This is a genomic window from Streptomyces sp. WG5 (assembly GCF_049974565.1).
Classification (GTDB): domain Bacteria; phylum Actinomycetota; class Actinomycetes; order Streptomycetales; family Streptomycetaceae; genus Streptomyces.
The window spans coordinates 230687-287782 of the sequence record NZ_JBNGGC010000004.1 but is presented as its reverse complement, the minus strand read 5'-3'; the positions used below and the strand labels follow the sequence as shown (position 1 = coordinate 287782).

50 protein-coding genes and 3 pseudogenes (2 of these 53 only partly in view) are annotated in these 57096 nt (G+C 72.3%); 34 read left to right on the top strand and 19 right to left on the bottom strand.

The annotated features are described in order from the left end of the window. The 10 genes and pseudogenes from ACP4IX_RS06480 to ACP4IX_RS06435 all read left to right on the top strand — a co-directional run. A protein-coding gene (locus tag ACP4IX_RS06480) for a response regulator (RefSeq protein WP_345588853.1) crosses the window boundary here: on the top strand, positions 1-19 show its end. 656 nt of this gene lie to the left of the window's left edge; 19 of the gene's 675 nt are visible here — the last part of the coding sequence; the start codon falls outside the window, past its left edge; its stop codon occupies positions 17-19. A 161-nt stretch (positions 20-180) separates the two neighbouring features. Beyond that, entirely contained in the window at positions 181-2934 is a 2754-nt protein-coding gene (locus ACP4IX_RS06475) for a DNA translocase FtsK (protein ID WP_426521758.1), read from the top strand. 261 nt (positions 2935-3195) lie between these two features. Beyond that, positions 3196-4056, top strand: coding sequence for a helix-turn-helix domain-containing protein (locus ACP4IX_RS06470; protein WP_426521759.1), 861 nt, complete (start codon positions 3196-3198; stop codon positions 4054-4056). A 92-nt stretch (positions 4057-4148) separates the two neighbouring features. Further along, positions 4149-5630 (top strand): 30S ribosomal protein S12 methylthiotransferase RimO, encoded by a 1482-nt coding sequence (rimO, locus tag ACP4IX_RS06465; protein ID WP_426521760.1) that lies wholly within the window; start codon positions 4149-4151, stop codon positions 5628-5630. Beyond that, positions 5627-6415, top strand: a complete 789-nt coding sequence (pgsA, locus tag ACP4IX_RS06460; protein WP_426521761.1) for a CDP-diacylglycerol--glycerol-3-phosphate 3-phosphatidyltransferase — start codon at positions 5627-5629, stop codon at positions 6413-6415. Before rimO ends, pgsA begins: the two co-directional genes overlap by 4 nt. Then, on the top strand, positions 6412-6957 hold the full coding sequence (locus tag ACP4IX_RS06455) for a CinA family protein (protein ID WP_426521762.1): 546 nt from the start codon (positions 6412-6414) through the stop codon (positions 6955-6957). Before pgsA ends, ACP4IX_RS06455 begins: the two co-directional genes overlap by 4 nt. 109 nt (positions 6958-7066) lie before the next feature. Next, positions 7067-7447, top strand: coding sequence for a helix-turn-helix domain-containing protein (locus ACP4IX_RS06450; RefSeq protein WP_007387871.1), 381 nt, complete (start codon positions 7067-7069; stop codon positions 7445-7447). Between the two features lie 173 nt (positions 7448-7620). Then, complete coding sequence (locus ACP4IX_RS06445; RefSeq protein WP_426521763.1) at positions 7621-8091, top strand: Dps family protein; 471 nt, start codon at positions 7621-7623, stop codon at positions 8089-8091. Between the two features lie 7 nt (positions 8092-8098). Further along, positions 8099-8365 carry a hypothetical protein gene (locus ACP4IX_RS06440; RefSeq protein ID WP_426554961.1) on the top strand — a complete coding sequence of 89 codons (267 nt, stop codon included), beginning with the start codon at positions 8099-8101 and terminating at the stop codon, positions 8363-8365. 64 nt (positions 8366-8429) lie between these two features. After that, positions 8430-8907: pseudogene (locus ACP4IX_RS06435) on the top strand (SRPBCC family protein); the annotation flags it as partial. 7 nt (positions 8908-8914) lie between these two features. On the opposite strand, the gene ACP4IX_RS06430 reads toward ACP4IX_RS06435, so the two are convergent. Together ACP4IX_RS06430 and ACP4IX_RS06425 are read right to left on the bottom strand one after the other, a co-directional pair. After that, positions 8915-9754 (bottom strand): Fpg/Nei family DNA glycosylase, encoded by an 840-nt coding sequence (locus tag ACP4IX_RS06430; protein WP_426554960.1) that lies wholly within the window; start codon positions 9752-9754, stop codon positions 8915-8917. A gap of 18 nt (positions 9755-9772) precedes the next feature. After that, positions 9773-14779 (bottom strand): ATP-dependent helicase, encoded by a 5007-nt coding sequence (locus ACP4IX_RS06425; protein ID WP_426554959.1) that lies wholly within the window; start codon positions 14777-14779, stop codon positions 9773-9775. A gap of 293 nt (positions 14780-15072) precedes the next feature. Here ACP4IX_RS06425 and ACP4IX_RS06420 point away from each other — a divergent pair, with 293 nt between their 5' ends. Genes ACP4IX_RS06420 through ACP4IX_RS06410 form a run of 3 tightly spaced genes read left to right on the top strand, consistent with a single transcriptional unit; the run spans position 15073 to position 16996 of the window. Continuing rightward, the gene (locus ACP4IX_RS06420) at positions 15073-15939 is read left to right on the top strand and encodes an AraC family transcriptional regulator (protein ID WP_426554958.1); all 867 of its coding nucleotides are present in this window, start codon (positions 15073-15075) and stop codon (positions 15937-15939) included. Further along, complete coding sequence (locus ACP4IX_RS06415; RefSeq protein WP_426521768.1) at positions 15936-16691, top strand: AzlC family ABC transporter permease; 756 nt, start codon at positions 15936-15938, stop codon at positions 16689-16691. The genes ACP4IX_RS06420 and ACP4IX_RS06415 overlap by 4 nt, the downstream gene beginning before the upstream one ends. Further along, entirely contained in the window at positions 16688-16996 is a 309-nt protein-coding gene (locus ACP4IX_RS06410) for an AzlD domain-containing protein (protein WP_426521769.1), read from the top strand. Before ACP4IX_RS06415 ends, ACP4IX_RS06410 begins: the two co-directional genes overlap by 4 nt. A gap of 6 nt (positions 16997-17002) precedes the next feature. Here the strand turns inward: ACP4IX_RS06410 and ACP4IX_RS06405 are convergent, their stop codons facing one another. Beyond that, positions 17003-17956, bottom strand: a complete 954-nt coding sequence (locus ACP4IX_RS06405; protein WP_426521770.1) for a hypothetical protein — start codon at positions 17954-17956, stop codon at positions 17003-17005. A gap of 81 nt (positions 17957-18037) precedes the next feature. Here ACP4IX_RS06405 and ACP4IX_RS06400 point away from each other — a divergent pair, with 81 nt between their 5' ends. Continuing rightward, positions 18038-18232 (top strand): DUF3046 domain-containing protein, encoded by a 195-nt coding sequence (locus ACP4IX_RS06400; protein ID WP_426521771.1) that lies wholly within the window; start codon positions 18038-18040, stop codon positions 18230-18232. 157 nt (positions 18233-18389) lie between these two features. Continuing rightward, complete coding sequence (locus tag ACP4IX_RS06395; RefSeq protein WP_426521772.1) at positions 18390-19664, top strand: AI-2E family transporter; 1275 nt, start codon at positions 18390-18392, stop codon at positions 19662-19664. Positions 19665-19689: 25 nt separating this feature from the next. On the opposite strand, the gene ACP4IX_RS06390 is transcribed toward ACP4IX_RS06395, so the two are convergent. Next, complete coding sequence (locus tag ACP4IX_RS06390; RefSeq protein WP_426521773.1) at positions 19690-19890, bottom strand: DUF2191 domain-containing protein; 201 nt, start codon at positions 19888-19890, stop codon at positions 19690-19692. Positions 19891-20169: 279 nt separating this feature from the next. Between ACP4IX_RS06390 and recA the strand changes: the two genes are divergently transcribed. After that, entirely contained in the window at positions 20170-21297 is a 1128-nt protein-coding gene (gene recA / locus ACP4IX_RS06385; RefSeq protein WP_426521774.1) for a recombinase RecA, read from the top strand. 3 nt (positions 21298-21300) lie between these two features. After that, positions 21301-22188 carry a recombination regulator RecX gene (gene recX, locus ACP4IX_RS06380; protein WP_426554957.1) on the top strand — a complete coding sequence of 296 codons (888 nt, stop codon included), beginning with the start codon at positions 21301-21303 and terminating at the stop codon, positions 22186-22188. 143 nt (positions 22189-22331) lie between these two features. Here recX and ACP4IX_RS06375 read toward each other — a convergent pair whose 3' ends face one another. From ACP4IX_RS06375 to ACP4IX_RS06340, 8 genes are all read right to left on the bottom strand, one after another. Then, complete coding sequence (locus ACP4IX_RS06375) at positions 22332-22724, bottom strand: rhodanese-like domain-containing protein (protein ID WP_426554956.1); 393 nt, start codon at positions 22722-22724, stop codon at positions 22332-22334. Further along, on the bottom strand, positions 22721-23260 hold the full coding sequence (locus tag ACP4IX_RS06370) for a cysteine dioxygenase (protein ID WP_426554955.1): 540 nt from the start codon (positions 23258-23260) through the stop codon (positions 22721-22723). Before ACP4IX_RS06370 ends, ACP4IX_RS06375 begins: the two co-directional genes overlap by 4 nt. A gap of 76 nt (positions 23261-23336) precedes the next feature. Beyond that, positions 23337-23408 (bottom strand): putative leader peptide, encoded by a 72-nt coding sequence (locus tag ACP4IX_RS06365; RefSeq protein WP_309544753.1) that lies wholly within the window; start codon positions 23406-23408, stop codon positions 23337-23339. A gap of 137 nt (positions 23409-23545) precedes the next feature. Next, positions 23546-25186 carry an FAD-dependent monooxygenase gene (locus ACP4IX_RS06360; RefSeq protein ID WP_426554954.1) on the bottom strand — a complete coding sequence of 547 codons (1641 nt, stop codon included), beginning with the start codon at positions 25184-25186 and terminating at the stop codon, positions 23546-23548. Positions 25187-25362: 176 nt separating this feature from the next. Next, positions 25363-26259 (bottom strand): amino acid ABC transporter permease, encoded by an 897-nt coding sequence (locus ACP4IX_RS06355; protein WP_426521779.1) that lies wholly within the window; start codon positions 26257-26259, stop codon positions 25363-25365. Beyond that, positions 26256-26921, bottom strand: coding sequence for an amino acid ABC transporter permease (locus ACP4IX_RS06350; protein WP_426521780.1), 666 nt, complete (start codon positions 26919-26921; stop codon positions 26256-26258). Before ACP4IX_RS06350 ends, ACP4IX_RS06355 begins: the two co-directional genes overlap by 4 nt. Before the next feature lie 84 nt (positions 26922-27005). Next, complete coding sequence (locus tag ACP4IX_RS06345; protein WP_426521781.1) at positions 27006-27845, bottom strand: glutamate ABC transporter substrate-binding protein; 840 nt, start codon at positions 27843-27845, stop codon at positions 27006-27008. A gap of 138 nt (positions 27846-27983) precedes the next feature. Continuing rightward, positions 27984-28760 (bottom strand): amino acid ABC transporter ATP-binding protein, encoded by a 777-nt coding sequence (locus tag ACP4IX_RS06340; RefSeq protein ID WP_426521782.1) that lies wholly within the window; start codon positions 28758-28760, stop codon positions 27984-27986. Between the two features lie 288 nt (positions 28761-29048). Here ACP4IX_RS06340 and ACP4IX_RS06335 point away from each other — a divergent pair, with 288 nt between their 5' ends. Both ACP4IX_RS06335 and ACP4IX_RS06330 read left to right on the top strand, forming a co-directional pair. Next, positions 29049-29735: a response regulator transcription factor gene (locus tag ACP4IX_RS06335; RefSeq protein ID WP_426554953.1), complete on the top strand. Its 687-nt coding sequence runs from the start codon at positions 29049-29051 to the stop codon at positions 29733-29735. A gap of 9 nt (positions 29736-29744) precedes the next feature. After that, a complete protein-coding gene (locus ACP4IX_RS06330) occupies positions 29745-31229 on the top strand; it encodes a HAMP domain-containing sensor histidine kinase (protein WP_426554952.1) in 1485 nt (494 codons plus the stop codon). Here the strand turns inward: ACP4IX_RS06330 and ACP4IX_RS06325 are convergent. Then, positions 31208-32203 (bottom strand): TAXI family TRAP transporter solute-binding subunit, encoded by a 996-nt coding sequence (locus ACP4IX_RS06325; protein ID WP_426521785.1) that lies wholly within the window; start codon positions 32201-32203, stop codon positions 31208-31210. The two genes, ACP4IX_RS06330 and ACP4IX_RS06325, sit on opposite strands and share 22 nt — an antisense overlap. A 108-nt stretch (positions 32204-32311) precedes the next feature. Between ACP4IX_RS06325 and ACP4IX_RS06320 the strand changes: the two genes are divergently transcribed. Next, positions 32312-32725, top strand: a complete 414-nt coding sequence (locus ACP4IX_RS06320; RefSeq protein WP_426521786.1) for a MazG nucleotide pyrophosphohydrolase domain-containing protein — start codon at positions 32312-32314, stop codon at positions 32723-32725. 233 nt (positions 32726-32958) lie between these two features. On the opposite strand, the gene ACP4IX_RS06315 is transcribed toward ACP4IX_RS06320, so the two are convergent. Together ACP4IX_RS06315 and ACP4IX_RS06310 are read right to left on the bottom strand one after the other, a co-directional pair. Continuing rightward, a complete protein-coding gene (locus ACP4IX_RS06315) occupies positions 32959-34218 on the bottom strand; it encodes a cation:proton antiporter (protein WP_426521787.1) in 1260 nt (419 codons plus the stop codon). Between the two features lie 4 nt (positions 34219-34222). Then, positions 34223-34708, bottom strand: a complete 486-nt coding sequence (locus ACP4IX_RS06310; protein WP_426521788.1) for a cation:proton antiporter regulatory subunit — start codon at positions 34706-34708, stop codon at positions 34223-34225. A 102-nt stretch (positions 34709-34810) separates the two neighbouring features. Here ACP4IX_RS06310 and ACP4IX_RS06305 point away from each other — a divergent pair. The 4 genes and pseudogenes from ACP4IX_RS06305 to ACP4IX_RS06290 form a co-directional block, all read left to right on the top strand. Continuing rightward, positions 34811-35854 (top strand): annotated as a pseudogene (locus ACP4IX_RS06305) (sensor histidine kinase); the annotation flags it as partial. Positions 35855-36096: 242 nt separating this feature from the next. Further along, a complete protein-coding gene (locus ACP4IX_RS06300; RefSeq protein ID WP_426521789.1) occupies positions 36097-36756 on the top strand; it encodes a response regulator in 660 nt (219 codons plus the stop codon). A gap of 103 nt (positions 36757-36859) precedes the next feature. Then, positions 36860-38377, top strand: a complete 1518-nt coding sequence (gene miaB / locus ACP4IX_RS06295) for a tRNA (N6-isopentenyl adenosine(37)-C2)-methylthiotransferase MiaB (protein ID WP_426521790.1) — start codon at positions 36860-36862, stop codon at positions 38375-38377. 49 nt (positions 38378-38426) lie between these two features. Next, on the top strand, positions 38427-39152 hold the full coding sequence (locus ACP4IX_RS06290) for a class III extradiol dioxygenase subunit B-like domain-containing protein (RefSeq protein ID WP_426554951.1): 726 nt from the start codon (positions 38427-38429) through the stop codon (positions 39150-39152). 178 nt (positions 39153-39330) lie between these two features. Here ACP4IX_RS06290 and ACP4IX_RS06285 read toward each other — a convergent pair whose 3' ends face one another. Both ACP4IX_RS06285 and ACP4IX_RS06280 read right to left on the bottom strand, forming a co-directional pair. Continuing rightward, the gene (locus ACP4IX_RS06285; RefSeq protein WP_426521792.1) at positions 39331-39612 is read right to left on the bottom strand and encodes an antitoxin; all 282 of its coding nucleotides are present in this window, start codon (positions 39610-39612) and stop codon (positions 39331-39333) included. Positions 39613-39636: 24 nt separating this feature from the next. After that, positions 39637-39933, bottom strand: a complete 297-nt coding sequence (locus ACP4IX_RS06280) for a hypothetical protein (RefSeq protein ID WP_426554950.1) — start codon at positions 39931-39933, stop codon at positions 39637-39639. A 186-nt stretch (positions 39934-40119) separates the two neighbouring features. Here ACP4IX_RS06280 and miaA point away from each other — a divergent pair, with 186 nt between their 5' ends. The 6 genes and pseudogenes from miaA to hflX all read left to right on the top strand — a co-directional run bounded on the left by miaA (position 40120) and on the right by hflX (position 48589). Further along, a complete protein-coding gene (gene miaA, locus ACP4IX_RS06275) occupies positions 40120-41058 on the top strand; it encodes a tRNA (adenosine(37)-N6)-dimethylallyltransferase MiaA (protein ID WP_426554949.1) in 939 nt (312 codons plus the stop codon). 107 nt (positions 41059-41165) lie between these two features. Further along, the gene (locus ACP4IX_RS06270; RefSeq protein WP_426521882.1) at positions 41166-41666 is read left to right on the top strand and encodes a hypothetical protein; all 501 of its coding nucleotides are present in this window, start codon (positions 41166-41168) and stop codon (positions 41664-41666) included. A gap of 229 nt (positions 41667-41895) precedes the next feature. Further along, entirely contained in the window at positions 41896-42789 is an 894-nt protein-coding gene (dapF, locus tag ACP4IX_RS06265; protein WP_426521795.1) for a diaminopimelate epimerase, read from the top strand. A 244-nt stretch (positions 42790-43033) separates the two neighbouring features. Then, positions 43034-45202, top strand: coding sequence for a RelA/SpoT family protein (locus ACP4IX_RS06260; RefSeq protein WP_426521796.1), 2169 nt, complete (start codon positions 43034-43036; stop codon positions 45200-45202). 207 nt (positions 45203-45409) lie between these two features. Beyond that, positions 45410-46934 (top strand): annotated as a pseudogene (locus ACP4IX_RS06255) (M1 family metallopeptidase). Between the two features lie 149 nt (positions 46935-47083). Beyond that, positions 47084-48589 carry a GTPase HflX gene (hflX, locus tag ACP4IX_RS06250; RefSeq protein ID WP_426521798.1) on the top strand — a complete coding sequence of 502 codons (1506 nt, stop codon included), beginning with the start codon at positions 47084-47086 and terminating at the stop codon, positions 48587-48589. 135 nt (positions 48590-48724) lie between these two features. Here the strand turns inward: hflX and ACP4IX_RS06245 are convergent, their stop codons facing one another. Together ACP4IX_RS06245 and ACP4IX_RS06240 are read right to left on the bottom strand one after the other, a co-directional pair. Then, positions 48725-49942, bottom strand: a complete 1218-nt coding sequence (locus ACP4IX_RS06245) for a trypsin-like serine peptidase (RefSeq protein WP_426554948.1) — start codon at positions 49940-49942, stop codon at positions 48725-48727. A gap of 143 nt (positions 49943-50085) precedes the next feature. Continuing rightward, positions 50086-51315, bottom strand: a complete 1230-nt coding sequence (locus tag ACP4IX_RS06240) for a trypsin-like serine peptidase (protein ID WP_426554947.1) — start codon at positions 51313-51315, stop codon at positions 50086-50088. Positions 51316-51673: 358 nt separating this feature from the next. Between ACP4IX_RS06240 and ACP4IX_RS06235 the strand changes: the two genes are divergently transcribed. The 4 genes from ACP4IX_RS06235 to ACP4IX_RS06220 form a co-directional block, all read left to right on the top strand. Next, positions 51674-53125, top strand: coding sequence for an aminotransferase class III-fold pyridoxal phosphate-dependent enzyme (locus ACP4IX_RS06235; protein WP_426554946.1), 1452 nt, complete (start codon positions 51674-51676; stop codon positions 53123-53125). Between the two features lie 39 nt (positions 53126-53164). Next, positions 53165-55120: an IucA/IucC family protein gene (locus ACP4IX_RS06230; RefSeq protein WP_426554945.1), complete on the top strand. Its 1956-nt coding sequence runs from the start codon at positions 53165-53167 to the stop codon at positions 55118-55120. A 61-nt stretch (positions 55121-55181) separates the two neighbouring features. After that, positions 55182-55874, top strand: coding sequence for a GNAT family N-acetyltransferase (locus ACP4IX_RS06225; protein WP_426554944.1), 693 nt, complete (start codon positions 55182-55184; stop codon positions 55872-55874). A gap of 401 nt (positions 55875-56275) precedes the next feature. After that, positions 56276-57096, top strand: partial view of an ATP-dependent DNA helicase gene (locus ACP4IX_RS06220; protein WP_426554943.1) — the beginning only. The gene runs 1180 nt beyond the window's last position; 821 of the gene's 2001 nt are visible here — the first part of the coding sequence; the start codon lies at positions 56276-56278; its stop codon lies off the right edge, out of view.

Sequence of the window (57096 nt, the reverse complement as noted above, 5' to 3'; positions counted from 1 at the left end):
CCAGGCCGCGGTCAACTGAGGTCCGCGGGGTGGGCCGGGAGGACCGGCGGGCCCGACTGGTGAGGGCATGTCAGCGGCTGTACCGGAGGGGTCAGTTCCGGACATTCCCGCGGGCGACACGAACGGGTGAAGCGGTGGGCACACGTGTCGACCGCCGTCTCCCCCGGTAACCTCACACCTATGGCCTCACGTCCCTCCGCAGCCAAGAAGCAGCCCGCGAAGAAGGCGGCCGCTCCCGCGAAGGCTCCGGCGAAGAAGGCCGCTGCGAAGAAGGCACCCGCGAAGAAGGCGCCGGCCAAGAAGGCCGCGGCGAAGAAGCCCGCGCCGGGGCCGGCACCCAACCCGACCGGTGGCGTCTACCGGCTCGTACGCGCCCTCTGGCTGGGCGTCGCGCACGCCGTCGGCGCCATCTTCCGCGGCATAGGCGCCGGGGCGAAGAACCTCGACCCGGCGCACCGCAAGGACGGTGTCGCGCTGCTGCTGCTCGGCGTCGCGCTGATCGTCGCGGCCGGTACCTGGGCCGACCTCAAGGGCCCCGTCGGCGACCTCGTCGAGATCCTGGTGACCGGTGCCTTCGGCCGGCTGGACCTGCTGGTGCCGATACTGCTCGGTGCCGTCGCCGTGCGCCTGATCCGGCACCCCGAGAAACCCGAGGCCAACGGCCGGATCGTGATCGGCCTGTCCGCGCTCGTCATCGGTGTCCTCGGCCAGGTGCACATCGCCTGCGGCTCACCGGCCCGCAGTGACGGCATGCACGCCATAAGGGACGCCGGCGGCCTCATCGGCTGGGGCGCGGCGACCCCCCTGTCGCACACGATGACCGACGTCCTGGCGGTGCCGCTGCTGGTGCTGCTCACCGTCTTCGGACTGCTGGTCGTCACCGCCACGCCGGTCAACGCCATCCCGCAGCGACTGCGGCTGCTCGGTGTGCGGCTCGGTCTGGTCCGTGACCCGGAGGCGGAGGCCGACGCGTTCGGCGAGGACGACGAGCGCTACGAGGAACAGTGGCGCGAGGCGCTGCCCGCCAAGCGCCGCGGACGCGGGGGACCGGCGTCACAGCCGTACGACCCCGACGCGGCCGAGCAGGAGGCGCTCACCAGGCGTCGCGGCAGGCCCCGGCGGTCCACCACGCCGCAGCCCGAGGCGAACCGGCCGATGGACGCCGTGGACGTCGCCGCCGCGGCCGCCGCCGCGCTCGACGGCGCCGTGCTGCACGGGATGCCGCCCTCGCCGCTGGTCGCCGACCTCACCCAGGGCGTGACCACGGGGGACCGCGAGTCGACGACGCCCACTCCCACGCCCGTGCCTGCCGCGCGCCCGCAACCGGGCAAGCTCAGGCAGGACAAGGCGAAGGGACACCCCGGCGAGGGCACGGCGGTCGTCGCCGACCTCACCAAGACCCCGCTCCCCAAGGAACGGGACCTGCCGCCGCGCGCCGAGCAGCTCCAGCTCTCCGGCGACATCACCTACTCCCTGCCGGCCCTCGATATGCTCACCCGCGGCGGCCCCGGCAAGGCGCGCAGTGCGGCCAACGACGCCATAGTCGCCTCGCTCACCACCGTCTTCACCGAGTTCAAGGTCGACGCCGCCGTCACCGGCTTCACCCGCGGGCCGACGGTCACCCGGTACGAGGTCGAGCTCGGGCCCGCCGTGAAGGTCGAGCGGATCACCGCACTGGCCAAGAACATCGCGTACGCCGTCGCCAGTCCCGACGTACGGATCATCAGCCCGATCCCCGGCAAGTCCGCGGTCGGTATCGAGATCCCCAACACCGACCGGGAGATGGTCAACCTCGGTGACGTGCTGCGCCTCGCGGAGTCCGCCGAGGACGACGACCCGATGCTGGTCGCCTTCGGCAAGGACGTCGAGGGCGGCTACGTCATGCACTCGCTGGCGAAGATGCCGCACATGCTGGTCGCCGGCGCCACCGGCTCCGGCAAGTCGTCCTGCATCAACTGCCTGATCACCTCGATCATGATGCGGGCGACCCCGGAGGACGTCCGGATGATCCTGGTCGACCCCAAGCGCGTCGAGCTGACCGCGTACGAGGGCATCCCCCACCTGATCACGCCGATCATCACCAACCCGAAGCGGGCCGCGGAGGCCCTCCAGTGGGTCGTACGGGAGATGGACCTCCGCTACGACGACCTCGCCGCCTACGGCTACCGGCACATCGACGACTTCAACCGCGCGGTGCGCGAGGGCAAGGTCAAGCCGCCCGAGGGCAGTGAACGCGAGCTCCAGCCGTACCCGTACCTGCTGGTGATCGTGGACGAGCTGGCCGACCTGATGATGGTGGCGCCGCGGGACGTCGAGGACGCCATCGTGCGGATCACGCAGCTCGCGCGCGCGGCCGGCATCCACCTGGTGCTCGCCACCCAGCGGCCGTCCGTGGACGTCGTCACCGGCCTGATCAAGGCCAACGTGCCCTCCCGGCTGGCCTTCGCGACGTCCTCCCTGGCGGACTCGCGGGTCATCCTCGACCAGCCCGGCGCCGAGAAGCTGATCGGCAAGGGGGACGGCCTCTTCCTGCCGATGGGTGCGAACAAGCCGACCCGTATGCAGGGCGCGTTCGTGACCGAGGAAGAGGTCGCGGTCGTCGTCCAGCACTGCAAGGACCAGATGGCGCCCGTCTTCCGGGACGACGTCACCGTCGGCACCAAGCAGAAGAAGGAGATCGACGAGGACATCGGCGACGACCTCGACCTGCTGTGCCAGGCGGCCGAACTGGTCGTCTCCACGCAGTTCGGGTCGACCTCCATGCTGCAGCGCAAGCTGCGCGTCGGCTTCGCCAAGGCCGGGCGGCTGATGGACCTGATGGAGTCGCGGAGCATCGTCGGGCCGAGCGAAGGCTCGAAGGCTCGTGACGTTCTTGTGAAGCCCGACGAGCTGGACGGCGTGCTCGCGGTGATCCGGGGGGAGTCTGAGGGGTAGGGAACGGTACGCGCAGGGATCCCCGACGGAGGGTCACGGCGGCCGGCGGCCGTTCGTGACTCACCCGTTAGGGATCATTGAGCAACCGTTCAGCCATGGCGTACGTCAAGTTGAGGGAAACGACAAACAGGTAATCCACCATCGGGACGCCGGGTCGATCCGATGGCGTACAAAGTACGACCGTCCGGTTGCCCCACCCGTTTGTACCCCCCCTAGACTGAACGTCCAGCGCAGGCGGCCATACGCTCGAAAGGCGCCCCCGTGTCCAACGGCAACTTCCCTGAAGACGAGCGTCCGATCGAAGACGTGTCCCGAGACGTTCCTGAAGACCTTTCCGCGGAGGCCCGCCCCTCCGTCGGCAGTGCGCTGCAGCAGGCGCGGATCGCCGCCGGGCTGACCGTCGACGACATCACCACCGCCACCCGCGTCCGCATCGCCATCGTGCACGCCATCGAGGCGGACGACTTCACGCCCTGCGGCGGTGACGTCTACGCGCGCGGTCACATCAGGACCCTGGCCAAGGCCGTCGGACTCGACCCGGCCGAGCTGGTCGCGCAGTTCGACGCCGAGCACGGCGGGCGCCCGGCGCCGACCGCCGCCGCACCCCTGTTCGAGGCCGAACGCATTCGTCCCGAGCGGCGCGGACCCAACTGGACGGCCGCCATGGTCGCCGCGATCGTCGCGGTGATCGGCTTCGTCGGCTTCACGTTCGTCAAGGGCGACGACGGCGGCTCCGAGGCGAGCGTCGCCGAGGGTTCCCAGCCGACGGCCGGCGAGTCCGCCTCGCCGAGCGCCGAGCCGAAGAAGCCGGTCGCCCCGGAACCGGATCCGACCGACAGCGCCATCGCCGCCGCCCCGCAGGACAAGGTGACGGTCAAGGTCAGCGCCGACGACGGCCGCAGCTGGATCTCCGCGAAGGACCACAACGGTCGGCTGCTCTTCGACGGCCTGCTCAAGGAGGGCGACTCCGAGACCTTCCAGGACAACGAGAAGATCGACCTCGTCCTCGGTGACGCCGGCGCCATCCAGCTGTACGTCAACGGCAAGAAGATCGAGGACGACTTCCAGCCGGGCTCCGTGGAACGCCTGACGTACACCAAGGGCGACCCGCAGGTCGGATAGGGGCGCGAAACACACTGGTGCGGACGGGGTTGTCCAAGACCGGGCAACCCCGTCGACGTGGGCTGCCGACGGGACGAAGTAGTCTTGAGCCCATGCCTGAAAGCCGTACCGTCGCACTCGTCACCCTTGGCTGCGCCCGTAACGAGGTGGACTCGGAGGAGCTCGCAGGCCGTCTGGAGGCGGACGGCTGGAAGCTCGTCGAGAACGCCGAGGAAGCGGACGTCGCCGTCGTGAACACGTGCGGCTTCGTCGAGGCCGCCAAGAAGGACTCCGTCGACGCCCTCTTGGAGGCCAACGACCTCAAGGGGCACGGCAGAACACAGGCCGTGGTGGCGGTGGGCTGCATGGCCGAGCGGTACGGCAAGGAGCTCGCCGAGGCCCTTCCCGAGGCCGACGGTGTACTCGGCTTCGACGACTACACCGATATCTCCGACCGCCTGCAGACCATCCTGAACGGCGGCATCCACGCCGCCCACACCCCGCGCGACCGGCGCAAGCTGCTGCCGATCAGCCCCGCCGAGCGCCAGGAGGCCGGTGCCTCCGTCGCCCTGCCGGGACACGGCCCGACCGACCTCCCCGAGGGGGTCGCCCCGGCCTCCGGTCCCCGCGCGCCCCTGCGCCGCCGCCTGGACGGCTCCCCGGTCGCCTCCGTGAAGCTGGCCTCCGGCTGCGACCGGCGCTGCTCCTTCTGCGCCATCCCGTCCTTCCGCGGCTCCTTCATCTCGCGCCGCCCGAGCGACGTGCTGAACGAGACGCGGTGGCTGGCCGAGCAGGGCGTCAAGGAGATCATGCTGGTCTCCGAGAACAACACGTCGTACGGCAAGGACCTCGGCGACATCCGCCTGCTGGAGTCGCTGCTCCCGAACCTCGCCGACGTCGACGGCATCGAGCGGGTGCGCGTCAGCTACCTCCAGCCGGCCGAGATGCGCCCCGGCCTCATCGACGTACTGACCTCCACCCCCAAGGTCGTGCCCTACTTCGACCTGTCCTTCCAGCACTCCGCTCCGAACGTGCTGCGCGCGATGCGCCGCTTCGGCGACACGGACCGCTTCCTGGAGCTGCTGGACACCATCCGGAGCAAGGCCCCCGAGGCAGGCGTGCGCTCCAACTTCATCGTGGGCTTCCCCGGCGAGAGCGCCTCCGACCTCGCCGAGCTGGAGCGGTTCCTGAACCACGCGCGGCTGGACGCCATCGGCGTCTTCGGGTACTCCGACGAGGAGGGCACCGAGGCGGCGACCTACGGCGACAAGCTGGACGAGGACGTCGTCGCCGAGCGGCTGGCACGTGTGTCCCGCCTGGCCGAGGAGCTCGTCTCGCAGCGGGCCGAGGAGCGGGTCGGCGCGACCGTGCGCGTGCTCGTCGAGTCCGTGGAGTCCGCCGACGAGGGGGACGGCGTGCGCGGCCGCGCGGAGCACCAGGCGCCCGAGACGGACGGCCAGGTGCTGCTCACGAGCGGCGAAGGCCTGAGGGTCGGTCGTATGGTCGAGGCGAAGGTCGTCGGTACGGAGGGTGTCGACCTGGTGGCCGAACCGCTGCCGGGCTCGCCCGAGTGGAGTGAGGAGGCCGGCAGATGACCGGAGTCCCGGCGTCCGCCGCGGGGGGCTCCTCCGGCGCGCGCAGGGCCGGCCCGCGTGGCGCCTCGGGCGCCGCGCAGGAACCGACGGAGCGTACGACTCCGGGAGGCGCCGTGGAACGGGGTGCGGCGGAACGAGGTGCCACCGAGGGTGGTGCGGCCGGGCGCGGCGGCAAGATCGCGGCCGCCGCAGTCAACCAGGCGAGCGTCTGGAACGTCGCCAACCTGCTGACGATGCTCCGGCTGCTGCTGGTGCCGGCCTTCGTCGCGCTGATGCTCGGCAACGGCGGGTACGACCCGGCCTGGCGGTCGTTCGCCTGGGCGGCCTTCGCCGTCGCCATGATCACCGACCTTTTCGACGGCCACCTGGCGCGCACCTACAACCTCGTCACCGACTTCGGGAAGATCGCCGACCCCATCGCCGACAAGGCGATCATGGGGGCGGCGCTCATCTGTCTGTCCGCCCTGGGTGACCTGCCGTGGTGGGTGACGGCCGTCATCCTCGGCCGGGAACTCGGGATCACCGTGCTGCGTTTCGTCGTGATCCGGTTCGGCGTGATCCCCGCGAGCCGTGGGGGCAAGCTCAAGACCCTCACCCAGGGCATCGCCGTCGGCATGTACGTCCTGGCACTGACGGGGCCGCTGGCCACCCTGAGGTTCTGGGTGATGGCGGCGGCGGTCGTCCTGACCGTGGTGACCGGACTGGACTATGTGAAGCAGGCCATCGTGCTGCGCCGTCAGGGAATCGCCGAGCGCAGAGCGGCGTTGAAGGAGACGGAAGCTTGAGTTCCACGGCCGCCGACGTGGTGCGGCTACTCACGGTCAAGGGCGAGACCCTCGCGGTCGCAGAGTCACTGACCGGCGGAATGGTGGCGGCCGAGATCACGGCGGTCCCTGGGGCGTCCAGGGCCTTCCGGGGGTCCGTGACCGCCTACGCGACGGAACTGAAGCGGGAACTGCTCGGCGTCGACGCCATGTTGCTCGCGGCGCGTGGAGCGGTGGATCCGCAGGTCGCCGCCCAGATGGCGGCGGGCGCCCGCGAGGCGTTGGGTGCCGACTGGGGCATCGCGACGACGGGCGTCGCCGGCCCGGACCCGCAGGACGGGCAGCCGGTGGGGACGGTCTTCGTGGCCGTCGACGGGCCCTTCGGAACGGACGATGGTTCCGCCCCTGGCGGAAAAGTGGAGGCGCTGCGGTTGAACGGCGACCGCGCGGAAATTCGTATGGAGAGTGTACGGAGCGTACTCGCACTCCTTTTGAGGGAGCTTGCGGGCGAACAGATCGGGAATGAGCGGGCACAGGATACGGAACGGAACGGGGGGTTTTGATGTTTGCAGCCCTGAGTGAACACGACATCGCTCCCCGCACGGCCGCGGCGCGAGGCGGTACGGTGGGGCGTGAAGGATGCGGTTACACGGTCCGAGGAGGGAGCCACCGATGATTCTGCTCCGTCGCCTGCTGGGTGACGTGCTGCGTCGGCAGCGCCAACGCCAGGGCCGTACTCTGCGCGAAGTCTCCTCGTCCGCCCGAGTCTCACTCGGCTATCTCTCCGAGGTGGAGCGGGGGCAGAAGGAGGCTTCTTCCGAGCTGCTCTCCGCCATCTGCGACGCGCTGGACGTACGGATGTCCGAGCTCATGCGGGAAGTGAGCGACGAACTGGCCCTCGCCGAGCTGGCCCAGTCCGCTGCGGCCACGCCCAGCGAGACCGTGCCGGCCCCGGTGCGCCCGATGCTGGGTTCCGTGTCGGTGACCGGTGTGCCACCGGAACGGGTGACCATCAAGGCGCCCGCCGAGGCAGTGGACGTCGTCGCCGCCTGAGCGCTGAGAACGTGTGCGTGTGAGGCCCCGGCCGGGGTCCCTCCGGGAGACCGGAGGGGTGCGGTCGGGGTTTTTGCGTGCCGCGGTCCCGGGCTCGCGCCCGGTTTGCCGGGGCCCGGTGGTGCGGTCATCGTGGAGGGACATGGCCGGGGGGCCGACCGACGGAGGCGTGGATGTACGTCGTGAAGAGCCCGTTGTCCGACGCGAGCCTGAAGACCGTGTCCGAGGCGTTGCAGGGCGCCCTCGTCGACCTGGTGGACCTGGCCCTGGTGGCGAAGCAGATCCACTGGAACGTGGTCGGTCCGCGGTTCCGCTCCGTACACCTCCAGCTCGACGAACTCGTCGGCACCGCGCGCACGCACTCCGACACCGTGGCGGAGCGCGCCTCGGCGCTCGGTGTGTCCCCGGACGGGCGGGCCGCGACGGTGGCCGTCGGCAGCGGTATCGGCGTGACCCCGGAAGGCTGGGTCGACGACACCGCAGCGGTACAGACGATCGTGGACGCGCTGGGTGCGGTGATCGGGCGGATGCGGGAGCGCATCGCGGCGACCGGGGATCCGGATCCCGTGAGCCAGGACATCTTCATCCAGGTCACGGCCGACCTGGAGAAGCAGCACTGGATGTTCCAGGCCGAAAACGGATGACGCGGTTATGACGTCCGCGCGGACTGCTCGTCGGGCGGCCGCGCTGGGGCTGGGTGCGTTGTGGTGGTGGGCCGTGCTGCGTCTGGCGCTCGAGCCCGACGCGGGGGTGCTCGAAGGGGCGGTCGCGGTCGGCGGCTGGGGGCTGAGCGTGCTGCCGGTGCACTGTGTGCCCCGATGCCGGGCCGCCGGGGCGTTGCAGGCGGGGCGGTGGAGACACGCCCTGCGTGCGTCCGCGGGGGAACGCGGCCTCGGCGGGGCGGGGCGGGGCGAATGATGTCCCGCCTGCTCGCCCAGGCTGCGGAACCCGAAGCACACAGCCCGACGGAAGGACGGTTCCGATGAGTGCCACCAGCGTGGACCAGGATTTCGACAGCCTGACCTTCACCCTGGTCGCCGACTTCGCCGCCCCCGTCGAGCGGGTGTGGCAGCCGTGGTCCGGCCCGAGGCGACCGGAGCGCTGGTGGAGGCCCGCCGACCTGTCCGGCGACGGTGGAGCACTACCTGACCCCCGGCGGCGACGTCACGTACGTCATGACCGGTCCGGAGGGTGACAAGCACCGCGGATGGTGGCGGATCACCTCGGTCGACGCGCCTGCGTCCCTGGAGCTCACCGACGGATTCACCGACGCGGACGGCGTGCGGAGCGCCGGCATGCCGACGAGCACGATCCGGGGGGCGCTCACCGAGCGGGACGGCGGCACCCGCATGGAGATGCGCTCGGCCTGCGCCCCCCGGGAGCAGATGGACCGGCTCACGAAGACGGGCATGGAGGAGGGACAGCGCGAGGCGGTCGGCCAGATGGACGGCCTGCTCGCCGGCCGAGTCACCCCCGCCCGCGCCGCGGCCCGGTACCGGCAAGGCCGCCCGGGCGCGGTGCGGGGCCGGCCTGGCAGGCCGGGCACCAATAGGTGGGGCGCTCTCGGGAGCCGTCGCCCTGGTTCGCCACGCGCACCGGTGTGCCGCAGCGCAGACAGGGACGGGGCGCTCGGCCGTACACGAACAGGTCCTGGCCCCGCAGGCCCGTCGTACGGCGGACCGGGCGGTCGCGGTTGGCCTCCAGGAGCTTCTTCGCGAGCGCGGGCAGCCGCACGGCGTGTGCGGCCGGCAGGTCGCCTACGGGGAGCCAGGGAGTCACGCCGAGCAGGAAGCAGAGCTCGCACTTGTAGACGTTGCCGATGCCCGCGAGATTGCGCTGGTCGAGCAGGGCCTCACCGAGCCTGCGGGCCGGCTCGGCGCGCAGGTTGGCCAGGGCCTGCTCGGGGTCCCAGTCCGGGCCGAGCAGGTCCGGACCGAGGTGGCCGACGGCGCGCTCCTCGTCGGCGGTGCGGAGAACTTCCAGCACCGGGAGGCGATAGCCGACCGCCGTGCGGTCGGCGGTGCCGAGGATGACCCGGATCTGGTGCGCGGGGCCGCCGCTCCAGCGCTGACCGGCCGCGAACACCTTCCAGGAGCCGTCCATCCGCAGGTGCGAGTGGACGGTCACACCGCCCTCCACGCGGGTGAGGAGGTGCTTGCCGCGCGGGGTGACGTCCAGGATCGTGCGGCCGGTGAGGTCGACGGTGGCGTACCGGGGGACGCGGAAGTCGCTGCGGGTCAGCACCTTGCCCGCGAGGGCGTCGTGCAGCCGGCGCGCCGCCTGCCAGACCGTGTCTCCTTCGGGCATGGGTCAAGGGTGACAGGCTCAGGCTCTGATGCGCAGGCCGCGTGGGGTGGCGATGAACCCCGCCTCCTCCAGCAGGGGACCGAAGGGGGACGTCAGAGCCGCCGTGCCGTTGACGCGCTCGACCGTGACCGTGCCGAGCGAACCGGCGAGGGCGGCCGAGGCGAGCCCTTCCGCGGCCGCTCGCAGACGGGCGTCTTCGGTGGGCAGACCGTCCGGCGCGGAGGGCCAGAGCAGGAGCGTCTTGCCGCCGCGCTCCATGTAGAGCGCCGGCTCGCCCTCCACGAGCACCACCAGGGACCCTGCCTTGCGGCCCGGCTTGTGCGTGGCGCCGGCCGGGGGTTCGGGCCAGGGGAGGGCCGCGCCGTACGCGTTCGCCGGGTCGGCGGCGGCCAGGACGACGGCCCGTGGAGCGGCGGAGGGCCGGCCGCGGCGGGGGAATCCGGCGTCGTACGAGTCGCGCGGGGCATCGAAGCCGCGGTGCGTGTAGCCCCCGCGCGGACCGCCGAAGCCGCCCTGCGCGCCGCCCCCGCGCGGACCGCCGGCGCCCGGTTCCGCGTAGTCGTGGAGGGAGACGTACTCGTCCCCGGAGGGCGGGAGGGGCTGGGCGGGGGCGAAGACGTCGTCGGGTCGGTCCGGTGCGCCGGCTCCGCGGCCGCTGGACGCGGAGCCGGGGAAGGGGGAGTCGCCGGAGACAGGACCCCCCGGGCCGTGGGAGCCGTCGGACGAGGCGTGGTCGTCCGGACCACCGCCGGTGAAGTCCGGCCGCCCGGGCGGCGCCTCGTCACGTTCCCGGGCGTTCGAGACCGCGCGCAACCGGTCCACAGCGCCCTCCATGGCGAACTGTGCGGCGCCGAGCCCCTCCACGACGTAGCCGCGCCGGGCCTGGCCGCTCTCTTCGAAGGCGGCCAGGACGCGGTACACCGCTGAGAACCCGCCTTCCACGCCCTCGGCGGCGACGGCGCCGCGGGTCACCACGCCGTGCCGGTCGAGAAGGGTGCGGGCCAGGGCGTGCGCACGCACCGTGGTGTCCGCCTCGCAGGCCGGCAGCAGGGACCAGCGACCCGCTACGGTCGGCGGGCCGGTACGGGACACGGGGCGGGCGGCGGCCGTCAGGGAGCCGTAACGCCCGCGTGGCACCGCGCGCTTGGCGCGATGGGCGGTGGAGCCCGCGGTGCGGCCGGAGCCCAGCAGGGAGCGCAGGGGCGCGAGCGTGTCGTTCGTCAGGCGTCCGGACCACGCCAGCTCCCACAGGGCGTCGGCCAGCTGGGGGTCGGTGACATCCGGGTGGGTGGTGGCACGGACCTGGTCGGCGACCTGACGGAAGAACATGCCGTAGCCGCCGGAAAGGGTGTCCAGCACCGACTGGTGGAGGGCGGTCGGCTCCAGGGGGTGCGGGGGCGGCAGGAGCAGCGGGGCAGCGTCCGCCAGGTAGAGGGAGACCCAGCCGTCCTTCCCGGGGAGTGAGCCGGCGCCCGCCCACACCACCTCGCCGGCGGCCGTCAGCTCGTCCAGCATCGCCGGGTGGTAGTGCGCCACCCGGGAGGGCAGGACCAGTTTCTCCAGGGCGGAGGCGGGGACGGAGGCGCCCTGCAGCTGTTCGACGGCGCGGACCAGCCCGTCGATGCCGCGCAGCGCGTGCCCCCTGCCGATGTGCTGCCACTGGGGGAGGAACTGGCCGAGCGCGGCCGGCGGCACCGGCTCCAGCTCGTGCCGCAGCGCGGCCAGGGAGCGGCGGCGCAGCCGGCGCAGGACGGTCGCGTCGCACCACTCCTGGCCGATGCCGGCCGGATGGAACTCGCCCTGCACGACCCGGCCCGCCGCGGCGAGCCGCTGCAGGGCGCCCTCGGTGACCGCGACGCCCAGGCCGAAGCGGGCCGCGGCAGTGACCGACGTGAAGGGGCCGTGGGTGCGGGCATGGCGGGCGAGGAGGTCGCCGAGGGGGTCCTTGACCGGCTCGGTGAAGGCCTCGGGCACACCCACGGGCAGCGCCGTGCCCAGCGCGTCGCGCAGCCGGCCCGCGTCCTCGATCGCCGCCCAGTGGTCGGCGCCGGCGATGCGCACCCTGATCGCGCGGCGGGCGGCGGCCAGCTCCGGGGCCCACTGGGGCTCGGCGCCCCGCTCGGCCAGCTCGGCGTCCGTGAGCGGGCCGAGCTGCCGCAGCCGGTCCGCGACACCCTCCGGGTCCTTGACGCGGCGGTCCTCGGTGAGCCACTGCAGCTCGCGCTCCAGCTCCGTGAGCACCTCGGCGTCGAGCAGCTCGCGCAGCTCCGCCTGGCCCAGCAGTTCGGCCAGCAGCCGCGAGTCCAGGGACAGGGCGGCGGCACGGCGCTCGGCGAGCGGCGAGTCGCCCTCGTACAGGAACTGGGCGACGTATCCGAAGAGCAGGGAGCGGGCGAACGGGGACGGCTCCGGAGTGGTGACCTCGACCAGGCGCACCGTGCGGGCCTCCAGGTCGCCCATCAGCTCGACCAGGCCAGGCACGTCGAAGACGTCCTGGAGGCACTCGCGGACCGCCTCCAGGACGATCGGGAACGATCCGTACTCGCTCGCCACCTCCAGCAGCTGCGCGGCGCGCTGGCGCTGCTGCCACAGCGGGGTCCGCTTGCCGGGGCTGCGGCGCGGCAGCAGCAGCGCGCGCGCCGCGCACTCGCGGAAGCGGGACGCGAACAGCGCCGAGCCGCCCACCTGGTCGGTGACGACCCGGTCCACCTCGCCCTTGTCGAAGACGACGTCGGCCGCGCCGACGGGCGCCTGCTCGGCGTCGTACTCCAGTCCTGGTTTCGCCGGATCCTGGTCGAGGAGGTCGAGGCCCATCAGGTCCGCGTCGGGCAGGCGCAGCACGATGCCGTCGTCGGCGTGCATGACCTGGGCGTCCATGCCGTACCGCTCGGACAGGCGGGCACCGAGCGCGAGGGCCCAGGGGGCGTGGACCTGGGCGCCGAAGGGGGAGTGGATGACGACCCGCCAGTCGCCGAGCTCGTCCCGGAAGCGCTCGACGACGATGGTGCGGTCGTCGGGGACGTGGCCGCAGGCCTCGCGCTGCTCGCGGAGGTATGCCAGGACGTTGTCCGCGGCCCAGGCGTCCAGGCCCGCGGTGACCAGGCGCAGCCGGGCGTCCTCCTCGGCGAGGGAACCGACCTCGCGCAGGAAGGCGCCCAGTGCGCGGCCCAGTTCCAGGGGGCGGCCCAGCTGGTCGCCCTTCCAGAACGGCAGCCGGCCCGGCACACCCGGCGCGGGTGAGACCAGGACCCGGTCGCGCGTGATGTCCTCGATCCGCCAGGAGCTGGTGCCGAGCGTGAAGACGTCCCCGACGCGCGACTCGTAGACCATCTCCTCGTCGAGTTCGCCGACCCGGCCGCCCCCCTTCTTCGGATCGGCCCCGGCGAGGAAGACCCCGAAGAGCCCGCGGTCGGGGATCGTGCCGCCCGAGGTGACCGCGAGGCGCTGCGCGCCCGGGCGGCCGGTGACCGTCCCCGCGACCCGGTCCCACACCACGCGCGGGCGCAGTTCGGCGAAGGCGTCGGACGGATAGCGGCCCGCGAGCATGTCCAGGACTGCGGTGAAGGCGGAGTCCGGCAGCGAGGCGAAGGGGGCGGCGCGGCGGACGGTGGCGAGCAGGTCGTCGACCTGCCAGGTGTCCAGCGCCGTCATCGCCACGAGCTGCTGGGCCAGGACGTCCAGCGGGTTCGCGGGGATCTTGAGGGCCTCGATGGCACCGCTGCGCATCCGCTCGGTGACCACGGCGGCCTGCACCAGGTCGCCGCGGTACTTGGGGAAGACCACGCCCGTGGAGACGGCGCCGACCTGGTGGCCCGCGCGGCCGACGCGCTGGAGGCCGGAGGCGACGGAGGGCGGTGACTCGACCTGGACGACGAGGTCGACGGCGCCCATGTCGATGCCCAGCTCCAGGCTGGAGGTGGCGACCACCGCGGGCAGGCGGCCCGCCTTGAGGTCCTCCTCGACGAGGGATCGCTGCTCCTTGGAGACCGAGCCGTGGTGGGCGCGTGCGATCACGGGCGGGGCGCCGTGGGCGGCTCCCGAGCCGCCCATGAGTGCGGCGGGGGAGTGGTGTTCGTCGAGGGGCTCGCCGGTCGCCCGCTCGTACGCGATCTCGTTGAGCCTGTTGCACAGGCGCTCGGCCAGGCGCCGGGAGTTGGCGAAGACGATCGTGGAGCGGTGCGACTGGACCAGGTCGGCGATCCGCTCCTCGACGTGCGGCCAGATCGACGGCCGCTCCGCGCCCTCGTTGCCGTCCGCGGCGGGGGAGCCGCCCAGCTCGCCCAGGTCCTCCACCGGGACGACGACGGACAGGTCGAACTCCTTGCCCGAGTCCGGCTGGACGATCTCCACCTTTCCGCGGGGCGCGAGGAACCGGGCGACCTCGTCCACCGGGCGGACCGTCGCCGAGAGGCCGATGCGGCGGGCCGGCTTCGGGAGCAGCTCGTCCAGCCGCTCCAGGGTGAGCGCGAGATGGGCGCCGCGCTTGGTGCCCGCGACCGCGTGCACCTCGTCCAGGATCACCGTCTCGATGCCGGTCAGCGCGTCGCGCGTGGCCGACGTCAGCATCAGGAACAGGGACTCCGGGGTGGTGATCAGGATGTCCGGCGGACGGGTGGACAGGGCGCGCCGCTCGGCGGCCGGGGTGTCGCCGGAGCGGATGCCGACCTTGACCTCGGGCTCGGGCAGGCCGAGGCGTACGGATTCCTGGCGGATGCCGGTCAGTGGGCTGCGGAGGTTGCGCTCGACATCGACGGCCAGGGCCTTGAGCGGGGAGACGTACAGGACCCGGCAGCGTTTCCTGGGGTCGGCGGGCGGGGGCGTCGAGGCGAGCTGGTCCAGGGCGGCGAGGAAGGCGGCCAGCGTCTTGCCGGAGCCGGTCGGGGCGACCACCAGCACGTCCGAGCCCTCCGAGATGGCCTGCCACGCGCCCGCCTGGGCGGCGGTGGGCGCGGAGAAGGCCCCCGTGAACCAGCCGCGGGTCGCGGGGGAGAAGCCGTCCAGGGCTCGGTGTGCGGAGCTGACCATGGATCCATCGTGCACCCGGGCACTGACAATCGGCCTGAGCTGTGCGAATGCCGGGCGGTGTCCCATGGGCGGGACGGCGGGGCGAGCGGCGGGGCGGGCGGCGGCGATCGCACGGCGAGGCCGGTGGACCGCCTGCCGCCGATCGCCCGACGGCGGTCGGCCGACGGATGTCCGTCGGTGGTCCGGCGGCGGTCGTCCGCCCCTGGAACCGCTCCGGGGCCGGGCACCGGCCGGGAGCCGCTCCCCGGGGGCAGAGCCCCGGAGGCCGGTCACCGGTGGCGGAGAATAGGAGCATGGCGGCATCGGGAGAACGGGCACGGCACTGGCGGTACACGGATCTGCCCGACGTCGATCTGCTGCGGGCCCGGTACATACGGAAAACCTTCGTGCGCCACACGCACGAGCACTTCGTCATCGCCGCCATCGCCGCCGGAGTGGACGTCTTCCACCACGGCGGGAGCGATCAGTACGCCGGGGCGGGATCGCTGGCCCTGGTCAATCCGGACACACCGCACACGGGCCGGGCCGGAGGGCCGGAGGGGTGGCAGTACGGGGCCGTCTATCCAGCGCCCGAGCTGGTGGCCGACATAGCGGCGGAGACGACCACGCTGCGCGGGACTCCCGGGTTCGTCCGGCCGGTGCTCGACGACCCGTACACCGTCGAGCTGGTGCACCGCGTGCTGCGGGCCGCCGACGAGGGGGACGCGCTCGCCGCCGACACCCTGCTGCGGGTGGCCGTGACCCGGCTGCTGCGGCTGAACGGCGGCCCGCTGCCGCGGCGGGAGGTGCGGACGGCCGGAACCCGGGTCGCGGCACGCGCGCGTGCCGTGCTGGAGGACCGGATGGCCGATCCGCCGAGTCTGGCGCGGCTCGCCGCGGAGCTCGGGAGCAGCCCGTTCGCACTGCTGCGCGCCTTCCGGGATGCGTACGGGATGCCGCCCCACACCTGGCTGACGGACGCCCGGATACGCTGGGCACGGCGGCTGCTGGACGCCGGTACGACGCCTTCGGAGGCCGCCGTCGCCGTGGGCTTCACCGACCAGCCGCACCTGAACCGGCACTTCGCGCGGATCGTGGGCGTGCCGCCCGGTGCCTACCAGCGGGAGCGCAAGAACGTACAAGACGCGCGGCGGCGGCGTCTCCTACCGTCCGAGGCGTGACAGAACAGACAGTTGCTCCCGGCACGGGCGTCGTCGGAGACAAGCCGGACGCCGCCGTCGTACGGGAGGCCCTCGGGGTCGGAGTCGCCGTCGGACTCTCCGGGTTCGCCTTCGGGGTGACCGCGGCCGGCAGCGGACTGACACTGATGCAGACGTGCGCGCTCAGTCTCCTGGTGTTCACCGGGGCCTCCCAGTTCGCGCTGGTGGGGGCGCTCGCCGCCGGCGGCAACCCGCTCACCGCCGCGGCGGGGGCCTTCTTCCTGGGCGTGCGCAACGCTTTCTACGGGCTGCGGCTGTCGCAGTTGCTGGCCCTCCCGCGCGCGGTGCGGCCGTTCGCCGCGCAGTGGGTCATCGACGAGACGACGGCCGTGGCCCTCGCACAGCCCACGCGGCGCGGTGTCCGGATCGGGTTCACCGTCACCGGGATCTCCCTGTATCTGCTGTGGAACCTCACCACACTGCTCGGTGCGCTGGGCGCGGAGGCCATCGGGGACACCGACGCCTGGGGGCTCGACGCCGCCGGCCCCGCGGTCTTCCTGGCGCTCCTCGCGCCGATGCTGAAGACCGCCACCGAGCGGGCGGTCGCCGCCCTGGCCGTCCTTCTGGGGCTCGGTCTGCTGCCTGTGCTGCCCGCCGGTGTGCCCGTCCTGGCGGCCGCGCTGGCGGCACCGGTCGTTCTGTGGGCACAGGGGCGCCACGGGAGCCGTGGTGCCGAGGACTCCGCGCGGTCCGCCCGGGAGGAGGAGCGGTGAGTGTCTGGATCGCCGTCGGCGTGACCGCGGTGGGCTGCTACGCCGTCAAGCTCCTCGGGCTGCTGGTGCCCGTGGGTGCTCTGGAGCGGCCCCTGGTCCAGCGGCTCGCCGCTCTGCTGCCCGTCGCCCTCCTGGCCGCGCTCACCGCCCAGCAGACCTTCGCCGACGGGCAGGCACTTGTGATGGACGCGCGGGCCGCGGGAGTCGCCGCGGCTGCCGTGGCGCTGCTGCTGCGGGCGCCGTTCCTGCTCGTCGTCATGGCGGCCGTGGTGGTGACGGCGGGGGTGCGGGCCGTGGGCGGGTGAGCCGGGTCAGCCCAGGCAACGGCCGTACGCGCGGAGCGTGCGCAGGGCCTCCAGTGTCACCGCGGGGCGGGCTTCCAGCGTCGGGGCGGGTGCCCAGTGGCGCCAGCGGACGGGCCAGCCGCCGTCGTCCTCCTGCTCCGACGCGAGGAAGTCGAGCGAGCGGGCCATCTCGTCGTCCGTGAACCACGCGCGCGCGAGGGAGCGCGGGTTCCTCGCGTAGTCGTGCGGGAAGTGGTGCTCGCCCGGAGCGTAGCCCGGGGAGACCGGGTACGCGCCGAGGTCGTCCGGGTCCAGCACCGCGAGGCGCTGCCGGCGCACCAGGCGGCCCAGCCGGTCGGCCGCCGCCTCCGCGCGCGGGCGGTCGGGGGCGGCGTCCAGGAAGGCCACGGCGGCCTCGACCTCGTACGGGTGAGAGGTCGCCAGTGACTCGGCCGCCTGCCAGCAGAAGTCCGTGGCCCGGAACAGCCAGGCGTGCCAGACCTCGTTGCGGTGCAGCAGTCCGACCACCGGACCGGTGGCGAGGAGCTCGCCGGGCGGGTCGTCCACGACCGGCACGAAGGGCGCCGCCGGGTATCCCCGCTGGCTGGGATGGATCGCCGGCAGGGCACCGTCCGCAGTGGACACGGAGGTCAGATAGCGGCACATCCGCTCCACGCGCTGGCCGCCGCAGCTCCCGACGGCATCCAGGACGCGCAGGGCGTGCGCGGTGTGCAGCGGCTGGCTGACCGGGCCGCGCAGGTCGGGCTCCAGCGCGTGACCGTATCCGCCGTCCTCGTTGCGGTAGGCGTCCAGCGCGGTCTCCACCGCAGCGGCGTCGCCGCCGCGGAAGTGGTACGCGAAGAGACGCTGCTCCAGGACGCGTGCGGTGAGCCAGACGAAGCGCTCCGCGCGCGCGAGGGGTGAGTGCGCGGGGGGCGTCGGGGGCGTCGGGGCAGTGGAGGAGCTCCGGTCTTCGGCCATGGGTCAGACCGTAGGCCGAAAGGCGGTCCCGGCACGCGGTCCCGGCTCAGGGCCCACTCTCAGGAGCGGGATACTGGAGTCATGCGGTTGACGGTCTTCTGGGAGCGGATGACGGATCACTTCGGTCCGGGGTACGCCGACACCTTCGCGCGCGATCACGTGATGGCGGAGCTGGGCGGGCGTACGGTGCACGAGGCGCTGGACGCGGGCTGGGACGCCAAGGACGTGTGGCGGGTGGTCTGCACCGTCATGAACGTGCCGCAGGAGCACCGCTGATCGTTCACGAGCGTGCCGCAGGAAGAGCGCGGGTCGTTCAGGAGCGGGTCACAGGAACAGCGCTCATCGGTCGTGAGCGTGCCACAGGAACAACTGAACCGTCGGGAAGACCACCGGACGTGACTCCGCTGCCGGTGGCGTGGGCGAGACTTGGTCCGTGGCACCCACTGACGAGACCGGGCAGGCGACCCGGCACGCATCCCCGACCGGTACTACGCCGCCCACCGGGCCCCCGGCCGGTGGCACCGCCGGGCCGGGTGCACGCATGCCGCGCTGGCTGCCGCGCGCGATGGTCCTGGCCCTCTCGCTCATCGCCGTCTTCCAGTTGGGCAGCTGGGCCTTCCACGAGCTCACCGGCCTGCTGATCAACATCCTCATCGCGTTCTTCCTGGCTCTCGCCATCGAACCCGCGGTGAGCTGGATGGCCGGGCGCGGCATGCGCCGCGGGCTGGCCACCTTCCTCGTCTTCCTCGCCGTGCTGATCGCTTCCGCGGGGTTCGTCACGCTGCTCGGCTCCATGCTCGCGGGGCAGATCGTCAAGATGGTCGAGGACTTCCCGGAGTACCTCGACTCCGTGATCAACTGGGTCAACGGCCACTTCCACACCGAGCTGAGACGGGTGGACATCCAAGAAGGCCTGCTCCGCTCCGACTGGCTGCGCAACTACGTGCAGAACAGCGCCACCGGCGTCCTGGACGTGTCCGCCCAGGTCCTCGGCGGCCTCTTCCAGCTGCTGACGGTCCTGCTGTTCTCGTTCTACTTCGCCGCCGACGGGCCCCGGCTGCGGCGCGCGCTCTGCTCCGTCCTGCCCCCCGCCCGGCAGGCCGAGGTCCTGCGCGCGTGGGAGATCGCCGTGGACAAGACCGGCGGCTACCTGTACTCGCGCGGCCTGATGGCGCTGGTCTCCGGCATCGCGCACTACATCCTGCTGGAGGTCCTGGAGGTTCCCTACGCCCCCGCGCTCGCCGTGTGGGTGGGCCTGGTGTCGCAGTTCATCCCCACCATCGGCACCTATCTCGCGGGCGCTCTGCCCATGCTGATCGCCTTCACGGTCAACCCGTGGTACGCGATGTGGGTACTGATCTTCGTGGTGATCTACCAGCAGTTCGAGAACTACGTACTGCAGCCCAAGCTGACGTCCAGGACCGTGGACATCCACCCGGCGGTCGCCTTCGGCTCGGTCGTCGCGGGCGCCGCCCTGCTCGGTGCCGTCGGCGCGCTGATCGCCATCCCGGCGATCGCCACGCTGCAGGCGTTCCTCGGGGCGTACGTCAAGCGTTACGACGTCACGGACGATCCTCGCGTCCACGGGCGGCGCAACCGCCGGTCGGGGTCCGGGGCACCCACCCGCCTGCGGAAACTCTGGGCCCGGCGGTCGGAGCCGGGACGCCCCGGGACGGGAGGGGCCGGAGACGGCGGCGGCCCCTCCTGAGGGGCCGGTACGCCGACTGGGGGGCTCAGCCCTGTGGTTCCTGCGGCTTGGCGTCGACCTCGCGCAGGTTCCGGTCCTTGAACTCGGTGCGGGTCTCCGTGCGGTGGCCGCGGGCGATGTAGTCCCGCACCACCGCCTCGACGGCGTCCTGCGGCGAGCCGATGCCCGCCAGGACCATCACCTCCACCACCAGTTCGGCGTCGAGACTGATACTGACCTGGGCCATGGTGTCCCCCTCCTCCACGTCGCACGCGCACTTTAGTCACCCGACCGGCGGCCCGGCAGACGTACGCTCGGAAGTGCCGCGTGGTGCGCTTGACACCAAAATCGAACATCTATTCTCATGGAGGCTCTGGCGAGGCTCGTGACGGGTGATTCGACTGGGTTTGGGCTGATGAGTGCCCGAGTTATCCACAGGCCGGGCCCGCATCAGGGTGGATTGTCAGTGGCAGGCATTAGCGTCTTTGACGTGAAGCGATCGAATCAAGCAAACCGGGTGGAACCCATGGCAGGAACCGACCGCGAGAAGGCCCTGGACGCCGCGCTCGCACAGATTGAACGGCAGTTCGGCAAGGGCGCGGTCATGCGCATGGGCGACCGGTCGAAGGAGCCCATCGAGGTCATCCCGACCGGGTCGACCGCGCTCGACGTGGCCCTCGGCGTCGGCGGCCTGCCGCGTGGCCGAGTCATCGAGGTGTACGGTCCCGAGTCGTCCGGCAAGACGACCCTGACCCTGCACGCGGTGGCGAACGCCCAGAAGGCCGGCGGCCAGGTCGCGTTCGTGGACGCGGAGCACGCCCTCGACCCCGAGTACGCGAAGAAGCTCGGCGTCGACATCGACAACCTGATCCTCTCCCAGCCCGACAACGGTGAGCAGGCCCTGGAGATCGTGGACATGCTGGTCCGCTCCGGCGCCCTCGACCTCATCGTCATCGACTCCGTCGCAGCCCTCGTGCCGCGCGCGGAGATCGAGGGTGAGATGGGCGACAGCCACGTCGGTCTGCAGGCCCGCCTGATGAGCCAGGCCCTGCGGAAGATCACCAGCGCGCTCAACCAGTCCAAGACCACCGCGATCTTCATCAACCAGCTTCGCGAGAAGATCGGTGTGATGTTCGGCTCGCCCGAGACCACGACCGGTGGCCGGGCGCTGAAGTTCTACGCCTCGGTGCGACTCGACATCCGACGCATCGAGACCCTGAAGGACGGCACCGACGCGGTCGGCAACCGCACCCGCGTCAAGGTCGTCAAGAACAAGGTCGCGCCGCCCTTCAAGCAGGCCGAGTTCGACATCCTCTACGGCCAGGGCATCAGCCGCGAGGGCGGGCTGATCGACATGGGCGTGGAACACGGCTTCGTCCGCAAGGCCGGCGCCTGGTACACGTACGAGGGCGACCAGCTCGGCCAGGGCAAGGAGAACGCGCGCAACTTCCTGAAGGACAACCCCGACCTGGCCAACGAGATCGAGAAGAAGATCAAGGAGAAGCTGGGCGTCGGCGTGCGTCCCGAGGAGCCGGCCACCGAGCCGGGCGCGGACGGCGCCGCCTCCGCCGCCCCGGCCGACGCCGCACCGGCGGTGCCCGCCCCCGCGACGGCCAAGGCCACCAAGTCCAAGGCCGCGGCAGCCAAGAGCTGACCCGTGACACGACGAACCGACTGGGCCGAGTACGCCTACCCGGACAACGCCTCGCGGGAGCGCGAGCGGGGGAGACCGGGAGACGAAGGCTCCGCCGGGATGGACGGCGGCGCGTACGGGGTGGCGGCGGCCCCGTACGAGACGGGCCTGTCCGCCGTCGCGTACGGGACCGCGGACCCCTTCGCGCCGGACGGTGCCGAGGACCCGCACGACGCGGGTCCGCCCGACGGCGGCGGGGCGCGTCGCGGTGACGGCGGGGTGCGTCGCGGAGGCGGACGGGGCCGTGGAACGGGCGGCGGACGGGGACGCCCGCGGCGCGGGCGTGGGGAGTCGTCCGCCGAGGACGGAGGTGCCACTTCCTCGTCGAGGGCCGAGAAGGGGGAGCCTCCGCGGGACCCGGTCGAGCAGGCACGGGCGATCTGCCTGCGCCTGCTCACCGGGACCCCGCGCACCCGCAAGCAACTCGCCGACGCGCTGCGCAAGCGGGAGATCCCGGACGAGGCCGCCGAGCAGGTGCTGTCCAGGTTCGAGGAAGTCGGCCTGATCAACGACAGTGCCTTCGCGGAGGCCTGGGTGGAGTCCAGGCATCACGGCCGCGGGCTGGCCCGGCGAGCCCTCGCCAGGGAGCTGCGGACCAAGGGCGTCGACGCCACGCTCATCGACGAAGCGGTCTCACAGATGGACTCCGAGCAGGAGGAGGAGACCGCGCGCGAGCTGGTCGCCCGCAAGCTGCGCGCCACCCGTGGCCTGGACCGTGACAAGAGGCTGCGCCGCCTCGCGGGCATGCTGGCCCGCAAGGGCTACCCCGAGGGTCTGGCCCTGCGGGTGGTCCGTCAGGCGTTGGAGGAGGAGGGCGAGGACACCGAGTTCCTCGGCGACGAGGGATTCTGACCCGGCGCCCGGCCCGTGCCGGGTGACGCGACGGGGGTGCCCGGACCGACGGAACGGCGCCCGGGCCGAGAGGCGGGGCCGGGTTCGTCAACGGCGGCGACAGCCGGGTCCACACCTGCCTGCGGCGTTCCGTGGACGGCCGGTCAGGGAACGGCCACCGGCAGGCCCTCCGCCCGCCACGCCTGGAACCCACCGATCAGATCGGTCGCCCGGCGCAGACCCAGGCGGTGCAGGGACTCCGCCGCCAGGCTCGAGGCGTAGCCCTCGTCGCACACCACGACGACGCGCAGGTCATGGCCCGTGGCCTCCGGCAGGCGGTGGCTGCCCCGCGGGTCCAGGCGCCACTCCAGTTCGTTGCGTTCGATCACCAGGGCGCCCGGAAGCACGCCGTCCCGCTCGCGCAGGGCGGCGTACCGGATGTCGACCAGCAGCGCCGTGCCGGCCTCGGCGGCGTCGTACGCCGCGCGCGGTGCGATGCGCCGGTAACCGCTGCGCACCTGCTCCAGCAGAACGTCGATTCCGATCGGCTCGCTCACTGCCAGTCCTCCGGACGTTCGACCTGCTCCAGGCGCAGGGTCTGGCCGCTGCGGCTGTAACGGCGGATCTGCGGCAGGGGCGGGTAGTAGGCGTGTACGGAGACCGCGTGCCGGTCGGGTGACGCGTTGAGTACGTCGTGCACGTGGTGCCGGCCGAAGGCGCGTCCCTCACCGGCGGGCAGGCGGCGTTCCCGGTCCACGCCGTCGGTGAGTTCCAGGGTCTTCCAGCCGTCGGCAGGCAGCCGGGCGGCGAGTGCGTTCTCCGTGAGCTCACCCGCGGCGGTCACGAAGGCGCCGACGGACTCGGCGTGGTCGTGCCAGCCGGTGCCGGTGCCGGGCGGCCAGCCGATCAGCCAGGCCTCGCTGCCGCCCGGTCCGGTCAGCCGCACCCAGGTACGGCCCTTCGGATCGAGGGGGAGGGTGGCGATCAGCTCGGCGTCGGCGGCCGTACGCCGTACGAAGTCGAGGAGCTCGGCATGCGTGGGAGCGGCCGTGGCCGCGGAGGAACGCGCAGGAGCGGGGGAAGAGACAGACACGAGTTACCGTCCGGTGGATTTCGCGAGGGCGCGCGGCGCCGAACCGAGCGGCGCGCACGAAGAAAGTGATGCGAATTCAGCAGGACGGGCGACACACGCAGCCCGCATAGCGGACGAGGTCCATATGGACCCTCCGCCACAGGCGCACACAGGTGTCGGTCACGATTCGGAGTAGACCATGGCGGTGTGGGCCGGTCAACTCACCGTCACCCTACGGACACGCCGGGCCGCAGGCGGCAGCCGGCAGCAAGAGCCAGAGCCACCGGCGAACACCCGGACGGCCGGTCAGCGGGGCCCGGCCGCGGCCCCCGCCCCCGCCCCCGCCTCCTTCTCCGTGGCGGCGGTGCCTTGCGTGGCCGCCACCGCCCCGCCCACCGCCGCCTCCGCAGCCGCGTACAGGTCGGCCGGGCGCACCCCGTTCAGCGCCGTGACCAGGTGACCGTCGGGCCGCACCAGCAGCACCGTGTGGGCGGCGGCCCCCGGATAGGCCTCGGCGACCAGCAGCTCGGCGTGGTGGGGCAGCGCCGTCACCGCCGCCGCCAGCCGGGGCATGATCCCGGCGGTCACCCAGTGCTTGCGGTCCCAGACACCCGTGCCCGGCGCGATCAGCAGCACCAGCAACGCCCCGCGCCCGAGCCGGTCGCGCAACCGTACGAACGTGCCGTCCTCCGCCGTGACCCGCACGTCGACGACGGGCACCCCGGGCGGTGTGCCGACCGGCACCTCCCCGGCGAGCTGCCCGGGCGCGAGCGGCGAGTCGGCGTACGTCCCCGGCGCACCCAGCGCTCCACGCCCCAGGTGACCGTCCGCGAGCAGCGCGTCGTTGCCGCGGGACGAGCCGGGGACGTAGGAACGCAGGCCCCCGCCGCCGCGCAGCAGCGGCAGTACCTGGTCGGCGGCGCGCAGTCGTGCGGCGATCGCCGTGCGCCGCTCCTGCTCGTAGCTGTCGAGCAGTGCCTCGCGCGGCCCGTGATGCCAGGCCAGGGCCAGTTTCCAGGCGAGGTTGTCGGCGTCCAGCAGCCCCTCCTCGAGCCCTTGCGTGCCCAGCGCGCCCAGCAGATGGGCCGCGTCCCCGGCGAGGAGCACGCGGCCCGCCCGCCAGCGGCGGGCCAGCCGGTGGTGGACGGTGTGGACTCCGGTGTCGAGGAGTTCGTACGACGGGGGCGACCCGCCGGCCCAGCCGGTGAGGGTCTCGCGGACCCGGTTGACCAGCAGTTCGGGCGTGACCAGGTCCTTGCCGGGGGGCAGCAGCCAGTCCAGACGCCACACGCCTTCCGGCAGCGGTCGGCCGACGATCTCGCCGGCCGTCGGGCCCGACGTGCGCCACGGCGGCACCCGGTGGAGCAACGCCTCGTCGGTCCACGGGAGTTCCGTGCGCAGTGCGGCCACGGCGTAGCGTTCCACCGCCGTACGGCCGGGGAAACGGATGTCCTGGAGCTTGCGGACGGTCGAGCGGGGGCCGTCGCAGCCGACCAGGTAACTGCCGCGCCACCAGGTGCCGCTGGGGCCGCGGGTGTGGGCCGTGACGCCGGAGGTCTCCTGTTCGATGCCGTCCAGGCGGCTGCCGGACGCGATCCTGACGAGCGGCTCGTGGGAGAGCGCCGTGCGCAGGACGCCGGTCAGCTCGTGCTGGGCGATGTGCAGCGGCGCCGGGTCGGTCTCGCCGAAACCGACCTCGCGCGTCACCTGCTTGCGCCGCATCGACCGCCATCCGGCCCAACGGAGCCCGAGTCCCGTCAGCGGTGTGCCGGTCAGCCGCTCGACGAGGGCGACGGCGTCCTCGCGCAGGACGACGGTGCGTGCCGGACGCGGTTCGTCCTTGCCGGGCCCTTCGTCGAGGACGACACAGGGCACCTCCTGCCGCGCCAGCGCCAGGGCGAGCGTGAGCCCGACGGGCCCCGCTCCGGCGATGATCACCGGATCCACGGTGCGGTGCCCCCTGCCCGTGGCGGTGTCCCGGGGGACGCAGGTGAACAGGACGTTGGAGCGGGGTGCACGGTCACAGAACGTATGCAACCTATTGCCGCCGCCCGCGTCAAGCGACGGAGGCAGTGGCGATCACGCCACTGCCTCCGTCGATGGTCCTACGAGGTGACCGAGTGTCAGGTGTTTCCGGCGGTGCCGGTCGCGTCGGATCCGGCGACGCCGGCGTCGTCGGCCTTGAGTACCGCACCGGTCGACTTCTTGGCCCGCCGCAGCCTCCGCTCCAGCCAACTCGCGAAACTGGTGAGGAGGAAGTTGAGCGCGATGAAGAGGACGGCGACCACGGTGAAGCTGGCGATCACATTGGCACCGTAGTAGCCGCTCATCGTGTTGGCCGACGCGAGCAGCTCGGGGAAGGTCAGGACCGCGCCGCCGAGCGCGGTGTCCTTCAGGATCACGACGAGCTGGCTGACGATGGCCGGCAGCATCGTGGTGACCGCCTGCGGCAGGAGGATGGTCCGCATCAGCTGGCCCTTGCGCAGGCCGATCGCCAGCGCCGCCTCGGACTGGCCCTTGGGCAGGGCGAGGATGCCCGCCCGGACGATCTCCGCGAGGACGGAGGCGTTGTAGAGCACCAGGCCCGTGACCACCGCGTACAGCGGACGGTCGTCCGAGCTGACGCTGGTGTACTCGGCGAAGAGCGCGAGGCCGAAGATCATCAGGACCAGCACGGGGATGGACCGGAAGAACTCGACCACGACCGCGGCCGGCACGCGTACCCACACGTGGTCCGAGAGCCGGGCGATGCCGAGGGCCGCGCCGAGCGGCAGCGCGATGACCATCGCGAGGGCAGCCGCCTTCAGCGTGTTCTCCAGGCCCGGCCAGATGTAGGTCGACCACGCCTCGGAGCCGGAGAAGAACGGCTCCCACAGGGCCCACTCCAGCTGGCCCTTGTCCTTGAGTGTGCCGAACACCCACCACAGCAGGGCCGCGAGGGCGACCAGGAAGACGACCGTGAGGACGACGTTGCGCCGCTTGGCCCGGGGGCCCGGGGCGTCGTAGAGAACGGAACTCATCGCTTCACCGCCACCTTCTTGCCCACCCAGCCGAGAATCAGGCCGGTCGGCAGCGTCAGAACCACGAAACCGAAGGCGATGACCGCGGAGATCAACAGCAGTTGTGCCTCGTTCTCGATCATCTCCTTCATCAGGAGCGCCGCCTCGGCGACACCGATGGCCGCCGCCACCGTCGTGTTCTTGATGAGCGCGATCAGCACGTTCGCCAAGGGGACGACGGACGAGCGGAACGCCTGGGGCAGCACGACGTGCCCCAGCACCTGACCGAAACTGAGCCCGATCGCCCGGGCCGCCTCCGCCTGCCCGACCGGCACGGTGTTGATGCCGGAGCGCAGCGCCTCGCACACGAAGGACGAGCTGTAGAGGATCAGGCCGAGGACGGCGAGGCGGAAGTTGATCGTCTCGACGTCGTTCGCGCCGAGGGACACTCCCAGCGTCTGGTTGAGGCCCAGCGAGGTGAACAGGATGATCACGGTCAGCGGGATGTTCCGTACGATGTTCACGTACGCGGTCCCGAAACCGCGCATCAACGGCACCGGTCCGACCCGCATGGCGGCCAGTATGGTGCCCCAGATCAGGGAGCCGACGGCCGAGAGTACAGCGAGCTGCACTGTCGTCCAGAAGGCCTCCAGCAGGTCGTAATCCTGAAGAAAGTCGAACACGATCTCCCGCGCTTCCGCGTGTAGGGATGCCCGCCCCGGTGCGCCGCCCCTTCCGGAGGACGGCGCACCCTGTCAGGCCCGGCCTCAGCTCTTGACGTCGCCGATCTTCGGCGCCGGCTCGTTCTTGTAGTTGGCCGGGCCGAAGTTGTCCTTCACGGCCGTCTCCCAGGCACCGTCGGCGTACATGGCCTCGAGCGCGTCGTTGATCTTGTTCTTGAGGTCGCTGCCCTTCTTGACGCCGATGCCGTAGTTCTCGTTGGTCATCTTGAAGCCGGCCAGCTTGAACTTGCCCTTGAACTGGGACTGCGCGGCGTAACCGGCGAGGATCGAGTCGTCGGTGGTCAGCGCGTCGATGGCGCCGTTCTGTAGACCGGGCAGACAGGCCGAGTAGGTCGGGTACGGCTGCAGCTGCGCCTTGGGCGCCAGCTTGTCCTTGACGTTCTGCGCCGAGGTCGAGCCGGTGACCGAGCAGAGCTTCGCGTCGTTCAGGTCCTCCGGCGACTTGATCGTGTCGTCGTCGGCGCGGATCAGCACGTCCTGGTGGGCCAGCAGGTAGGGGCCGGCGAAGTCGACCTTCTCCTCGCGCTTGGGAGTGATCGAGTACGTCGCGGCGATGAAGTCGACGTCGCCGCGCTGCAGCATGGTCTCGCGGTCGGCGCTCTTCGACTCCTTCCACTCGATCTGGTCCTCGGTGTAGCCGAGCTTCTTGGCGACGTACGTGGCGACGTCCACGTCGAAGCCCTCGTAACCGTCCGGGGTCTTCTGGCCGAGGCCCGGCTGGTCGAACTTGATGCCGATGGTGATCTTCTTGTCGCCACCACCGGACGAGCTGCTGTCGTCTCCGTCGTCGGAGCCGCACGCGGTGGCGGTGAGGGCGAGGGCGAACACGGCGGCCGAGGCGGCGGTGACCTTGCGGAGCTTCATGGTGGACATCCTTTGGCTGTGATCGAGCTGTGATCGAACTGCGATCGGACGATCAGAGGGATCAAGTGATCGGATGCGGCCGACGGGGGTGGGCCGCCAGGGCGGGCGGCGCGGTACGCCGGGGCCGCGCCGGGAGCGTCAGTGGTGCAGGATCTTCGACAGGAAGTCCTTGGCGCGGTCACTGCGCGGGTTGCTGAAGAACTGGTCCGGCGTGGCCTCTTCGACGATGCGGCCGTCCGCCATGAACACCACGCGGTTGGCCGCCGACCGGGCGAAGCCCATCTCGTGCGTGACCACGATCATGGTCATGCCTTCGCGGGCGAGCTGCTGCATGACCTCCAGCACCTCGTTGATCATCTCGGGGTCGAGAGCCGACGTCGGCTCGTCGAACAGCATGACCTTCGGGTCCATGGCCAGCGCCCGCGCGATGGCGACGCGCTGCTGCTGACCGCCGGAGAGCTGCGCGGGGTACTTGTCCGCCTGGGCGCTCACGCCGACGCGGTCGAGCAGGGCGCGGGCCTTCTCCTCGGCCGTCTTGGCGTCGGCCTTGCGGACCTTGATCTGGCCCAGGGTGACGTTCTCGAGCACGGTCTTGTGCGCGAAGAGATTGAAGGACTGGAAAACCATGCCGACGTCGGCCCGGAGCCTGGCGAGCTCCTTGCCCTCGGCGGGCAGCGGCATGCCGTCGATCGCGATCGATCCTGAGTCGATGGTCTCCAGGCGGTTGATGGTGCGGCACAGGGTGGACTTACCGGACCCGGAGGGCCCGATGACCACGACAACCTCGCCGCGGGTGATCGTCAGGTCGATGTCCTGGAGCACGTGCAACGCGCCGAAGTGCTTGTTGACACTCTTCAGGACGACCAGTTCGCCGGTCGCGGCCACATCTTCCTTGGCCACCGATACTTTGGTCATCGCTCTCGGGCTCCGTCCTCCTCGGTTTCGGAGGACAGTAGTAACGCCGAACGACCTGCGTCTCTACATCTGAGGGGAATCTGAGCATCACGATCCGATAGCAATCGGACACGAGTCGTAGCACTTGTGAGCAGGGTGCATATCGGCCGGATAACTTCGAGCGGCCGCAACCGGAACCCTCTTGACGCCGTCCCCCTCCATCAGCGTCACTGCACAAGGTGCACGCGTGCGTGCACGCGTCTTTCTACCCACGTCAGGCGTACGGCCGATGAACCGAAGGAGGCCCGGATGAGACTGCTGCTCGTCGAGGACGACAACCACGTAGCCGCCGCCCTGTCCGCGATCCTCGCGCGGCACGGCTTCGACGTCACCCACGCGCGCAGCGGCGAGGAGGCACTCCAGGCACTCGTCCCCGAAGGCGACTGCTTCGGCGTCGTCCTGCTCGACCTCGGCCTGCCCGACCAGGACGGGTACGAGGTCTGCGGCAAGATCCGCAAGCGCACGAGCACTCCGGTCATCATGGTCACCGCCCGCGCGGACGTCCGCTCCCGCATCCACGGCCTCAACCTCGGCGCCGACGACTACGTGGTCAAGCCGTACGACACCGGCGAGCTGCTCGCCCGCATCCACGCCGTCAGCCGGCGCACCGCCCACGAGGACGCCCCGGGGAGCGCCCAGGCCGTGGTCCGCCTCGGAGCGGTGCGCATCGAACTGTCGACGCGTCAGGTCAGCGTGGAGGGTTCGGCCGTCCAGCTCACCCGCAAGGAGTTCGACCTCCTCGCCCTGCTCGCGCAGCGCCCCGGGGTGGTCTTCCGCCGGGAGCAGATCATCAGCGAGGTCTGGCGCACCAGCTGGGAGGGGACCGGGCGCACGCTGGAGGTGCACGTCGCCTCCCTGCGCGCCAAGCTGCGCATGCCGGCGCTCATCGAGACCGTCCGCGGCGTCGGCTACCGCCTCGTCGCCCCCACCGGATAGCGGGGCCGGGTGGGCACGCGTCTGCTCCCGCTGCTCATCGTCCTGATGGCGGCCGTACTGCTCGCACTCGGCGTTCCGCTCGGCGTCAGCGTCGCCCGCGCGGAACAGCAGAAGGTCGTCATCGACCGCATAGACGACACGGCGCGCTTCGCCGCGCTCGCCCAGTTCGTCACCGAGGACGTGCCGGGCGGTTCGCGGCGGACGACCACGGACGAACGCCTGGAGACCCTGCAGACCGAACTCATCAGCTACTACGAGGTGTACGGCATCAAGGCGGGCGTCTTCTACCGCAACCACATTCCGATGGCCAACGCGCCCACGACCTGGTTCCTGCCCCAGGCCGGCGAGGTCCGCGACTCCTTCGACGAGGCGCTGCTCAGCCGCCGCAGCCACGACCCGCAGCAGGTGTGGCCCTGGGAGGACGGCCGGCTCGTCGTCGCCTCGCCGGTCATCCGGGACGGGGACGTGGTCGCGGTCGTCGTCACCGACTCGCCCACCGACTCGATGCGGTCGCGCACCCTGCACGGCTGGCTGGTCATCGGCGCCGGAGAGGTCGCCGCGATGCTGCTCGCCGTGGGCGCCGCGCTCCGGCTGACGGGCTGGGTGCTCAGACCCGTACGCGTGCTGGACGCCACCACCCACGACATCGCCACCGGGCGGCTCAAGTCCCGGGTCGCGCCGGCCGGGGGACCGCCGGAACTCAGACGCCTGGCCCGGTCCTTCAACGAGATGGCGGACCACGTGGAGGACGTGCTGGAGCAACAGCGCGCCTTCGTCGCCGACGCCTCGCACCAGCTGCGCAATCCCCTCGCGGCACTGCTGCTGCGCATCGAACTGCTCGCCCTGGAGCTCCCCGAGGGCAACGAGGAGATCGCCTCCGTCCAGACCGAGGGCAAACGCCTGGCCCGGGTCCTGGACGACCTGCTCGACCTCGCACTGGCCGAGCACAGCCAGGCCGACCTGAAGGTCACCGACATCGGCGCGCTGGCCGCCGAACGGCTGGCGGCCTGGTCCCCGACGGCCGACGCCAAGGGCGTACGGCTGGTGGGGGACTGCCCACCGACCACGGGCTGGGCCGACCCCGTGACGCTGTCCAGCGCCCTGGACGCGGTCATCGACAACGCGCTGAAGTTCACGCCGGTCGACGAGACCGTCCGGGTCACGGTGGCGTCCACCGGCAAAGCCGCGACCGTCGTCGTCACCGACAACGGTCCCGGGCTGACCGACGAGGAACTCGCGCGCGTGGGTGACCGCTTCTGGCGCAGCGGCCGGCACCAGAACATCAAGGGCTCCGGCCTCGGCCTGTCCATCTGCCGGGCACTGCTCGCGGCGGGCGACGGCTCGATCTCCTTCGGCCACCACGAACCGCACGGCCTCGAGGTGACGGTCACGGTGCCGAGGTCGGGACCGGGCGTGCCCAAGGAGCCGGGTGCGCGGAAGGAGCCGGGTGCGTGGAAGGAGCCGGAGCAGCCCTACGGCTTCACCGACCGGTAGTAGCGCCGGGCGCCCTCGTGCAGCTCCAGCGGGGCGGTGTAGATCGCGGTACGCAGGTCCACCAGCTGCGCGGAGTGCACGGTCGCCCCGATGCCGTCGCGGCTGTCGAGCACCGTCCTGGTCAGCCACTCGGTGAGCCGCGGATCCATGTCCGCGCGGGTCACCAGCAGGTTGGACACCGCCATCGTGGGCACCACCGCGCCGTTCTGCACGGTGGGGTAGGCCGACTCCGGCATGTTGGTGGTGCGGTAGTAGCGGGTCGCGCCGCCGGATTCGTGCAGTTCGGTGACGAGGTCCTCACCGATCGGTACGAACCGGAAGGCGGAGGTCTCCGCGATCTGCCTGAGTCCGTCCGTCGGCACCCCACCCGACCAGAAGAGCGCGTCGAGCTCGTCGCCCAGCCGCCCGGGGCCGGTGTCGATCCCGTCCGCCCGGGGCGTGATGTCCTCCTCCGGGTCGATGCCCACGGCCTTCAGCAGCCGGGTGGCGATCAGCCGTACGCCCGAGTTCGGCAGCCCGATGGCCACTCGCTTGCCGCGCAGGTCGGCGACGGACTGGATGTCCGAGTCGCCCGGCACCACGAGCTGCACGTAGTCGTCGTAGAGACGGGTGACGCCGCGCAGCTCCTCGGCGCCGGGACGGCCGGCGATCTTGTACGTCTCCACCGCGTCGGCCGCGGCGATCGTGAAGTCGGCCTCGCCGGACGCCACCCGCTCGACGTTCTCCTGCGAACCCGCGCTGGTCGTCAGCCGCACCTCCAGACCCGGCATGTCCTTGCGCAGCTCGGTGCGCAGCAGCTCGCCGTACTTCTGGTAGACGCCCGCGCGGGTGCCCGTGCTGAAGGTGACCGTGCCGCCCGGCGGCCTCTCGCCCAGCGGCAGCAGCCACCACAGCAGCAGACCGAGGGCGACGGCACCGGCGACGGCGCCCCGCACGGCCCGGCGCCTGCCGATACGGGAGAGCAGCGTGGACATGGACGCGATCCTGCCAGTCCGCAACCCCACTGACCAGGGCCGCGCTCACACGGCGACCGCTCGGGCGCGCGGGGCCGGTTGTCGGTGGCGCTCGCTACAGTCGTCGACATGAGCTCCTCGCCCGCCGACCTGGTCCGCGCCTTCCACCTCGCCTTCGGGCTGGACGCCCGCACCACTCCGACCGAGGTCTCGCCCGACCTGGCCGCCCACAGAGCCGAGCTGCTCGCCGAGGAAGCCGCGGAGGTCGCCGAGGTGTCGGTGGCCGGCCCGCTCGACCGGCTCGCGCACGAACTGGCCGACGTGGTCTACGTCGCGTACGGCACGGCTCTCGTCCACGGCATCGACCTCGACGCGGTGATCGCCGAGGTCCACCGCTCCAACATGACCAAGCTGGGCCCCGACGGCCGGGCCAGCCGCAGAGCCGACGGCAAGGTCCTCAAGGGCGAGCACTACGAGGCTCCGGACGTGCCGGGCGTACTGCGCCGGCAGGGGTGGGCGCCGGGGACGGCGGAGACACCGTAGACCCCGGGCGTCTGACAGGGGTGCGCGGAGCGGTCCGGGGCCGCGACGTTGTCCCGCGGCCTGCCATGCCGTAGGTCGTCACGTCGTACGGCGGGACAGGGACGGCGCATCGACGTGGTGGCCCGCACCGCCCGCCTCCGGCTGCGCGAGGTGGCGACGTCGACGTGCCACGACCCCGGCACCTGTGTACCGGGGTCGTGTCGGTCCGGCGCCGAACGCCGGCCCTGGTGGGGTCAGTCGCCCACCGACGCCTCCGCCCCCGCCGTGCGAGGCGTCCCAGCGGCCCCGCCGGTCCCACCGACCCCGTCGGCAGGGCCGGCGGGGCGGTCGGGATGGTCGCGGCGACGGAAGAGACGGGTCGCCAGCGGCTCGGTGAAGCGGGCGGTGAGGGGGCCGAGGATGACCAGGATGAGGACGTAGGCCGTGGCCAGCGGGCCCAGGGACGGTTCGATGCCGGCCGAGACGGCGAGGCCCGCGATGACGATCGAGAACTCGCCGCGGGCCACCAACGCGCCGCCCGTGCGCCAGCGGCCCTTGACGGAGATCCCCGCGCGCCGCGCCGCCCAGTACCCGGTGGCGATCTTCGTCACGGCGGTGAGCAGCGCCAGCGCGAGCGCGGGCAGCAGGACCGGGGGAATGCTGGCCGGATCGGTGTGCAGTCCGAAGAAGACGAAGAAGACCGCGGCGAACAGGTCCCGCAGCGGGCTCAGCAACGTGTGCGCGCCCTCCGCGACCTCGCCGGACAGCGCGATCCCCACGAGGAACGCACCCACCGCGGCCGACACCTGGAGCTGCTGCGCGACACCGGCGACCAGGATCGTCAGACCCAGCACCACCAGCAGCAGCTTCTCCGGATCGTCACTGGAGACGAACCTCGAGATCAGACGGCCGTAGCGCACCGCCACGAACAGCACCAGCCCCGCCGCGGCCAGCGCGACCGCCAGCGTGATGCTCCCGGTCATCAGCCCGGCACCGGCGACCAGGGCCGTGACGATCGGCAGGTACACCGCCATCGCCAGGTCTTCCAGGACCAGCACACTCAGGATCACCGGGGTCTCCCGGTTGCCGACGCGGCCGAGATCGCCGAGCACCTTGGCGATGACACCGGACGACGAGATCCACGTCACCCCGGCGAGCACGACGGCGGCCACCGGGCCCCAGCCCAGCAGCAGTGCGGCCACCGCGCCCGGCACCGCGTTGAACGCGCAGTCGACGAGGCCGGCCGGATAGTGGGACTTGAGGTTGGTGACCAGGTCACCGGCCGTGTACTCGAGGCCCAGCATCAGCAGCAGGAGGATGACGCCGATCTCGGCGCCGATGGCGACGAACTCCTCGCTCGCGCCCAGCGGCAGCAGCCCGCCCTCGCCGAACGCCAGACCGGCCAGCAGATAGAGCGGGATCGGGGAGAGCCGGTACCGGCCGGCGAACCGGCCGAGCAGCCCGAGCCCCAGGATGATGGAACCGAACTCGATCAGCAGAACCGCGGAGTGCACCGGCTCACTCCTGCCCGAGTATCGTCGCGGCCGCGTCGACGCCCTCGCGGGTGCCGATGACGATCAGTGTGTCACCACCCACCAGACGGAAGTCCGGCGCCGGCGACGGGATGGCCTCGGCCCGCCGCAGCACCGCGACGATCGACGCGCCGGTCTCGGTCCGCATGCACGTCTCGCCCAGCAGCCGGCCGTTCCAGCGGGATGTGGCGGCCACCTCGATACGCTCGGCGACCAGCCCCAGATCCGTGGTGTAGAGCAGGTTCGCGCTGTGGTGGGACGGCTTCAGCGCGTCGATCAGCGCGCCCGCCTCCGATGCGGCCAGGCGGAGCGAGTGCGCGCAGGAATCGGGGTCGTCGGCCCGGTACACGTTCACCGTTCGGGCGCCGTCGCGGTGTGCCACCACCGACAGATGGCGGTGTTCGCGGGTCACCAGGTCGTACTGGACCCCGATACCCGGCAGCGGCGTCGCCCTCAGGCGTGGAGCTGACACGAGCTTTCCCCTCATTCGTCCTGCATCTCTTGCTTCGCTTCGCGCACGTACGTGACGTGCTCGCGACCTCGCCATGCTGTCATCCACACGTACGGTGGCGATATGGGTGTCGTGACGGATATACGCAGCCGGGTCCGGGCGGCGAAGGTGGTTGCGGCGGTGTCGTGCACGAAGGCCGGGAGGAGCGGGAAGAGGACCGTGTCGCTGTTCTGGCGGATCTTCCTGCTCAACGCCGCGGGCCTGGTCGTCGCCACCGCGCTGCTGCTGGGACCGGTCACCGTGTCGACGCCCGTCCTGGCCGGCGAGGCGCTGGTACTGCTGGCCGGCCTCGCGGCGCTGCTGGCCGGCAACGCGGTCGTCCTGCGCATAGGACTCACCCCGCTGCACCGGCTCGGCCGGGCCATGGCCACCGCCGACCTGCTGGTGCCCGGGGCCCGCCCCGCGGTCGCCGGGCCGGCCGAGGCGGCCCAGCTGATCGCGACGTACAACACGATGCTGGACCGGCTCCAGGCAGAGCGCGCCGCGGGCGCCGGCCGCGCGCTGCAGGCCCAGGAACGCGAACGCCACCGCATCGCCCGTGAACTCCACGACGAGGTGGGCCAGACCCTCACCGCCGTCCTCCTCCAGCTCAAGCGTGTCGCCGACCGGGTGCCCAGGGAGCTGCGCGAGGAGGTGTCCCTGGCACAGGAGGCCACCCGGGCCGGTCTCGACGAGATCCGCCGCATCGCCCGCCGTCTGCGCCCCGGCGTCCTGGAGGAGCTCGGTCTCGCCAGCGCCCTGCGCTCGCTCGCCGCCGAGTTCACCCACCACGGGCTGACCGTCCACCACCATGTCCCCGGCGACCTGCCCCCGCTCGGCCCGGATGCGGAACTCGTGATCTACCGGGTCGCCCAGGAGGGCCTGACCAACACCGCCCGCCACGCCGCCGCGGACCGCGCGGAGCTCAGCCTCCGCCCGCTGCCCGCCGGCGTCGAACTGCTCGTACGCGACAACGGCACCGGCCTCGGCGAGGCCCCCGAGGGCGCCGGCATCCGCGGCATGCGTGAACGGGCCCTGCTGATAGGAGCCGAGATCCACTTCGAACCCGCCCCCGGACGGGGCACCGACGTACGCCTGCGCGTCCCGGTCCCGCGGGGGGACCGGACCGGGAACCGAGCCGAGGGCGCGTTCGGGGCGCCGAGCGGAAACCGAGCCCGCGGCGGAATCGGGGGGCCGACCGGAAACCCGGCCGGGGACGAGACGGGGGCGCGGTCCGTGGTCCGGGCCGTGGGCGTGGCCGGTACCGGGCCCGTGGTCCGGGCCGGGGACGCGGCCGGGACCGAGTCCGTGGACCGGGCCGGGGACGCGGTCGGGGACCGTTCCGCAGACCGGACCGGAGACCGTCCCTGATGTCCGCCCGGCCCCCGATCCGCGTCCTGCTCGCCGACGACCACACCCTCGTGCGCCGCGGAGTGCGCCTCATCCTGGACGGCGAACCGGACCTGACCGTCGTCGCCGAGGCCGGGGACGGCGCCGAGGCCGTCGCGGCGGCGCGGGCCACCGAGGTCGACCTCGCCGTCCTGGACGTCGCCATGCCCCGCATGACCGGCCTCCAGGCGGCCCGCGAACTCTCCCGCCGCCTGCCCGAGCTGCGCATCCTCATCCTGACCATGTACGACAACGAGCAGTACTTCTTCGAGGCTCTCAAGGCCGGTGCCTGCGGCTACGTCCTCAAATCCGTCGCCGACCGCGACCTGGTCGAGGCGTGCAGGGCGGCCGTACGCGACGAGCCGTTCATCTACCCGGGCGCCGAGCGGGCCCTGGTCCGGTCCTACCTGGACCGCCTGCACAGTGGGGACGGCCTGCCCGAGCGGCCCATCACGGAACGCGAGGAGGAGATCCTCAAGCTCGTCGCCGAGGGCCACACCTCGAAGGAGATCGGTGAGCTGCTGTTCATCAGCGCCAAGACCGTCGAACGGCACCGCGCCAACCTCCTCCAGAAGCTCGGCGTCCGCGACCGCCTGGAACTCACCCGGTACGCGATCCGCGCGGGCCTCATCGAGCCATGACCACGGGAGACGGCCATCAGCTCCGACCAGTCCTGACCGGCCTCGGCCCCGGTTGTCCACAGGCGGCCGGGGCCATCGCCGCCGACCGCCTACCCTTAGGGCCATGAGCAGCATCGACCGGAGCCAGTCAGTGGGCGGCACACGCACCTATGAAGTACGCACCTACGGGTGCCAGATGAACGTCCACGACTCCGAGCGATTGTCCGGGCTGCTGGAGGACGCGGGCTACGTCCGCGCCCCCGAGGGGGCCGACGGCGACGCGGACGTGGTCGTCTTCAACACCTGCGCCGTGCGGGAGAACGCCGACAACAAGCTGTACGGCAACCTCGGCCGCCTCGCCCCGAGGAAGGCGAGCCGGCCCGGGATGCAGATCGCGGTCGGCGGCTGCCTGGCGCAGAAGGACCGCGACACCATCGTGAAGCGGGCGCCCTGGGTGGACGTCGTCTTCGGCACGCACAACATCGGCAAGCTGCCCGTCCTGCTGGAGCGCGCCCGTGTGCAGGAGGAGGCGCAGGTCGAGATCGCCGAGTCCCTGGAGGCGTTCCCGTCCACGCTGCCGACCCGGCGCGAGAGCGCGTACGCGGCCTGGGTCTCCATCTCCGTCGGCTGCAACAACACGTGCACCTTCTGCATCGTCCCGGCGCTGCGCGGCAAGGAGAAGGACCGGCGCCCCGGTGACATCCTCGCCGAGATCGAGGCCCTGGTCGCCGAGGGTGTCTCCGAGATCACCCTCCTCGGGCAGAACGTCAACGCCTACGGCTCCGACATCGGCGACCGCGAGGCCTTCAGCAAGCTGCTGCGCGCCTGCGGCAGCATCGACGGCCTGGAGCGCGTCCGGTTCACGTCCCCGCACCCGCGCGACTTCACCGACGACGTCATCGCCGCCATGGCCGAGACGCCCAACGCGATGCCGCAGCTGCACATGCCGCTCCAGTCCGGCTCCGACCCGGTGCTGAAGGCGATGCGCCGCTCCTACCGGCAGGAGCGCTACCTGGGGATCATCGAGAAGGTGCGCGCCGCCATCCCGCACGCGGCGATCACCACGGACATCATCGTGGGCTTTCCCGGCGAGACCGAGGAGGACTTCGAGCAGACCCTGCACGTGGTGCGCGAGGCCCGGTTCGCCCAGGCCTTCACCTTCCAGTACTCCAAGCGGCCCGGGACCCCGGCCGCCGAGATGGACGACCAGATCCCCAAGGCGGTCGTCCAGGAGCGCTACGAGCGTCTCGTCGCCCTCCAGGAGGAGATCTCCTGGGAGGAGAACAAGAAGCAGGTCGGCCGCACCCTGGAGCTGATGGTCGCCGAGGGCGAGGGCCGCAAGGACGGCGCCACCCACCGCCTCTCCGGCCGTGCCCCCGACAACCGCCTGGTGCACTTCACCAAGCCCGCCCAGGAGGTCCGGCCGGGCGACGTGGTGACGGTGGAGATCAGCTACGCCGCTCCGCACCACCTCCTCGCCGAGGGCGAGGTGCTCGGTGTGCGCCGCACGCGCGCGGGTGACGCCTGGGAGAAGCGCAACGAGGCCGAGCGGGCCAAGCCCGTGGGTGTGATGCTGGGCCTGCCGAAGATCGGCGCTCCCGAGCCCCAGCCCGCCGTGGCGAGCGGCTGCGGCTGCGACTGACCGCAGGCCGGGCGGCCACGGAGGGCGGCGCGGGGTTACGCTGCCGATCATGCTTGTCGCCGCCGCTGTCTGCCCCTGTCCGCCGCTCCTCGTGCCGGAGGTCGCCGCGGGTGCCGCACCCGAAATGGACGCCGTGCGTGCCGCGTGCACGGACGCGCTGGGCGTGCTCGCCGCCGCCCGGCCCGACCGGCTCGTGGTCGTCGGTCCCGGTAGCGGGGCCGACGCCGGGCTCGAGGCCTACCCGCAGGGCGCGCGGGGTTCCTTCCGCGGCTTCGGCGTGGACCTGGAGGTGAGCCTGGGCCCGGACCGCGCGCCGGGGGAGCAGAGCGGGCCCCGGCTGCCGTACGGGCCGGCCGTGGGCGCCTGGCTGCTCGGACGGACCGGGTGGGCCGACGCCCCCGTCGAGGGCATCGGCGTGGGGGAGGCCTTCCCCGCCGGGCGCTGCGCCGCCGTCGGACGGGACGTCGCCGCTCGGGCCGGGCGGGTGGCCCTGCTCGTGCTGGGCGACGCCAGTGCGTGCCGCACGCTCAAGGCCCCCGGATACCTCGATGAGCGGGCGGCGCCCTTCGACGCGGAGGTGGGGCGTGCGCTGGGAGCGGCGGACGTGGCGGCTCTCGCGGCGCTGGACGTCGCGCTGGCCCGCGAGCTCAAGGTGTCCGGCCGGGCGCCCTGGCAGGTGCTGGCGGGCGCGGCCGAGGGCACGGACCTCGTCGGCACGCTGCTGTACGAGGACGCGCCGTACGGGGTGGGGTACGTCGCGGCCACCTGGTCGTAGCCGGGGCGGGAACGGCCGTCGGCGGGGCGGGCAGCGAGGTCGGCACGGCGTCGGAGGACGGCGGCGGCGCGGCCGTGGGACGGCGTCCCGGTGCGAGCCGGCGGACGGTCCGGAGCTGAGCCGCTCGTGACCGTCCGCCGATGTGCCGGTGACCCGCCGGTGCCCCGAAGAGCGCGGGTCAGGAAGCCGGAGGCGGCCCGGCCGGCGGGCCGGCGCCCGGTGTGCCGCCGCTTTTGTCCGTTCCTCCGGCGTCCTTGTGGGCGAGGCGGTCCATGGCGCCCTTGGCCTTGCCCGTACCCGTCTGGATCCGGTCGCTGTACTTGCCCTTGGTCCTCTCGTCTACGGTCCTCGCCACCTTGTCGAGACCGCGGTCGATCTTGTCCCCGTGCTGCTGCGCGAGGTCGGAGACCTTGCCCTTGGCCGGTCCCAGCTTGGCCTTCAAGTTGTCCAGGAGACCCATGGTTCGCCTTCCCTCACGGGGCAGTCAGGTGCGGGCGCCCTTGTCGGCCTCGTTGTCGACGGCCTCCCCGGCGGACTGCTGCTTGGGGATGCCGACACTGTCCGCGTCGGCGGAGTCGGCGGAGTCCGCAGCGTCGGTGGCCTCGTCGGCCTCCGCGGGCCGAGTGGTGTTCCGGGGGCCGGCGTCGGATGTGACCGCGGCTTCCGCCGCGTTCTCCTCCGCCGCAGGCCCGGACTCCGGGGTGCCGGCGGCCGGCGTGCCGGCGGCCGAAGCCTCCTCCGTGGTGTTCGACCTCCGAAAAAGCCGTGCAAAAACGCCCATATCAACAACTCCATAGGTTACTCGTGCGGGCGAAATCCCGCGGCATCCGGTGCGTCCGTTTGCGTGGCCGGGGCCATGGCCCCGGTGGTCCGGGGCGCGGGAACCTCGCAACGGGCAACGATCCCGGCCCCACGCCGTCACGTAACTCGTTCGAGGGCCGAGCGAGAGGTTTGCGAGACTGGTGCGGTGAGCAGCGCATCCCCCGCCCCCCGCGTCATCGCCGTAGTCGGACCCACCGCGGCCGGAAAGTCCGATCTGGGCGTCTTCCTGGCCCAGCGGCTGGGCGGTGAGATCGTCAACGCCGACTCCATGCAGCTCTACCGTGGGATGGACATCGGTACCGCCAAGCTGACGCCCGAGGAGCGCGGTGGCGTCCCGCACCACCTTCTCGACATCTGGGACGTGACGGTCACGGCGTCCGTCGCCGAGTACCAGCGGCTGGCGCGGGAGCGCATCGACGCGCTGCTCGCCGGGGGCCGCTGGCCGATCCTCGTCGGCGGCTCCGGCCTCTACGTCCGCGGCGCCGTCGACCACCTGGAGTTCCCGGGCACCGATCCCGAGGTCAGGGCCCGGCTGGAGCAGGAGCTGGAACTACGGGGCCCGGGAGAGCTGCATACCCGCCTGGCCGCCGCCGACCCGGAAGCCGGGCAGGCCATCCTGCCCAGCAACGGGCGCCGGATCGTGCGCGCCCTGGAGGTGATCGAGATCACCGGCAGGCCCTTCACCGCCAACCTCCCCGGCCACGACTCCGTCTACGACACCGTGCAGATCGGCGTCGACGTGGCGCGCCCCGAACTGGACGAGCGCATCGCCCGCCGGGTCGACCTGATGTGGGAGGCGGGCCTGGTCGACGAGGTGCGCTCCCTCGAGGCGCAGGGGTTGCGCGAGGGGCGTACGGCGTCGCGTGCGCTCGGCTACCAGCAGGTACTCGCGGCGCTCGCCGGTGAATGCACGCTCGACGAGGCGCGGGCCGAGACCGTCCGTGCCACCAAACGCTTCGCGCGCCGTCAGGATTCGTGGTTCAGGCGCGATCCGCGGGTGCACTGGTTGAGTGGGGCTGTGGCGGATCGCACGGAACTTCCGGGGCTCGCCCTGTCGTTGGTCGAACGACCGGTTACAGCCTGATCACGTGATGGCATCGGGACGCCCCGGCCGTCATCCGGCCCTTCGGCGGCGTGCCATCATCGAGCTTCGATCGACCTAGTGAGTCCTAGTTGGGAGGGCGCGTGGCGATGGAGGCCGGCCCTCACAACACCGCACCGAGCACCGAGAACGGCACCGCCGACCACGGCGGGCCGGAGCCGGACGGAGGCGCTCTGAGCCCCGACGGGCCCGACGAGGCGCAGGAGCGCGTGGCCACCGACGGCCCCGAGCCCGACGAGATGTACGGGGACGAGGTCGAGGTCGAACTGCGTCCGCAGCGACGACTGCGGATCTGGCAGCTCGCGCCCATCGTGTGCCTGGCCGCGGTCGGCTCCCTGATGTTCGCCTTCCCGCTCGCCTTCGACTTCGGCGACAGCGGTGCCGTGATCGCGATGCTGGGGCTGCTGATCTGCTCCTGCGCGGCCGGCTGGGGCATGATGGCCGCCCGCCGGGTCGGCTACACCTGGCCGGGCCTGCCGCAGCGCGCCTCGGGGCGCCGTGCCGACTGGCGGATGATCCTCGCGTACGCCCTGGCGGTCGCCGCCGTCGTCGTCCTGGCCGTGTGGCGGGTGGCCCGCCTGCGCGGCTGACGCGTGCCCGCCGCCGCGGGGCGGCAGCCCACGCGCACGCGACGGCGTCCCGCTCCGGTCCGTCCGCACACGGTGGGGCGGGGCGGCCCACGGGCGCCCGCGACAGCGAAGCGCGGGCATGGACGACGGTTCCCCGTGGCAGCCCGGCGCGCCCACACACGAGCCGGGCCCCTGTCCGCGCGCGCCCCGCTCCGCGTCGTCCGCCGGAGCCACGCCGTACGATCGAGGAATGAGCACGCGGATCGCCTTCCTCAAGGGTCACGGTACCGAGAACGACTTCGTGATCGTTCCCGATCCGGAGAACGCCATCGACCTGCCCCCCGCTGCCGCCGCCGCCCTCTGCGACCGCCGCGCGGGCATCGGCGGCGACGGACTGCTGCACGTGGTGCGGTCCGCGGCGCACCCCGAGGCCAGGGACATGGCGGCCGAGGCGGAGTGGTTCATGGACTACCGCAACGGCGACGGTTCCGTCGCCGAGATGTGCGGCAACGGCGTGCGGGTCTTCGCGCGCTACCTCCAGCACGCCGGGTACGCCACCGAGGGCGACCTGACCGTCGCCACGCGCGGGGGCGTGAAAACCGTGCACATCGCCAAGACCGCGTCCGACGGCGGCTTCGCCGCGGGGGACATCACCGTCGGCATGGGTCGCGCGCTCCTCCCCGAGGGCGACGTCGTGGTGAGCGTCGACGGGCGCAGCTGGCCCGCGCGGAACGTGAACATGGGCAACCCGCATGCGGTCGCCTTCGTCGCCGACCTCGCCCACGCGGGCGACCTGCACTCCCCGCCGCCCTACGAGCCCGCCACCGCCTACCCGGACGGAGTCAACGTCGAGTTCGTGGCCGACCGCGGCCCCCGCCACGTCGCGATGCGCGTGCACGAACGCGGCTCCGGTGAGACCCGCTCCTGCGGCACGGGCGCGTGCGCCGTCGCCGTCGCCACCGCCCGCAGGGACGGCGCCGACCCGGCGGTCACCGGCACGCCTGTGACGTACACCGTCGACGTGCCCGGCGGCACCCTGGTGATCACGGAGCGACCCGACGGCGAGATCGAGATGACGGGCCCCGCGGTGATCGTCGCCGAGGGCGAGTTCGACTCCGGATGGCTGGAAGGGGTACTCGCCTGAACCACAGGCCCGGTGCACGGCACTCGGCCCAGGGCATCAAGCCGTGACACTCAGTGCGAAAACGTAATTCCTCGGACCATCGCTCGAATGGGTGATCCGTTTCACGCTCGGCGAGAGGCGGTCGGCCGCACGTGATCGGCTCGATAGCATCAAGCACCGGCCCGGACGGGGGACCGACACCATCCCCTGAGCCGTGTCCGCCCTGGGATACCCCGTCCGCCGGTCCGTGCAGCCGGAGGTGCCCATGAATGCGGAGGCCGTGAATCCAGCGAGCCCAGGCCCTGTGACGCCCACAGCCACCGGCGCCGTCGTGCCGACGGCGCCGCGCAGGAAGGCCCGCCCCCGGATCGACCTGCGCCGCCTGGGCCGCGCCGCACTGCTCGGCTCCGCCGCCCGCGGCCGGCTGCCCGACGCCATCGGCCACGTCGCCGAGGCGCACCGCGCCCATCACCCCGACGCCGACCTCGACCCGCTGCGCCGCGCCTACGTGCTGGCCGAGTCGTCGCACCGGGGCCAGATGCGCAAGAGCGGCGAGCCGTACATCACCCACCCCCTCGCCGTGACCCTGATCCTCGCCGAACTGGGCGCGGAGACCACCACGCTGACCGCCTCCCTCCTCCACGACACCGTCGAGGACACCGACGTGACCCTCGACCAGGTCGGCAAGGAGTTCGGCGCCGAGGTCCGCTACCTCGTCGACGGCGTCACCAAGCTGGAGAAGGTCGACTACGGCGCCGCCGCCGAGCCCGAGACCTTCCGCAAGATGCTCCTCGCCACCGGCAACGACGTCCGCGTGATGTCGATCAAACTGGCCGACCGGCTGCACAACATGCGCACCCTCGGCGTCATGCGCCGCGAGAAACAGGAGCGCATCGCCAAGGTGACGCGGGACGTGCTCATTCCGCTCGCCGAGCGGCTCGGCGTGCAGGCGCTCAAGTCCGAGCTGGAGGACCTTGTCTTCGCGGTCATGCACCCCGAGGAGTACGAGCGCACGCGGAAGCTGGTCGACGAGAACGCCGCCCGCGCGGACGATCCGCTCGCCGCGGTCGCCGACGAAGTACGGGGCGTGCTCCGCGAGGCCGACATCCCGGCCGAGGTCCTCATCCGGCCCCGCCACTTCGTCTCCGTACACCGTGTCTCCCGCACACGGGGACCGCTGGGTGGCGCGGACTTCGGCCGCCTCCTGGTGCTCGTACAGGAGGACGCCGACTGCTACGCCGTCCTGGGCGAGCTGCACACCTGCATGACGCCCGTCGTCTCGGAGTTCAAGGACTTCATCGCCGTCCCCAAGTTCAACCTGTACCAGTCGCTGCACACCGCCGTGGCCCGCGCGAAGGACGGACAGGTCGTCGAGGTCCTCATCCGGACCCACCAGATGCACAAGGTCGCCGAGGCCGGAGTCGTCGCGCTCGGCAATCCCTACGCGCCCCCGTCGGAGGAGCAGACCGCGGGCGACGGCGAGCGCGCCGACCCGACGCGGCCCGGCTGGCTCTCCCGGTTGCTCGACTGGCAGCGGGGCGCCCCCGACCCCGACACCTTCTGGTCCACCCTGCGCGAGGACCTCGCCCAGGACCGGGAGATCACCGTCTTCCGGCCCGACGGCGGCGCCCTCGGTCTGCCCGAGGGCGCGACCTGCGTGGACGCCGCGTACGCCCAGTACGGCGAGGACGCGCACGCGACCCTGGGCGCCCGGGTCAACGGCCGCTTGGCGACCATGAGCACGGTGCTGAAGGACGGCGACACCGTGCACCTGCTGATGGGGCAGGACCCCGCCTCCGAGCCCTCCCGGGAGTGGCTGGAGCACGCCCACACGCCCGCCGCGCGGATCGCCATCCAGCGCCGGCTCGCCGCCCACCCGGAGCCGGTGCCCGCCGAAGCGCAGGAGGCACCCCGAGGTCCCGCCGCCGGCGAGGCGCCCGCCCCGCGCCCGACGTCCGACGGGCCGGCCGCCCGCCCCGCCTCCGCCGACGTCCTCGTCGATCCGCCGGGCGCGACCGTACGGCTGGCCGGCTGCTGCACCCCCGTACCGCCCGACGAGATCACCGGCTTCGCCGTGCGCGGAGGCGTGGTGACCGTGCACCGCTCGGGGTGCGCCGTGGTGGCGCGCATGAAGAGCGCGGGGCGCGCGGAGGTCGGCGTGCGCTGGGGGGAGAGCACCCAGTGCCGGGTCACCCTGCTCGCCGAATCGTTCGGCCGCCCGCACCTCCTGGCCGACCTCACGGAGGCCATGGCCGTCGAAGGCGCCGAGATCGTCTCCGCGACCGTCGAACCCCCCGACCGGCAGCGGGTCCGCCACACCTACACGGTCCTGCTTCCGGACGCGGCCCGGCTGCCCGCCCTCATGCGCGCGATGCGAGACGTGGCCGGGGTGTACGACGTGAGCAGATCGCAACCGCAGACCACGGGCGCCTGAGCCGGACCGGCCGTGAGCCCACGGGCGTCCGAGCCGGACGAGCCGAATACCCAGGCGTCCGAGCCGGACCGGTCGTCAGGCCAGGGGCGTCCGAGCCGGACCGGCCGTGGGACGCAGCCGGACCGGTCGCCGGAACGTACGCCCGTTCGAGTGCCCCGGGGGGCGCGCCGTCGCCGCGGCGCACGCGCGCGCTGATAGCCGTGGGGCATGCTGCACACCCCTCACACCCCCGCTCCGCCGCACCGCGCGCGAGTCCGCCGCCGGCTCAGGGCCGCGGCGCTGCTCGCCTCGGCCGTCTCCGTCTGCCTGGTCGCCGCGAGCGCCCCGCCGGCCCCCCTGGGCGTCGGCGACCGGCTCTTCCCGCACCTGGGCAACCCCGGCTACGACGTGGCGGCGTACGACCTCTCCTTCACCTACTCCGGCAGCAACAGCGAGCCGCTGCAGGCCGTCACCACCATCGACGCCCGCACGACGGCCGCCCTGGACCGGGTCAACCTCGACTTCGCCCACGGAAGGGTCGACTCCGTCGAGGTCGACGGCGTGCGCGCCGGCTTCGCCACGGCCGGCGAGGACCTCGTCGTCACGCCCGCGGGCGGGCTCGACGCGGGCGAGCGGATGCGCATCACCGTGCGGCACACCAGTGACCCCGTGTACCCGGAGGACCGGGAGGGCGGCTGGGTGCGCACCGCCGACGGCCTCGCCATGGCCAACCAGGCCGATGCCGCCCACCTGGTCTTCCCCTGCAACGACCACCCCTCCGACAAGGCCCGGTTCACCTTCCGGGTCACCGCCCCCGACGGGCTCACGGCCGTCGCGAACGGTCTGCCGGCAGGAGCGGACCGGTCCGGCGGATCGACCACCTGGACGTACCGGACCGGGCACCCCATGGCCACCGAGCTGGCCCAGGTCTCCATCGGCCGCTCCACGGTGCTGCACCGCACCGGCCCGCACGGACTGCCCCTCCGGGACGTCGTGCCGACGAAGCACCGCGCGGCGCTGGAACCGTGGCTGACGAAGACCACCGGCCAGATCGCGTGGATGGAGGGCAAGGTCGGGCGCTACCCCTTCGAGACGTACGGTCTGCTCATGGCCGACGCCGCCACCGGTTTCGCACTCGAGACCCAGACGCTCTCCCTCTTCGAGCGGGACTTCTTCACCGAACCGGGCTACCCGAAGTGGTACGTCGAGTCGATCATGGTGCACGAGCTGGCCCACCAGTGGTTCGGCAACAGCGTCAGCCCGGCCGGCTGGTCCGACCTGTGGCTGAACGAGGGACACGCCACCTGGTACGAGGCGCTGTACGCGGAGGAGACCGCGGACCAGTCCCTGGAAGCGCGCATGAAGGACGCCTACGACCTCCGACCGCTGGCGCGCGGCGGGTGGACCGCCGGCCGCCCCCGAGCCGCCCGCGTCCGGCGACAAGATCGGCATCTTCCGGCCCAACGTCTACGACGGCGCGGCCCTCGTGCTCTACGCCCTGCGCCAGGAGATCGGCCGCCCGGCCTTCGAGCGCGTCGAGCGTGAATGGGTCACCCGGCACCGGGACGGCACGGCGACGACCGCCGACTTCGTCCGGCTCGCCTCCGAGATCTCCGGCCGCGGCCTGGACGACTTCTTCCAGGCCTGGCTCTACGGGGAGAAGACCCCGCCGATGCCCGGCCACCCGGACTGGAAGCCCACGGCGGCCGGCCAGGCTCCGAAAGCCGCCACCGAGAGGGCGCACGAGAAATAAGCCGGTGACGAGACGGTCCGTGCCGTGCGACCATCATCAGGACGGCACGGCAGGGCGGCCCCCGGGAATCTCCCCGGCGGCTCGTGCGTTGTGCTGAATGTCGCGGTACCGATGCCGACGACTCGCTTCCCGACTGCATAAGGATCCAATTGACCTTCTCTTCTTCCCCCTCCCAGGACACCAAGCGTCTCGCGCAGACCCATCCCGAGGGCCTTCGGGCCGATGCCCTGATGGAAGAGGACGTCGCCTGGAGCCATGACAGCGACCCGCAGTGGGACGGCGAGCAGTTCGACCGCTCCGACCGCGCGGCGCTGCGCCGCGTGGCGGGCCTGTCCACCGAGCTCGAGGACGTCACCGAGGTCGAGTACCGCCAGCTCCGCCTGGAGCGGGTCGTCCTCGTCGGCGTGTGGACCTCGGGCACCGTGCAGGACGCGGAGAACAGCCTCGCCGAGCTGGCCGCCCTCGCGGAGACCGCCGGCGCGCTCGTACTCGACGGCGTCGTCCAGCGCCGCGACAAGCCCGACGCCGCCACCTACATCGGCTCCGGCAAGGCCGAGGAGCTGCGGGACGTCGTCCACGACACGGGCGCGGACACCGTCGTCTGCGACGGTGAGCTCAGCCCGGGCCAGCTGATCCACCTCGAGGACGTCGTCAAGGTCAAGGTCATCGACCGTACGGCCCTGATCCTGGACATCTTCGCCCAGCACGCCAAGTCCCGGGAGGGCAAGGCGCAGGTCGCGCTCGCGCAGATGCAGTACATGCTGCCGCGGCTGCGCGGCTGGGGCCAGTCGCTGTCCCGGCAGATGGGCGGCGGCAAGGGCGGCGGCCTGGCCACCCGTGGTCCGGGTGAGACCAAGATCGAGACGGACCGGCGCCGGATCCGCGAGAAGATGGCGAAGATGCGCCGGGAGATCGCGGAGATGAAGACCGGCCGCGAGATCAAGCGCCAGGAGCGCAAGCGCCACAAGGTTCCGTCCGTCGCCATCGCGGGCTACACCAACGCCGGCAAGTCCTCGCTGCTCAACCGCCTCACCGGCGCGGGCGTGCTGGTGGAGAACGCCCTGTTCGCCACCCTCGACCCGACCGTGCGCCGTGCGGAGACGCCCAGCGGGCGGCTGTACACCCTGGCGGACACCGTCGGCTTCGTCCGGCACCTGCCGCACCACCTGGTCGAGGCGTTCCGCTCCACGATGGAGGAGGTCGGCGACTCCGACCTGATCCTGCACGTGGTGGACGGTTCGCACCCGGCTCCGGAGGAGCAGCTGGCCGCCGTGCGCGAGGTGATCAGGGACGTCGGTGCCACCGACCTGCCCGAGATCGTCGTGATCAACAAGGCCGACATGGCCGACCCGCTGGTGCTCCAGCGGCTGATGCGGGTCGAGAAGCGGTCCATCGCCGTCTCGGCACGCACCGGCCAGGGCATCGACGAACTGCTCGCGCTGATCGACAACGAGCTGCCCCGCCCGTCGGTCGAGATCGAGGCGCTCGTGCCGTACACCCACGGCAAGCTGGTCGCCCGTGCCCACGACGAGGGCGAGGTGATCTCCGAGGAGCACACCCCGGAGGGCACCCTGCTCAAGGTGCGGGTGCACGAGGAACTGGCGGCGGAGCTCACGCCGTACGTTCCGGCGCCCGTGCTGCGGCCCGTGGGCTGACGGTACCCGCGGGAAGGCCCGCCTCCGCACCTCGCGGAGGCGGGCCTTCGGCGTGCAGGGGCCCGGGCCCCGCCGGTCCGGGGCGGCGGACCCCGCCTGCCCGGGGCGGGCCCGAGCCGTACGGCCCCGTGCGGGTCACTGAGCGCCGTACGTCCTGCTCATGTTCTGGTACATCGCCTCGGCCTCCGGGCCCAGCCGCGGACCCGCCAGCCAGGTGTTGTCCAGCGGGCCGATCGAGGTGTTCGACACCAGCTTGGTCTCGCCGTCCACCACCCTGAACCAGCCACCGCCGGACGAACCACCGGTCATGGTGCAGCCGATGCGGTACATCGCCGGCAGGGACGGGCCCAGCGACAGCCGGCCGGGCCGGTCGACGCACTTGAACATCGTCAGACCGTTGTACGGCGGCGCGGCGGGGTAGCCCCAGGCACCCATGTCGGCGACCTCGGCCGCGGAGGGAGCGGAGAAGTCCACCTCCAGCGCGGCGCCGACCGTCTCCTCCAGGGACGTGCTGCCCTGCTCCGGCTTCACATGCAGCACGGAGTAGTCGTACGCGGCCCCGTCACCGCCGTCCTCCGCACCGCCCTCGATCCACTGATGCGACGTCGACGCCCAGTCGGCCCACCAGGTCCCGTAGGGCGCCATCTCGGTGGTCGTCGCACCCGCCAGTTCCGCCTCGGACTTGCCGAGGTCGTTGTACGACGGCACGAAGGCGATGTTGCGGTACCAGCCGCCGCCGCCTCCGGCGTGCACGCAGTGACCGGCCGTCCACACCAGGTTGGACTTGCCCGGGTGGTTCGCGTCCTTGATGACGGTGCCGGAGCAGACCATCGATCCCTCGGGGGAGTCGAAGAAGACCTTGCCGACCGGGGCGGCGTTGTCGTGGTACGGCGTCTTCTCGGCCACGGCCTCGACGGGCGCCGGTTCCGGGTCGGTGGCGCCCTGGCCGGCGGCGGTGTCCTTGGTCGTGACGGTCTTGTCGGCCTCCTTCGCGGCCCGCATGCGGTCCGGCTTCCACAGGCCCTCGATCACCGGGTTGACGAAGTCCTTGGCCTCACTGAGCCACTTGTCCTCGTCCCAGTCCTTCCAGCCGCCGTCCTTCCACCGGTCGACGTCGATGCCGTGCTCCTTGAGGCGGTCCGCGAGGTCGGCCGGGAGCTGAACCCCGCCGTCACCGGAGTCGCCGGTGCCGGCGGCCTGGGAGGTGCCCCCGCTGGGCTTGGCATCGGTCTCGTCCTTCTCCGCACCGCCGCAGGCGGTCGCGGTGAGCGCCAGGGCGGCGACGAGACCGGTGGCGGCGAGCGCGGTGCGCCGCCGGTGCCGCGGTGCGGCGGGCGCAGGTGCGGAACGCATGGTGGAACGACCCCCGTCGGAATGAGTGGATGTCAACGTACGTGAACGTCAACGTACGCCTGTCAGGGAACGTGCGGTGGAGTGCCGGGCTCGCCCGACGCACTCCACCGCCCTCCGGGTTGAACGCCGTGTCCGGCGTCCGGTCACTGACCGGCGAACTTGCCGCTCACCGCGTCGAACACGCCCTTGGCCTCCTCGCCCAGCCGCGGACCGGCCAGCCAGCCGGCCGTCACCGGGCCGATCGAGGTGTTGGACACCAGCACCGGCTTGCCGTCGGACCCGGCCGCTACCCAGCCACCGCCGGACGAACCGCCGGTCATGGTGCAGCCGATGCGGTACATCGTCGGGTCCGAAGCGCTGAGCGAAAGCCGCCCGGGCTCGTCCTCGCACTGGAACAGCTTCTGACCGTCGTACGGCGGCGCGGCCGGGTAGCCGATCGCCTTCACGCTGTCGATCTGCGGCACGGCGGGGGCGTCGAAGTCCACCGGAAGCGCCGCACCGACCGTCTCCTCCAGAGACTTGCCGTCGCTGCCCTTCTCCGGCGTCACATGAATGACGGCGTAGTCGTACGAGGCGCCGTCACCGCCCGTCGCGCCGCCCTGCTCGATCCACTGGTCCGAGGTCTGGGCCCAGTCGCCCCACCAGACGCCATAGGGAGCGACCTCCTCCTTGGTGGCGTTCTGCAGTTCCTCGGTGGACTTGCCGGCGTCGTTGTACGACGGCACGAACGCGATGTTGCGGTACCAGCCGCCCTTCTTGCCCGCGTGCACGCAGTGGCCGGCCGTCCACACCAGGTTGGACTTGCCGGGGTTGGCCGGGTCCGCCACGACGGTCGCCGAGCAGACCATCGAGCCCTGGGGGGAGTCGAAGAGCAGCTTGCCCGCGGTGGCGGCGCTGTCGTGGTACTTGGGCGGCACGGCCTTCGCCTGCACCGGCTGCGGCTCCGGGTCGGTGACGCCCTGGTCACCGGAGAGGTCGCTGTCGTCGACCTCCTGCTCGGGCTGCTCGGCCTCCCGCATACGGTCCGGGTCCCACAGGTCCTCGATGATCGGGTTGACGAAGTCCTGCGCCTCGCGCAGCCAGTCGTCCTTGTTCCAGTTCTTCCAGGCGCCGTTCTTCCACTCGTCTACGTCGATCCCGTGTTCCTTGAGCTTGTCCTTGATGTGGTCCGGGATCCGGATCTCACCGTTGCCGCCGTCCGCGGTGGACGCGGAGGCCGAGGCGTCGCCGCCCGCCTCGGGGTCGCCGGACTCGCAGGCGGTGGCGGTGAGCGCGAGTGCCGAGACAAGCGCCACGGCGACCGGCACAGGAGACGTGCTGCGCCGCCCGCGCCTGTGCCCGCGCGTGGTGAACGACGGCCGTATGGATCGCATGGTGTTGACTTCCCCCTACTACGGTGAACTGCACTGGAACGGCACCACACACTATTGGTTCGCTGTGGGGGAAGCCCGGTGGAACGGCAACGGTTTCGCTACGAGCAGGCTCCGGTTGGAGGGGCGGCCGAACGATGTGTGCCGAAGTGTTCCGTACGGCGCCGGTGATGGTGGCCGACACGGTGACCTCATGGCCGGGGGACGTCGTCCCGCCGCGCCGGGGAACTCCAGGCAACCCGTAACCCGGAGGACGGTCCACGGTTGGTAGCGGTGGGGGCCTGCTGTCCGGGTGCGGTCCCCGTGCCGAGGGCGACCCGGCGCATCGGGTCGCGTCTGGACAGCGGGAGGTCAGAGAGCCGTGGCGGAAACCGCGTACAGGAGGTTTGCGTCCGGGGGCGGGAACGCCGGGCCGACCGCGGGCGAGGGCTTGGCCGATGAGGTGTCCGCGCCGGCGCGCACCGCACGGGAGAAGGCGGCGAAGCGCCGGCCGTCGCGTGAGCAGGCGGCGCGTACCTGCGTACGGACTCTGCCGGTCGTGCCGGTCCGGGCCCGTGGTCTCACCATCGAGGGTGCGGACGGTCGCCGCTACCTGGACTGCGTCTCGGGAGCGGGGGCACTGGCCTTGGGCCACCATCACCCGGTGGTCCTCGAGGCGATCCGCAAGGTGCTCGACTCGGGCGCCCCCTTGCAGGTCATGAATCTCACCACCCCTGTCGAGGACGCCTTCGTCACCGAACTGCTGCGCACCCTGCCGCCAGGCCTCGCCGATCACGCACGCGTGCGGTTCTGCGGACCGGCCGTCACGGACCCGCTCGTCACCGCGGTCGGACTGGTCCGCGCCGCCACCGGGCGGAGTCGGGTCGTCACCTTCACCCCCCAGGTCAACGGGCCGGTTCCAGAGGCCTGCACGGGGCCCGGCGACGTCTGCGGCGCCCCCGTCACCCGGCTTCCGTACCCGGGTGACGCACACCGCCCGGGCGCCGTCTCAGGCCGAAGCGGGGATGAACTCGCCGCGGACGGGACCGAGTCCGCCCTCGGCGATCGCCGGCCGGGGCGGAACCTCCACGCGGGGGTGATCCTGGAACCGGTCCGGAGCGAGGACGGCGTGTTTCCCGCGTCGGACACCTGGATGCGGCGCATGCGGCGTATCACGGCCGAGCGTTCCGTCCCGCTGATCGCCGACGAGACCGCGACGGGCGTCGGGCGGACCGGCGCCTTCTGGGCGGTCGAACACAGTGGAGTCCTCCCCGACGTCCTGATCCTCTCCGGGGCGGCCGGCGGCGGCCTGCCGCTGGCCGCGGTGGTGCACCACGCCGACCTGCACGCGGGCGAACCCGGAAGCGGCACCTTCCGCGGTAACCAACTCGCCCTGGCCGCAGGAGCGGCGACCCTTGCCCACGTCCGCGAACACCGCCTCGCCGAGCGCGCCGCCGCGCTGGGCGCGCGGATACTGACCCGACTGCGCGGACTGGCCGAGGTGTTTCCGTTCGTCGGCGACGTGCGGGGGCGGGGCCTCGTGCTCGGCATCGAGTTGGTCGCGCCGGACGGTGCGCCCGGCACCCCCGCCGACAGCGTCCGCCCCGGTCCCGCCGCCGGACTCGCGGCCTCCGTCCAACGGGAGTGTCTGCGCCGCGGATTGATCGTGGACGTCACCGGCCCGGCCGCGAACGTCGTACGCCTGCTGCCGCCGCTGATCGTCACCGAGGAGCAGACGACAGCGGTCCTGGAGCGACTGGCCGACGCGGTCGAGGCGGTGGACCGAAGCCTCGGCGACCACGCCCCGCCGTGCGGGGTGCGCGCTCCGCGTTGAGATCCGCCGCCCGGACACAGCACGTCAAGAGGACCCACGTTGCCCACGTCGCACACCGATCCCGCACCGCGTTCGGCACCCGCCGCCGTCACCGTACGCACGCCCCCGCCCACACCGGTGTCTGCCACCGTCCCCGGGCCCGTACCGGACCTCGCGCACCACGGCGACACCTACGCCGTGGCCCAGGCGGCGGCCGTGGAGAACCTCCTCCGCTGCTGGGCCCGCGAGAGCGATGTGCCCGCTCCCGGCAACGGTGTTCTCCACGTGCCGCTCCCCGCGAGCGGCACCGCCCTGACCGTTCCCGTCCACTACTGGTCCCGGACGGGCCGGCACGGCTTCGGCCCGCCGCGCCTGGCCGGTGCCCCCGCCTCGGCTCCGTCCGTGGACGCGGTCACGGTCGCCGCTCTGCTCGCCCGGGAGACGTCCGGCGACCCGGGGCCCGACGAGGCCGAACTCGTCGTGGCAGTCGCCGACTCCGTCCGTCGTACCGCCGCATTCCTGCGCGACCGCCGGGAACGCTCCTCCGGCGGCTCCGGTCCCTCCGGCGGCTCCGGTCGCTTCGACGGCGCAGATCCGTCGGACGGCGCAGATCCGTCCGGCGGTCCCGGCCCCTCCGGCGGCCCCGACCTTTTCCTCGCCGCCGAGCAAGCCCTGCTTCTCGGGCATCCGCTGCATCCCACACCGAAGAGCCGCGAGGGCCTCACCGATGCGGAGTCGCGGCTGTACTCACCCGAACTGCGCGGCTCCTTCCCGCTGCACTGGCTGGCCGTCGCGCCCTCCGTACTCGCCACCGACTCGGCCTGGACGGAGCGCGGCCGGCCGGTCACCGCGCCCGAGCTGACCACACGCCTCGCCGGAGACGGGCCGGCGCCGCCGGACGGATACGCGGTCCTCCCCCTGCATCCCTGGCAGTTCCGCGCGGTACGGCACCGACCCGAGACCGCGGCCCTGCTGGACACGGGACTGCTCAGGGACCTCGGTGTCCAGGGTGCCCCCTGGCATCCCACCTCCTCCCTGCGGACCGTCCACCGAACCGGTGCCCCGGCCATGCTCAAACTCTCGCTGGCCCTGAACATCACCAACTCCCGCCGGGAGAACCTCCGCAAGGAACTCCACCGCGGAGTGGAGGTGCACCGTCTGCTGCGACGCGGCCTGTCCCGACAGTGGCAGGCGGCCCACCCGGACTTCGACATCGTCCGCGACCCGGCCTGGCTCGCCGTCGACGGACCGGACGGCAGCCCCGTGCGCGGGCTCGACGTCCTCATCCGGCACAACCCGTTCCGGCCTTCGGACGACGTCACCTGCGTCGCCGGTCTCGTCGCGCCGTGGCCGCACGGTCAGGCGGACGGCTCCGACCGGCGTTCCTCCCGCGCCCCGCGCTCCCGGCTGGCCGAGGTCGTCGCCCGACTCGCCGGGCGGACCGGCCGCCCCCGCACGGCCGTCGCCGCCGAGTGGTTCCTGCGCTACCTCCACCACGTCGTACGTCCCGTGCTGTGGCTGGACGCCCACGCCGGCGTCGCCTTGGAGGCGCACCAGCAGAACACCCTCGTCCTGCTGGACGCCGACGGCTGGCCCTCGGGCGGCCGCTACCGAGACAACCAGGGCTACTACTTCCGCGAGTCCCGGCGGGCTGAACTCGACGCCCGGCTGCCCGGCATCGGCGAGTACAGCGACACGTTCGTCGCCGACGAGGTCGTCGACGAGCGCTTCGCCTACTACCTGGCCATCAACAACGTGTTCGGCCTCATCGGCGACTTCGGTTCCCAGCGCCTCGCCGACGAGCGACTGCTGCTCGCGGCGTTCCGCCGCCTCCTCCGCGAGGTCGCCTCGGGCCCCGAGCCGCTGCGCAGTCCGCTGCCGGCCCACCTCCTCGACTCGCCCGTCCTCCGCTGCAAGGCGAACCTGCTCACCCGGCTGCACGGCCTCGACGAACTCGTCGGCCCGGTGGACAACCAGTCCGTCTACGTCACCCTCACCAACCCGCTGCACTCCTGAGCAGGCCGACAACCCGTACTCCGACTCTCGCCCCCCTCTCCTCTCCCGAAAGAGCGACACCGTGGCTTCCACCGACGCCGGCCCCGACGACACCCTGGACCTGCACCTTCCCGAGGAGTTCGTCGCCCTCTTCGGGAGGGAGGGCAACGACCGCGCCGAAACGGAGACGGCACGGGCCGGTGACGACCTGCTCGACCGTGTCGCCGACTGGGGGCCGGCCCTCACCCCCGTGGGGGTGTTCCACCTGGCACCCGTCCGTGTCGGACAGCACGTGCCGCTCATCAGCCGCTGGATGAACGATCCCGCCGTCGCCGCGTTCTGGGAGCTGACCGGACCCGAGAGTGTGACCGAGGAGCACGTACGGGCGCAGCTCGCCGGTGACGGGCGCAGCGTCCCGTGCGTCGGCGTGCTGGACGGCGTGCCGATGAGCTACTGGGAGATCTACCGGGCCGACCTCGACCCGCTGGCCCGGTACTGCCCCGTCCGGCCGCACGACACCGGCCTCCACCTTCTGATCGGCGATGTCGCCGACCGCGGGCAGGGCGTCGGGACCACGCTGATCGGTGCCGTCGCCGACCTCGTCCTCGCGAGGCGGCCCGGCTGCACGCGTGTGCTCGCCGAACCCGACGTCCGCAACACGGCCTCCGTCGCCGCGTTCCTCGGTGCCGGGTTCCGGTTCTCGGCCGAGGTCGACCTGCCCGCCAAGCGGGCCGCCCTCATGATCCGCGACCGGACGCCGTGCGAACTGCCGTAGCGTCGTGTGGCCCGGTTCGACGGCTTGATCAGTGCCGCCCCCGCGCGCGGACCGGCCCCTCACCCGCCAAGGAGCCCACCCTTGCCCTCGCCCTCCCTGAAGCCCGTCAGTCCTTCCTATCCCTCCGGTCCCTGTCACCCCTCCGGTTCCCGTCACCCCTCCGGTTTCTTCAGCCTCTCTGATTTCTCCGGTCTCTGCTGCCCCTACGGCTACGGCTCCCTCTTGCCGCTGCGGCCCCTCTCGCTCCTTCGGCCCCTCCGGCCCCTTCGGCCCCTCTTGTCCCTCTTGTCCCTCCGGTCCCTCTTGCCCCGCCGGTCTCTCCCGCCCCTCCGGACCCTCCAGGCCGTCCCTCCGGCCTTGCCCGCCCGTTTGTCAGTCCCGGGCCGTAGGGTGGTCGCGCTATGACGAAGCCCTCACTCCCCGAACTCCTGCACGCCGCCGTCACCGCCGTCGGCGGCACGGAGCGTCCCGGCCAGGTAGCCATGGCCGAAGCCGTCGAGGAAGCCATCGACGGCGGCTCCCACCTGCTGGTCCAGGCCGGCACCGGCACCGGCAAGTCGCTGGGCTATCTGGTGCCCGCGCTGGCACACGGGGAGCGGGTCGTCGTGGCCACCGCGACCCTGGCCCTGCAGCGCCAGCTGGTCGAGCGGGACCTGCCCCGCACGGTCGACGCGCTCCATCCCCAGCTGCGCCGCCGCCCGGAGTTCGCGATGCTCAAGGGCCGGTCGAACTACCTGTGCCTGCACCGACTCCACGAGGGAGTCCCGCAGGACGAGGAGGAGGGCCTCTTCGACCAGTTCGAGGCCGCCACCCCCACCAGCAAGCTGGGCCAGGACCTGCTGCGGATGCGTGACTGGGCGGACGAGACCGAGAGCGGCGACCGCGACGACCTGACGCCCGGTGTCTCCGACCGGGCCTGGTCGCAGGTGTCGGTGTCCTCCCGGGAGTGTCTGGGCGCCTCGAAGTGCGCCTACGGCGCCGAGTGCTTCGCCGAGATGGCTCGCGAGCGCGCCAAGCTCTCCGACGTCGTCGTCACCAACCACGCGCTGCTCGCCATCGACGCCATCGAGGGCGCCCCGGTCCTGCCGCAGCACGAGGTGCTGATCGTCGACGAGGCGCACGAGCTGGTCTCCCGGGTCACCGGGGTGGCCACCGGTGAACTCACGCCCGGCCAGGTCAACCGCGCGGTGCGGCGGGCCGCGAAACTCGTCAACGAGAAGGC

Excerpts from the sequence above, each read along its gene's own strand:
- ACP4IX_RS06475 (WP_426521758.1), top strand. The coding sequence starts at position 181 with ATGGCCTCACGTCCCTCCGCAGCCAAGAAGCAGCCCGCGAAGAAGGCG.
- rimO (WP_426521760.1), top strand. The coding sequence starts at position 4,149 with ATGCCTGAAAGCCGTACCGTCGCACTCGTCACCCTTGGCTGCGCCCGT.
- pgsA (WP_426521761.1), top strand. The coding sequence starts at position 5,627 with ATGACCGGAGTCCCGGCGTCCGCCGCGGGGGGCTCCTCCGGCGCGCGC.
- ACP4IX_RS06450 (WP_007387871.1), top strand. The coding sequence starts at position 7,067 with ATGATTCTGCTCCGTCGCCTGCTGGGTGACGTGCTGCGTCGGCAGCGC.
- ACP4IX_RS06445 (WP_426521763.1), top strand. The coding sequence starts at position 7,621 with ATGTACGTCGTGAAGAGCCCGTTGTCCGACGCGAGCCTGAAGACCGTG.
- ACP4IX_RS06440 (WP_426554961.1), top strand. The coding sequence starts at position 8,099 with ATGACGTCCGCGCGGACTGCTCGTCGGGCGGCCGCGCTGGGGCTGGGT.
- ACP4IX_RS06430 (WP_426554960.1), bottom strand. The coding sequence starts at position 9,754 with ATGCCCGAAGGAGACACGGTCTGGCAGGCGGCGCGCCGGCTGCACGAC.
- ACP4IX_RS06425 (WP_426554959.1), bottom strand. The coding sequence starts at position 14,779 with ATGGTCAGCTCCGCACACCGAGCCCTGGACGGCTTCTCCCCCGCGACC.
- ACP4IX_RS06420 (WP_426554958.1), top strand. The coding sequence starts at position 15,073 with ATGGCGGCATCGGGAGAACGGGCACGGCACTGGCGGTACACGGATCTG.
- ACP4IX_RS06405 (WP_426521770.1), bottom strand. The coding sequence starts at position 17,956 with ATGGCCGAAGACCGGAGCTCCTCCACTGCCCCGACGCCCCCGACGCCC.
- ACP4IX_RS06400 (WP_426521771.1), top strand. The coding sequence starts at position 18,038 with ATGCGGTTGACGGTCTTCTGGGAGCGGATGACGGATCACTTCGGTCCG.
- ACP4IX_RS06390 (WP_426521773.1), bottom strand. The coding sequence starts at position 19,890 with ATGGCCCAGGTCAGTATCAGTCTCGACGCCGAACTGGTGGTGGAGGTG.
- recA (WP_426521774.1), top strand. The coding sequence starts at position 20,170 with ATGGCAGGAACCGACCGCGAGAAGGCCCTGGACGCCGCGCTCGCACAG.
- ACP4IX_RS06355 (WP_426521779.1), bottom strand. The coding sequence starts at position 26,259 with ATGAGTTCCGTTCTCTACGACGCCCCGGGCCCCCGGGCCAAGCGGCGC.
- ACP4IX_RS06345 (WP_426521781.1), bottom strand. The coding sequence starts at position 27,845 with ATGAAGCTCCGCAAGGTCACCGCCGCCTCGGCCGCCGTGTTCGCCCTC.
- ACP4IX_RS06340 (WP_426521782.1), bottom strand. The coding sequence starts at position 28,760 with ATGACCAAAGTATCGGTGGCCAAGGAAGATGTGGCCGCGACCGGCGAA.
- ACP4IX_RS06335 (WP_426554953.1), top strand. The coding sequence starts at position 29,049 with ATGAGACTGCTGCTCGTCGAGGACGACAACCACGTAGCCGCCGCCCTG.
- ACP4IX_RS06325 (WP_426521785.1), bottom strand. The coding sequence starts at position 32,203 with ATGTCCACGCTGCTCTCCCGTATCGGCAGGCGCCGGGCCGTGCGGGGC.
- ACP4IX_RS06320 (WP_426521786.1), top strand. The coding sequence starts at position 32,312 with ATGAGCTCCTCGCCCGCCGACCTGGTCCGCGCCTTCCACCTCGCCTTC.
- ACP4IX_RS06300 (WP_426521789.1), top strand. The coding sequence starts at position 36,097 with ATGTCCGCCCGGCCCCCGATCCGCGTCCTGCTCGCCGACGACCACACC.
- miaB (WP_426521790.1), top strand. The coding sequence starts at position 36,860 with ATGAGCAGCATCGACCGGAGCCAGTCAGTGGGCGGCACACGCACCTAT.
- ACP4IX_RS06290 (WP_426554951.1), top strand. The coding sequence starts at position 38,427 with ATGCTTGTCGCCGCCGCTGTCTGCCCCTGTCCGCCGCTCCTCGTGCCG.
- ACP4IX_RS06285 (WP_426521792.1), bottom strand. The coding sequence starts at position 39,612 with ATGGGTCTCCTGGACAACTTGAAGGCCAAGCTGGGACCGGCCAAGGGC.
- ACP4IX_RS06280 (WP_426554950.1), bottom strand. The coding sequence starts at position 39,933 with ATGGGCGTTTTTGCACGGCTTTTTCGGAGGTCGAACACCACGGAGGAG.
- ACP4IX_RS06270 (WP_426521882.1), top strand. The coding sequence starts at position 41,166 with ATGGAGGCCGGCCCTCACAACACCGCACCGAGCACCGAGAACGGCACC.
- dapF (WP_426521795.1), top strand. The coding sequence starts at position 41,896 with ATGAGCACGCGGATCGCCTTCCTCAAGGGTCACGGTACCGAGAACGAC.
- ACP4IX_RS06260 (WP_426521796.1), top strand. The coding sequence starts at position 43,034 with ATGAATGCGGAGGCCGTGAATCCAGCGAGCCCAGGCCCTGTGACGCCC.
- ACP4IX_RS06245 (WP_426554948.1), bottom strand. The coding sequence starts at position 49,942 with ATGCGTTCCGCACCTGCGCCCGCCGCACCGCGGCACCGGCGGCGCACC.
- ACP4IX_RS06240 (WP_426554947.1), bottom strand. The coding sequence starts at position 51,315 with ATGCGATCCATACGGCCGTCGTTCACCACGCGCGGGCACAGGCGCGGG.